The organism is Acidovorax sp. Root219 (genome assembly GCF_001428665.1).
GTDB lineage: Bacteria > Pseudomonadota > Gammaproteobacteria > Burkholderiales > Burkholderiaceae_C > Acidovorax.
In genome coordinates this window covers 90,593-145,151 of sequence record NZ_LMIJ01000004.1, presented here as the reverse complement: position 1 = coordinate 145,151, position 54,559 = coordinate 90,593, and the positions used below count along the sequence as shown (strand labels likewise).

The 54,559-nt window shown below is 65.9% G+C and carries 59 protein-coding genes and 2 tRNA genes (2 of these 61 cut by a window edge); 39 read left to right on the top strand and 22 right to left on the bottom strand.

The annotated features are described in order from the left end of the window. Nucleotides 1–1,289, top strand: the 3' portion of a protein-coding gene (gene hisD, locus ASE28_RS05160; RefSeq protein ID WP_057265174.1) for a histidinol dehydrogenase. 94 nt of this gene lie to the left of the window's left edge; the window shows 1,289 of its 1,383 coding nt (coding positions 95–1,383); its start codon lies beyond the left edge, outside the window; the stop codon is at nt 1,287–1,289. A 10-nt stretch (nt 1,290–1,299) separates the two neighbouring features. Here hisD and ASE28_RS05155 read toward each other — a convergent pair whose 3' ends face one another. Continuing rightward, a complete protein-coding gene (locus ASE28_RS05155; RefSeq protein WP_235516044.1) occupies nt 1,300–1,653 on the bottom strand; it encodes a DUF2917 domain-containing protein in 354 nt (117 codons plus the stop codon). A gap of 183 nt (nt 1,654–1,836) precedes the next feature. Here ASE28_RS05155 and ASE28_RS05150 point away from each other — a divergent pair, with 183 nt between their 5' ends. The 9 genes from ASE28_RS05150 to ASE28_RS05110 all read left to right on the top strand — a co-directional run bounded on the left by ASE28_RS05150 (nt 1,837) and on the right by ASE28_RS05110 (nt 8,700). Beyond that, on the top strand, nt 1,837–3,288 hold the full coding sequence (locus tag ASE28_RS05150; protein ID WP_057265170.1) for a PLP-dependent aminotransferase family protein: 1,452 nt from the start codon (nt 1,837–1,839) through the stop codon (nt 3,286–3,288). Between the two features lie 49 nt (nt 3,289–3,337). Continuing rightward, complete coding sequence (locus tag ASE28_RS05145; protein ID WP_057205247.1) at nt 3,338–3,562, top strand: hypothetical protein; 225 nt, start codon at nt 3,338–3,340, stop codon at nt 3,560–3,562. After that, nucleotides 3,559–4,014, top strand: a complete 456-nt coding sequence (locus ASE28_RS05140; RefSeq protein WP_057265168.1) for a PIN domain-containing protein — start codon at nt 3,559–3,561, stop codon at nt 4,012–4,014. The genes ASE28_RS05145 and ASE28_RS05140 overlap by 4 nt, the downstream gene beginning before the upstream one ends. Continuing rightward, nucleotides 4,011–5,123, top strand: coding sequence for a histidinol-phosphate transaminase (gene hisC / locus ASE28_RS05135; protein WP_057205057.1), 1,113 nt, complete (start codon nt 4,011–4,013; stop codon nt 5,121–5,123). The genes ASE28_RS05140 and hisC overlap by 4 nt, the downstream gene beginning before the upstream one ends. Beyond that, entirely contained in the window at nt 5,120–5,755 is a 636-nt protein-coding gene (hisB, locus tag ASE28_RS05130) for an imidazoleglycerol-phosphate dehydratase HisB (RefSeq protein WP_057205054.1), read from the top strand. The genes hisC and hisB overlap by 4 nt, the downstream gene beginning before the upstream one ends. A gap of 54 nt (nt 5,756–5,809) precedes the next feature. Continuing rightward, nucleotides 5,810–6,478 (top strand): imidazole glycerol phosphate synthase subunit HisH, encoded by a 669-nt coding sequence (gene hisH / locus ASE28_RS05125; protein ID WP_057265166.1) that lies wholly within the window; start codon nt 5,810–5,812, stop codon nt 6,476–6,478. Nucleotides 6,479–6,540: 62 nt separating this feature from the next. Beyond that, nucleotides 6,541–7,281 (top strand): 1-(5-phosphoribosyl)-5-[(5-phosphoribosylamino)methylideneamino]imidazole-4-carboxamide isomerase, encoded by a 741-nt coding sequence (hisA, locus tag ASE28_RS05120; RefSeq protein ID WP_057265164.1) that lies wholly within the window; start codon nt 6,541–6,543, stop codon nt 7,279–7,281. A 37-nt stretch (nt 7,282–7,318) separates the two neighbouring features. Further along, nucleotides 7,319–8,122 (top strand): imidazole glycerol phosphate synthase subunit HisF, encoded by an 804-nt coding sequence (hisF, locus tag ASE28_RS05115; RefSeq protein ID WP_057205046.1) that lies wholly within the window; start codon nt 7,319–7,321, stop codon nt 8,120–8,122. Then, nucleotides 8,119–8,700, top strand: a complete 582-nt coding sequence (locus ASE28_RS05110; RefSeq protein ID WP_235514767.1) for a hypothetical protein — start codon at nt 8,119–8,121, stop codon at nt 8,698–8,700. Before hisF ends, ASE28_RS05110 begins: the two co-directional genes overlap by 4 nt. Nucleotides 8,701–8,712: 12 nt before the next feature. On the opposite strand, the gene ASE28_RS05105 is transcribed toward ASE28_RS05110, so the two are convergent. Beyond that, a complete protein-coding gene (locus tag ASE28_RS05105) occupies nt 8,713–10,719 on the bottom strand; it encodes a sensor histidine kinase (RefSeq protein ID WP_157421875.1) in 2,007 nt (668 codons plus the stop codon). Between the two features lie 37 nt (nt 10,720–10,756). Then, the gene (locus tag ASE28_RS05100; protein WP_057205040.1) at nt 10,757–11,446 is read right to left on the bottom strand and encodes a response regulator transcription factor; all 690 of its coding nucleotides are present in this window, start codon (nt 11,444–11,446) and stop codon (nt 10,757–10,759) included. Between the two features lie 162 nt (nt 11,447–11,608). Here ASE28_RS05100 and ASE28_RS05095 point away from each other — a divergent pair, with 162 nt between their 5' ends. The 9 genes from ASE28_RS05095 to tatC all read left to right on the top strand — a co-directional run bounded on the left by ASE28_RS05095 (nt 11,609) and on the right by tatC (nt 17,714). Next, entirely contained in the window at nt 11,609–13,300 is a 1,692-nt protein-coding gene (locus ASE28_RS05095) for an RCC1 repeat-containing protein (protein WP_082607909.1), read from the top strand. A 120-nt stretch (nt 13,301–13,420) separates the two neighbouring features. Beyond that, nucleotides 13,421–13,819, top strand: a complete 399-nt coding sequence (gene hisI / locus ASE28_RS05090; RefSeq protein WP_186457775.1) for a phosphoribosyl-AMP cyclohydrolase — start codon at nt 13,421–13,423, stop codon at nt 13,817–13,819. Nucleotides 13,820–13,826: 7 nt separating this feature from the next. Then, nucleotides 13,827–14,204 carry a phosphoribosyl-ATP diphosphatase gene (locus ASE28_RS05085; protein WP_057265158.1) on the top strand — a complete coding sequence of 126 codons (378 nt, stop codon included), beginning with the start codon at nt 13,827–13,829 and terminating at the stop codon, nt 14,202–14,204. Then, nucleotides 14,201–14,587: a hypothetical protein gene (locus ASE28_RS05080; protein WP_057205033.1), complete on the top strand. Its 387-nt coding sequence runs from the start codon at nt 14,201–14,203 to the stop codon at nt 14,585–14,587. The genes ASE28_RS05085 and ASE28_RS05080 overlap by 4 nt, the downstream gene beginning before the upstream one ends. Next, complete coding sequence (locus ASE28_RS05075; RefSeq protein WP_057265153.1) at nt 14,580–15,620, top strand: patatin-like phospholipase family protein; 1,041 nt, start codon at nt 14,580–14,582, stop codon at nt 15,618–15,620. The genes ASE28_RS05080 and ASE28_RS05075 overlap by 8 nt, the downstream gene beginning before the upstream one ends. 41 nt (nt 15,621–15,661) lie before the next feature. Then, the gene (locus ASE28_RS05070) at nt 15,662–16,018 is read left to right on the top strand and encodes a histidine triad nucleotide-binding protein (RefSeq protein WP_057265297.1); all 357 of its coding nucleotides are present in this window, start codon (nt 15,662–15,664) and stop codon (nt 16,016–16,018) included. A 106-nt stretch (nt 16,019–16,124) separates the two neighbouring features. After that, nucleotides 16,125–16,367, top strand: coding sequence for a Sec-independent protein translocase subunit TatA (gene tatA / locus ASE28_RS05065; RefSeq protein WP_057205028.1), 243 nt, complete (start codon nt 16,125–16,127; stop codon nt 16,365–16,367). Nucleotides 16,368–16,389: 22 nt separating this feature from the next. Then, nucleotides 16,390–16,851 carry a Sec-independent protein translocase protein TatB gene (gene tatB, locus ASE28_RS05060; protein ID WP_057205025.1) on the top strand — a complete coding sequence of 154 codons (462 nt, stop codon included), beginning with the start codon at nt 16,390–16,392 and terminating at the stop codon, nt 16,849–16,851. Nucleotides 16,852–16,913: 62 nt separating this feature from the next. After that, nucleotides 16,914–17,714 carry a twin-arginine translocase subunit TatC gene (tatC, locus tag ASE28_RS05055; protein WP_057205022.1) on the top strand — a complete coding sequence of 267 codons (801 nt, stop codon included), beginning with the start codon at nt 16,914–16,916 and terminating at the stop codon, nt 17,712–17,714. A 132-nt stretch (nt 17,715–17,846) separates the two neighbouring features. Here the strand turns inward: tatC and ASE28_RS05050 are convergent, their stop codons facing one another. Further along, nucleotides 17,847–19,007, bottom strand: a complete 1,161-nt coding sequence (locus ASE28_RS05050; RefSeq protein WP_057265151.1) for a S1C family serine protease — start codon at nt 19,005–19,007, stop codon at nt 17,847–17,849. 139 nt (nt 19,008–19,146) lie between these two features. Between ASE28_RS05050 and ASE28_RS05045 the strand changes: the two genes are divergently transcribed. Together ASE28_RS05045 and pdxA are read left to right on the top strand one after the other, a co-directional pair. Next, a complete protein-coding gene (locus ASE28_RS05045; RefSeq protein WP_057265150.1) occupies nt 19,147–19,905 on the top strand; it encodes a Nif3-like dinuclear metal center hexameric protein in 759 nt (252 codons plus the stop codon). Continuing rightward, nucleotides 19,902–20,933: a 4-hydroxythreonine-4-phosphate dehydrogenase PdxA gene (pdxA, locus tag ASE28_RS05040; protein WP_057205015.1), complete on the top strand. Its 1,032-nt coding sequence runs from the start codon at nt 19,902–19,904 to the stop codon at nt 20,931–20,933. Before ASE28_RS05045 ends, pdxA begins: the two co-directional genes overlap by 4 nt. 12 nt (nt 20,934–20,945) lie before the next feature. On the opposite strand, the gene mscL is transcribed toward pdxA, so the two are convergent. Next, nucleotides 20,946–21,383, bottom strand: a complete 438-nt coding sequence (gene mscL, locus ASE28_RS05035; protein WP_057205012.1) for a large conductance mechanosensitive channel protein MscL — start codon at nt 21,381–21,383, stop codon at nt 20,946–20,948. A 145-nt stretch (nt 21,384–21,528) separates the two neighbouring features. Here mscL and petA point away from each other — a divergent pair, with 145 nt between their 5' ends. From petA to ASE28_RS05005, 6 genes are all read left to right on the top strand, one after another. Continuing rightward, nucleotides 21,529–22,125: a ubiquinol-cytochrome c reductase iron-sulfur subunit gene (petA, locus tag ASE28_RS05030; RefSeq protein ID WP_057205009.1), complete on the top strand. Its 597-nt coding sequence runs from the start codon at nt 21,529–21,531 to the stop codon at nt 22,123–22,125. 12 nt (nt 22,126–22,137) lie between these two features. Further along, nucleotides 22,138–23,553, top strand: coding sequence for a cytochrome bc complex cytochrome b subunit (locus tag ASE28_RS05025; protein ID WP_057265148.1), 1,416 nt, complete (start codon nt 22,138–22,140; stop codon nt 23,551–23,553). A 16-nt stretch (nt 23,554–23,569) separates the two neighbouring features. Further along, nucleotides 23,570–24,325, top strand: coding sequence for a cytochrome c1 (locus ASE28_RS05020; RefSeq protein ID WP_057205004.1), 756 nt, complete (start codon nt 23,570–23,572; stop codon nt 24,323–24,325). A gap of 104 nt (nt 24,326–24,429) precedes the next feature. Then, a complete protein-coding gene (locus ASE28_RS05015; protein WP_007854512.1) occupies nt 24,430–25,041 on the top strand; it encodes a glutathione S-transferase N-terminal domain-containing protein in 612 nt (203 codons plus the stop codon). A 41-nt stretch (nt 25,042–25,082) separates the two neighbouring features. Further along, nucleotides 25,083–25,622, top strand: coding sequence for a ClpXP protease specificity-enhancing factor (locus tag ASE28_RS05010; protein WP_057205238.1), 540 nt, complete (start codon nt 25,083–25,085; stop codon nt 25,620–25,622). A 61-nt stretch (nt 25,623–25,683) separates the two neighbouring features. Continuing rightward, nucleotides 25,684–25,759, top strand: a tRNA-Thr gene (locus ASE28_RS05005). A gap of 56 nt (nt 25,760–25,815) precedes the next feature. Here the strand turns inward: ASE28_RS05005 and ASE28_RS05000 are convergent. Continuing rightward, entirely contained in the window at nt 25,816–26,115 is a 300-nt protein-coding gene (locus ASE28_RS05000) for a hypothetical protein (RefSeq protein ID WP_057205002.1), read from the bottom strand. A gap of 32 nt (nt 26,116–26,147) precedes the next feature. Here ASE28_RS05000 and ASE28_RS04995 point away from each other — a divergent pair, with 32 nt between their 5' ends. The 5 genes from ASE28_RS04995 to ASE28_RS04975 all read left to right on the top strand — a co-directional run bounded on the left by ASE28_RS04995 (nt 26,148) and on the right by ASE28_RS04975 (nt 32,707). Next, on the top strand, nt 26,148–27,128 hold the full coding sequence (locus ASE28_RS04995) for a M23 family metallopeptidase (RefSeq protein ID WP_057205000.1): 981 nt from the start codon (nt 26,148–26,150) through the stop codon (nt 27,126–27,128). Between the two features lie 139 nt (nt 27,129–27,267). Then, complete coding sequence (secA, locus tag ASE28_RS04990; RefSeq protein WP_057265146.1) at nt 27,268–30,033, top strand: preprotein translocase subunit SecA; 2,766 nt, start codon at nt 27,268–27,270, stop codon at nt 30,031–30,033. Between the two features lie 101 nt (nt 30,034–30,134). Next, nucleotides 30,135–31,364, top strand: a complete 1,230-nt coding sequence (gene argJ / locus ASE28_RS04985) for a bifunctional glutamate N-acetyltransferase/amino-acid acetyltransferase ArgJ (RefSeq protein WP_057204996.1) — start codon at nt 30,135–30,137, stop codon at nt 31,362–31,364. A 19-nt stretch (nt 31,365–31,383) separates the two neighbouring features. Continuing rightward, nucleotides 31,384–32,256, top strand: a complete 873-nt coding sequence (locus tag ASE28_RS04980; protein WP_057204993.1) for an ATP-binding protein — start codon at nt 31,384–31,386, stop codon at nt 32,254–32,256. Beyond that, a complete protein-coding gene (locus tag ASE28_RS04975) occupies nt 32,234–32,707 on the top strand; it encodes an NUDIX domain-containing protein (protein ID WP_057204991.1) in 474 nt (157 codons plus the stop codon). The genes ASE28_RS04980 and ASE28_RS04975 overlap by 23 nt, the downstream gene beginning before the upstream one ends. Nucleotides 32,708–32,837: 130 nt before the next feature. Here the strand turns inward: ASE28_RS04975 and ASE28_RS04970 are convergent, their stop codons facing one another. The 8 genes from ASE28_RS04970 to ASE28_RS04935 all read right to left on the bottom strand — a co-directional run bounded on the left by ASE28_RS04970 (nt 32,838) and on the right by ASE28_RS04935 (nt 39,601). Continuing rightward, a complete protein-coding gene (locus ASE28_RS04970; protein WP_057265295.1) occupies nt 32,838–33,059 on the bottom strand; it encodes a DNA gyrase inhibitor YacG in 222 nt (73 codons plus the stop codon). Nucleotides 33,060–33,073: 14 nt separating this feature from the next. Continuing rightward, entirely contained in the window at nt 33,074–33,829 is a 756-nt protein-coding gene (zapD, locus tag ASE28_RS04965; protein WP_057204989.1) for a cell division protein ZapD, read from the bottom strand. Nucleotides 33,830–33,918: 89 nt separating this feature from the next. Continuing rightward, a complete protein-coding gene (gene coaE, locus ASE28_RS04960) occupies nt 33,919–34,518 on the bottom strand; it encodes a dephospho-CoA kinase (RefSeq protein WP_057265144.1) in 600 nt (199 codons plus the stop codon). 3 nt (nt 34,519–34,521) lie between these two features. Then, on the bottom strand, nt 34,522–35,430 hold the full coding sequence (locus ASE28_RS04955) for an A24 family peptidase (RefSeq protein ID WP_057265142.1): 909 nt from the start codon (nt 35,428–35,430) through the stop codon (nt 34,522–34,524). Further along, complete coding sequence (locus ASE28_RS04950; protein WP_057265140.1) at nt 35,430–36,650, bottom strand: type II secretion system F family protein; 1,221 nt, start codon at nt 36,648–36,650, stop codon at nt 35,430–35,432. The genes ASE28_RS04955 and ASE28_RS04950 overlap by 1 nt, the downstream gene beginning before the upstream one ends. A 28-nt stretch (nt 36,651–36,678) precedes the next feature. Then, nucleotides 36,679–38,415: a type IV-A pilus assembly ATPase PilB gene (gene pilB, locus ASE28_RS04945; RefSeq protein ID WP_057265138.1), complete on the bottom strand. Its 1,737-nt coding sequence runs from the start codon at nt 38,413–38,415 to the stop codon at nt 36,679–36,681. A gap of 129 nt (nt 38,416–38,544) precedes the next feature. Next, nucleotides 38,545–38,621 (bottom strand) — tRNA-Pro (locus ASE28_RS04940). Nucleotides 38,622–38,671: 50 nt separating this feature from the next. After that, entirely contained in the window at nt 38,672–39,601 is a 930-nt protein-coding gene (locus ASE28_RS04935; RefSeq protein ID WP_057265293.1) for a polyprenyl synthetase family protein, read from the bottom strand. Between the two features lie 226 nt (nt 39,602–39,827). On the opposite strand from ASE28_RS04935, the gene rplU reads away from it, so the two are divergent. The 4 genes from rplU to proB all read left to right on the top strand — a co-directional run bounded on the left by rplU (nt 39,828) and on the right by proB (nt 42,907). Next, nucleotides 39,828–40,139, top strand: coding sequence for a 50S ribosomal protein L21 (gene rplU / locus ASE28_RS31150; RefSeq protein ID WP_024814187.1), 312 nt, complete (start codon nt 39,828–39,830; stop codon nt 40,137–40,139). 15 nt (nt 40,140–40,154) lie between these two features. Beyond that, complete coding sequence (rpmA, locus tag ASE28_RS04925; RefSeq protein ID WP_007854552.1) at nt 40,155–40,412, top strand: 50S ribosomal protein L27; 258 nt, start codon at nt 40,155–40,157, stop codon at nt 40,410–40,412. 181 nt (nt 40,413–40,593) lie between these two features. Then, entirely contained in the window at nt 40,594–41,664 is a 1,071-nt protein-coding gene (gene cgtA, locus ASE28_RS04920) for an Obg family GTPase CgtA (RefSeq protein WP_057265133.1), read from the top strand. 100 nt (nt 41,665–41,764) lie between these two features. Further along, a complete protein-coding gene (gene proB, locus ASE28_RS04915) occupies nt 41,765–42,907 on the top strand; it encodes a glutamate 5-kinase (protein WP_057204970.1) in 1,143 nt (380 codons plus the stop codon). 175 nt (nt 42,908–43,082) lie between these two features. On the opposite strand, the gene ASE28_RS04910 is transcribed toward proB, so the two are convergent. Further along, nucleotides 43,083–43,784, bottom strand: coding sequence for an RNA pyrophosphohydrolase (locus ASE28_RS04910; protein ID WP_057204967.1), 702 nt, complete (start codon nt 43,782–43,784; stop codon nt 43,083–43,085). 92 nt (nt 43,785–43,876) lie between these two features. On the opposite strand from ASE28_RS04910, the gene ASE28_RS04905 reads away from it, so the two are divergent. Together ASE28_RS04905 and ASE28_RS04900 are read left to right on the top strand one after the other, a co-directional pair. After that, nucleotides 43,877–45,619: a proline--tRNA ligase gene (locus tag ASE28_RS04905; protein ID WP_057204964.1), complete on the top strand. Its 1,743-nt coding sequence runs from the start codon at nt 43,877–43,879 to the stop codon at nt 45,617–45,619. Then, nucleotides 45,616–46,287, top strand: coding sequence for a lytic transglycosylase domain-containing protein (locus tag ASE28_RS04900; RefSeq protein WP_057204960.1), 672 nt, complete (start codon nt 45,616–45,618; stop codon nt 46,285–46,287). Before ASE28_RS04905 ends, ASE28_RS04900 begins: the two co-directional genes overlap by 4 nt. 14 nt (nt 46,288–46,301) lie before the next feature. Here the strand turns inward: ASE28_RS04900 and ASE28_RS04895 are convergent, their stop codons facing one another. The 6 genes from ASE28_RS04895 to hemA all read right to left on the bottom strand — a co-directional run bounded on the left by ASE28_RS04895 (nt 46,302) and on the right by hemA (nt 52,670). Beyond that, nucleotides 46,302–47,633: a hemolysin family protein gene (locus ASE28_RS04895; protein ID WP_057205230.1), complete on the bottom strand. Its 1,332-nt coding sequence runs from the start codon at nt 47,631–47,633 to the stop codon at nt 46,302–46,304. 115 nt (nt 47,634–47,748) lie between these two features. After that, complete coding sequence (locus ASE28_RS04890; protein WP_057265132.1) at nt 47,749–48,756, bottom strand: AAA family ATPase; 1,008 nt, start codon at nt 48,754–48,756, stop codon at nt 47,749–47,751. Nucleotides 48,757–48,941: 185 nt separating this feature from the next. Beyond that, a complete protein-coding gene (grxD, locus tag ASE28_RS04885) occupies nt 48,942–49,265 on the bottom strand; it encodes a Grx4 family monothiol glutaredoxin (protein ID WP_057204954.1) in 324 nt (107 codons plus the stop codon). A 52-nt stretch (nt 49,266–49,317) separates the two neighbouring features. Then, nucleotides 49,318–50,169 carry a peptide chain release factor N(5)-glutamine methyltransferase gene (prmC, locus tag ASE28_RS04880; RefSeq protein WP_057265130.1) on the bottom strand — a complete coding sequence of 284 codons (852 nt, stop codon included), beginning with the start codon at nt 50,167–50,169 and terminating at the stop codon, nt 49,318–49,320. A 24-nt stretch (nt 50,170–50,193) separates the two neighbouring features. Further along, nucleotides 50,194–51,282, bottom strand: coding sequence for a peptide chain release factor 1 (gene prfA / locus ASE28_RS04875; protein WP_057265128.1), 1,089 nt, complete (start codon nt 51,280–51,282; stop codon nt 50,194–50,196). Between the two features lie 86 nt (nt 51,283–51,368). Further along, a complete protein-coding gene (gene hemA, locus ASE28_RS04870; protein ID WP_057265126.1) occupies nt 51,369–52,670 on the bottom strand; it encodes a glutamyl-tRNA reductase in 1,302 nt (433 codons plus the stop codon). A gap of 73 nt (nt 52,671–52,743) precedes the next feature. Here hemA and ASE28_RS04865 point away from each other — a divergent pair, with 73 nt between their 5' ends. Beyond that, nucleotides 52,744–53,022 (top strand): hypothetical protein, encoded by a 279-nt coding sequence (locus ASE28_RS04865; RefSeq protein ID WP_057265124.1) that lies wholly within the window; start codon nt 52,744–52,746, stop codon nt 53,020–53,022. 21 nt (nt 53,023–53,043) lie between these two features. Here the strand turns inward: ASE28_RS04865 and ASE28_RS04860 are convergent, their stop codons facing one another. Next, nucleotides 53,044–54,559, bottom strand: partial view of a DUF3772 domain-containing protein gene (locus tag ASE28_RS04860; RefSeq protein ID WP_057265291.1) — the 3' portion only. It continues 1,019 nt past the right edge of the window; the window shows 1,516 of its 2,535 coding nt (coding positions 1,020–2,535); the start codon falls outside the window, past its right edge; the stop codon is at nt 53,044–53,046.

The window sequence follows — 54,559 nt, the reverse complement described above, 5'->3', positions numbered from 1 at the left end:
CCATTGAGCAGCGCGTGGCCGACATCCTGGCCGATGTGCAGGCGCGTGGCGATGCCGCCGTGCTCGATTACACGGCGCGCTTCGACGGCCTGGCGGCCGATTCCATGGCCGGGCTTGAACTCACGCAGGCCGATTTCAAGGCCGCGTTCGACGCCATTCCCGCGGCCCAGCGCGATGCCTTGCAGGCCGCTGCCCGGCGCGTGCGCAGCTACCACGAGGCGCAGAAGAAGGCCTCGGGCGAGAGCTGGAGCTACCGCGACGAGGACGGCACCCTGCTGGGCCAGAAGGTCACCCCGCTCGATCGCGTGGGCATCTACGTGCCCGGCGGCAAGGCGGCCTACCCGTCGAGCCTGCTCATGAACGCCATCCCCGCCCACGTGGCCGGCGTGCAGGAGATCATCATGGTGGTGCCCACGCCCGTTCGCGGCAGCGTGGCCACCGGCGGCTCGGGCGCGCAGCTGGCATCCACCAAGGGCGAACGCAACGAGCTGGTGCTGGCGGCGGCCTACGTGGCTGGCGTCACGCGCGCCTTCACCATCGGCGGGGCGCAGGCCGTGGCCGCGCTGGCCTATGGCACCGACACCGTGCCCAAGGTCGACAAGATCACCGGCCCGGGCAACGCCTACGTGGCCAGCGCCAAGAAGCGCGTGTTTGGTACCGTGGGCATCGACATGATCGCCGGCCCCAGCGAAATCCTGGTGCTGGCCGACGGCAGCACCCCGGCCGACTGGGTGGCGATGGATCTGTTCTCCCAGGCCGAGCACGACGAGCTGGCGCAGAGCATTCTGCTGTGCCCCGACGCGGCCTACATCGACGCCGTGCAGGAGGCCATCGACCGCCTGCTGCCCACCGTGCCCCGCGCCGAGATCATCGCCAAGAGCCTGAACGGCCGGGGCGCCCTGATCCACACGCGCAGCATGGAAGAGGCCTGCGCCATCAGCAACCGCATCGCCCCCGAGCACCTGGAGGTGAGCAGCATCGAACCGCACCGCTGGGAGCCCCTGCTGCGCCACGCGGGCGCCATCTTCCTCGGGGCCTATACCAGCGAAAGCCTGGGCGACTACTGCGCAGGCCCCAACCATGTGCTGCCCACCAGCGGCACGGCACGCTTCAGTTCGCCACTGGGCGTCTACGACTTCCAGAAGCGCAGCAGCCTCATCGAGGTGAGCGAGGCCGGTGCCCAGGCCCTGGGCACCATCGCGGCCGAACTCGCCTATGGCGAAGGCCTGCAGGCCCACGCGCGCGCTGCCGAGCTGCGGCTCAAGCCCGTGCCGCCAGCCCGGGGCTGATAGCCTTTTTTCAGGCCGCCTGCAGGCGGATGGACGCGCCCGGCGCGGGCACATCGGCCGCCGCTGAACGGTCCGATGCATCCGAATTCCGGTGCCGCGCCCAGCTCAGGCGCGCCGGCCGGCCGCCCTCGGCGCTCACGCGCAGCCGCACCGGCCCGGCGAACGACAGGCGCTGGCCTGCATCAAGGAAATAGTCTTCGAGCAGGCCATCGCAGGTGACCCAGACGCGGCCCTGCTCGACTTCGAGCAGGCCGGTTTCGCCCGTGCGGAATTCGAGCGCCTGCACGGCCTGCAGAGGCGGCAAGGGTTGGCGGTTCCACTGCAGCGCCAGGGCCTGTGGCCGCAGCGGTGGGACAGTGGTCAAAGCGGGGGAGGGGGTGTGCAGTGAGTTCATGCCTTGCACTGTGCGCGCCCGCGCCCTGGGCCACCAGCCACAGCACGGCGCGAGCTGGTGCAGTACAGATCCCCCGCTGCGGGGCTCTGTGTCGTATTGACTGGGGTCAATCTGTACTGGCCATCGCTGGCCCTGCCAGTACAGAATGAAGCCATGGACGCCGTGGAAACCACCCCCCTCTACCTGCAGATCGCGGCCCAACTGGCCGAACTGGTGCGCAACGGCACCCTGGCGCGCGGCGAGAAGATGCCTTCGGTGCGCGAACTGGCGCGCCAGCGCGGCGTGGCCCAGAGCACCGTGGTGCAGGCCTACCACTGGCTCGAGGACGCGCGGCTGATCACGGCGCGCCCGCGCTCGGGCTTCTTCGTGGCGGCGCGCCCTGTCAACCTGCCCGAGCCCACCACCCCACGCCCGCTGCGCCGCCCGCGCGAGGTGTCGGTGGACTGGCTGGGCCAGCGCATCATGGGCCGTGCCCAGCCGGCGGACATGCTCTCCTTCAGCAGCGGCACCCCGGGGCCCGACATGCTCAACCCCGACCGCGTGCGCCGCGCGGTGGTGCGCTCCGTGCAGCGCAACCGTCAGCTGCTGTGCACCTATCCCTCGTCGGCCGGGCAGGAGGAGGCGCGGCGCGCCCTGGCGCGCTATGCCGTGGGCCTGGGCTGCAGCCTGGACCCCGAGAACATCGTGATCACCGGAGGCTGCATGGACAGCATCGCCCTGTGCCTGCGCGCCGTCACCCAGCCGGGCGACGTGGTGGCGCTGGAGTCGCCCACGCACTTTTCCTTCCTCGAAGTGCTGCAAGGCCTGCACCTCAAGGCGCTGGAGATCCCCACGCACCCGCGCCACGGCATCTCGCTCGATGCGCTGCAGCTTGCGCTCGATACGCAGCCCGTGAAGGCCCTGATGGTGGTGCCCACGCTGAGCAACCCGCTGGGCAGCTGCATGCCCCAGCCCGAGCGTCGCCGGCTGGCGCAGATGGCCTCGCGCCACGGCATGGCGGTGATCGAGGACGCGATCTACGCCGACCTGGCCGAGTCCGACGAGATGCGCCGCACCGTCAAGTCCTACGACACCACGGGCCACGTGATGCTCTGCGACTCGTTCTCCAAGACCCTGGCCCCGGGCCTGCGCCTGGGCTGGGTCGAGGCCGGGCGCTGGACCGAGCAACTGCGCAGCATCAAGGACATGCAGGCCGGCGGCCAGTCGGCCGTGCTGGAGCTGGCGCTGGCCGACCTCATCAACCAGAGCGGGCATGCGGCCGCCATGCGCCAGCTGCGCGCGGCGGCTGCGGCCCGGCTCGACGAGGTGCGCCACACCATCGGCGCGCACTTTCCGCCGGGCACGCGGGTCAGCGACCCGCCCGGCGGCATGCTGCTGTGGGTGGAGCTGCCGCGCGCGCTCGACTCGGTGCAACTGCATGAAGCCTGCCTGGCCGAACACATCCTGATCGCCCCCGGCACCGTGTTCAGCGCCAGCGGGCGCTTTCGCAACTGCCTGCGCATCGGCGTGGGGGGCGACTGGACCCCGGAACACCTGGTGGCCCTGCGCACCGTGGGCGAGATGGCCTGCCGCGTGCTCCAGGCCACCGATCGCAAGGTCGCCTGAATTTCTACACGAACTTCGTGGAGCACGAACTTCGTGTAATATGGATCCCATGAAAAACGTCACCATCACCATGGACGACGCCGCCGCCGAATGGGTGCGCATCGAAGCCGCCAAGCGCGGCAGCAGCGTGTCGCGCCTGGTGGGCGAGTGGCTGGCCGAAAAGATGCGCCAGGAAGACGCCTACGCCCAGGCCATGCGCGAGGCGCTGGGCTTCGAGAGCTGGGGCGCTTCCAGCGGCCCCTATGTGCCGCGCGAAATCCTGTTCCAGCGATGAGCAGCACCGTGCCCTTGTTCGTCGACACCGAGCTGCTGCTGGCCAGCGTGGACGACCGCGACCCAGTGCGCCAGGCGCGGGCCCGCGAGTGGCTGGGCTTTTGCTGGCAGACGCGCAGCGGGCGCATCAGCTCCCAGGTGCTCAACGAGCTGTACAACCAGGCCATCCAGCGCTTCGAGGGCCCGCGCACCGTGCCCCTGGTGCGCGCCCAGGTGCGGCGCCTGCGCGTGTGGCTGCCGCCGCACCTCGACGCCTACACCGTGGACGGCGCCTGGGACCTGCAGGACCGCTATGGTCTGGGCTACTGGGACGCGCTCATCGTCTCCTCGGCCCACCAGCAGGGCTGCCGCTACCTGCTCACCGAGGCGCTGCCGCACGATCAGGTGCTGGACGCCGTGCGCTGCATCAACCCCTTTCTTGTCGCCCCCAACGAACTGGACACCGCCGAATGACCACCACTGCCCCGCCTCTGGCCGCCCTGAACCGCATCCGTGCCGACGTGCGCGCCATGCATGCCTATGCCGTGCAGCCGTCCACCGGCATGCTCAAGATGGACGCGATGGAAAACCCGTTTCGCCTGCCCGCCCACCTGCAGGCCGCGCTGGGCCAGCGCCTGGGCGCGCTGGCGCTCAACCGCTACCCGGGCGAGCGCCTGAACGACCTGAAGGCCGCGTTGGCGAAGTACGCCGGCATGCCCGAGGGTCACGGCATCGTGCTGGGCAATGGGTCCGACGAACTCATCACCCTGCTGGCCCTGGCCTGCGCCCAGCCCGGCGAGCGTGCCACCATGCTGGCGCCCATGCCCGGCTTCGTGATGTACCCGCTGAGCGCGCAACTGCAGGGCCTGGATTTCGTGGGCGTGCCGCTCACTGCCGATTTCGAGCTCGACGAGCCGGCCATGCTGGCCGCCATCGCCCAGCACCGCCCGGCCATCACCTACATCGCCTACCCCAACAACCCCACGGCCACGCTGTGGGATGAGGGCGCGGTGCAGCGCATCATCGACGCGGTGGGCGCACAGGGCGGCTTCGTGGTGATGGACGAGGCCTACCAGCCCTTCGCCAGCCGCACCTGGATCGACCGCATGCGCGCCGAACCGGCGCGCAACGGCCATGTGCTGCTCATGCGCACGCTCAGCAAGTTCGGCCTGGCCGGGGTGCGCCTGGGCTACCTCATCGCGCCAGCGGCCGTGACCACCGAGATCGACAAGGTGCGCCCGCCCTACAACGTGAGCGTGCTCAACTGCGAGGCAGCGCTGTTCGCGCTGGAGCATGCCGACGTATTCGCCGACCAGGCGGCCGAGCTGCGCGCCCAGCGCACACTGCTGGTGCAGGCCCTCAGGGCCCTGCCGGGCATCGAAAAGTGCTGGGACAGCGAGGCCAACATGGTGCTGGTGCGTGTGGCCGATTCCGCCACAACCTGCGAGGGCATGAAAAAGCGCAAGGTCCTCGTCAAGAACGTTTCTACAATGCACCCCATGCTGGTGAACTGCCTGCGCCTCACGGTGGGCAACGCCGACGACAACGCGCAGATGCTTGCTGCGCTCCAAGCCTCCCTATGACTTCTTCTGCACTCGTTCCCTCCGCCTCGACCGACCCACAGGCCGACCGCACCGCCGAGGTCAGCCGCAACACCGCCGAGACGCACATCACCGTGCGCATCAACCTCGACGGCACCGGCCAGGCCAAGCTGCACACCGGCATCGGCTTTTTCGACCACATGCTCGAACAGATCGCCCGCCACGGCCTGATCGACCTGGAGGTCGACTGCGACGGCGACCTGCACATCGACGGCCACCACACGGTGGAAGACGTGGGCATCACCCTGGGCCAGGCCTTCGCGCGCGCCGTGGGCGACAAGAAGGGCATCACCCGCTACGGCCATGCCTATGTGCCGCTGGACGAGGCGCTGAGCCGCGTGGTGGTCGATTTCTCGGGCCGCCCCGGGCTGCACCTGCACATCCCGTTCACGGCGGGCAGCATCGGCGGCTTCGACACGCAGCTCACCTACGAATTCTTCCAGGGCTTCGTGAACCACGCGGGCGTGACGCTGCACATCGACAACCTCAAGGGCATCAACGCGCACCACCAGTGCGAAACAGTGTTCAAGGCCTTTGCCCGCGCGCTGCGCTCGGCCCTCACGCGCGACCCGCGCGCCGCCGGCACCATTCCGTCCACCAAGGGCAGTCTCTGATTCCCACACGCTGAAAAAAGGCCGCTACCGATTTTTCGCCAAGCGCCGATAGCTATGAATATGGAAGCAAAAACCGTCGCCGTGGTTGATTACGGCATGGGCAACCTGCGCTCGGTGTCGCAGGCCGTGCAGGCTGCGGCCGAAGGCTCGGGCTGGACCGTGGTCGTCACCTCGCGCCCCGAAGACGTGCGCGCCGCCCAGCGCATCGTGCTGCCGGGGCAGGGCGCCATGCCCGACTGCATGCGCGAGCTGCGCGACTCGGGCCTCTCGGAGTCCGTGCTCGAAGCGGCGGCCAGCAAACCGATGTTCGGAGTGTGCGTGGGCATGCAGATGCTGCTGGACCACAGCGCCGAGGGCGACACGCCCGGCCTGTCGCTGATCCCTGGCGAGGTGCGCAAGTTCGACCTCGCCGGCCGCAACCAGCCCGATGGCAGCCGTTTCAAGGTGCCGCAGATGGGCTGGAACCAGGTGCGCCAGGTGGCGCACGGCGGTGCGGTACATCCGGTATGGTCCGGCGTGCCTGACGGCAGCTACTTCTATTTCGTGCACAGTTTCTATGCCCGGCCGCAGAATGCAGCGCACTGCGCGGGCGAGGCCGACTACGGCGGTGTGTTCGCCGCAGCAATTGCACGCGATAATATTTTTGCCACGCAGTTCCACCCCGAGAAAAGTGCGGAGCACGGCCTGGCGCTGTACCGCAATTTCCTGCACTGGAACCCCTGAGTTTTCATTTCCAACCCTGTTCGGGCCGAGCCCGGCCTCGCCCTTTTTCACCCGAACCCACCATGCTGCTCATTCCCGCCATCGACCTCAAGGACGGCCACTGCGTACGCCTCAAGCAAGGCGACATGGACCAATCCACCACCTTCGGTGAAGACCCTGCCGCCATGGCGCGCAAGTGGCTGGAGGCCGGCGCACGCCGCCTGCACCTGGTGGACCTGAACGGCGCCTTTGCCGGCGTGCCCAAGAACTTCACCGCGATCAAGTCCATCCTCCAGGAAGTGGGCGAGGACATCCCGGTGCAGCTCGGTGGCGGTATCCGCGACCTGGACACCATCGAAAAATACATCGATGGCGGCCTGCGCTACGTGATCATCGGCACGGCGGCGGTGAAGAACCCCGGCTTCCTCAAGGACGCCTGCAGTGCCTTCGGCGGCCACATCATCGTCGGCCTCGATGCCAAGGACGGCAAGGTTGCCACCGATGGCTGGAGCAAACTCACCGGCCACGAGGTCGTGGATTTGGCCAAGAAGTTCGAGGACTGGGGCGTCGAGTCCATCATCTACACCGACATCGGCCGTGACGGCATGCTCTCGGGCATTAACATCGAAGCCACCGTCAAGCTCGCGCAGTCGCTGAGCATCCCCGTGATCGCCTCGGGCGGCCTGTCGAACATGGCCGACATAGAGAAGCTCTGTGCGGTCGAGGGTGAGGGCGTCGAAGGCGTGATCTGCGGGCGCGCCATCTACAGTGGGGACCTCGATTTCGCGGCAGCGCAGGCGCGTGCCGATGAACTCAATGGCTGACGCGTAAAGCGCGCCCCAACGACTACCTTTGACTGACATGCTTGCCAAACGCATCATCCCCTGCCTGGACGTGACCGGAGGCCGCGTGGTCAAGGGCGTCAACTTCGTCGAGTTGCGCGATGCGGGCGACCCCGTCGAGATCGCCGCGCGCTACAACGCGCAGGGCGCCGACGAGCTGACCTTTCTCGACATCACCGCCACCAGCGATGGGCGCGACCTGATCCTGCCCATCATCGAAGCCGTGGCCAGCCAGGTGTTCATTCCGCTCACCGTCGGCGGAGGCGTGCGCACGGTGGCCGATGTGCGCCGCCTGCTCAATGCGGGCGCGGACAAGACCAGCTTCAACTCGGCCGCGATTGCCGACCCCGGCGTGATCAATGCGGCATCGGACAGGTACGGTGCGCAGTGCATCGTGGTGGCCATTGATGCCAAGCGCCGCTCTGAAGAGGATGCGCAGCGCACCGGGGCCGACGGCAAGGCCGTGGGCCCGGGTTGGGATGTGTACAGCCATGGTGGGCGCAAGAACACCGGCCTGGACGCCGTGGCCTGGGCCACCGAGATGGCGCGCCGCGGCGCGGGCGAGATCCTGCTCACCAGCATGGACCGCGACGGCACCAAGGCCGGCTTCGACCTGGCGCTGACGCGTGCGGTGAGTGATGCGGTGAGCGTGCCCGTGATCGCCTCGGGCGGCGTGGGCAACCTCGACCACCTGGCCGACGGCATCCAGATCGGCGGCGCCGACGCGGTGCTGGCCGCCAGCATCTTCCACTATGGTGAGTACACCGTGGGCCAGTCCAAGCAGCACATGGCGGGGCGGGGCATCCCGGTGCGGCTGTTATGAGGGGCTCCTTGCGGGCCCTGGCCGCTGCCATGGCCCTGTGCGCCGGTTTTGCCGCCATGCCAGCCGCAGCACAGCAGGTGCCGGCGCCGTCCTATGCGCGCGGCTATTTCGACCGCATTCCCTGCGTGGACCGCATCGGTCGTTGCTTTGACGCGACCATCGGCGGCAAGGCGGTGCAGGTGATTGCCGACAAGGCCGAGTACGAAAAGCTCAAGGCCCTCCTGGCCGAGCTCAACGACAACGTGCGCGAGGTCTACTGGATCGTGCGCGAACCGGTGGACGGCAAGGTGGCGCTCGACGTGCTCACACGCCCCAACGCCATGGGCCTGGCCCATGTGGGCGAAGAAAAGGAAGAGCCCGACGTCACGGTCTACGGGCTCGATGGCCAGGATCTGGAGAGCGAGACTGAAATGGTGGCGCAACAGAGCGTGCGCGTGAACGGCCAGCCGGTCGTCACGCAGCAAGAGACGCTGACGCAGGACTTTCTGCCTCCCGGCCGCTACGTGATCGCCATCAAGTACCTGGGCCGCAAGAACTGGGACCGCAAGCGGGTCTTCCTCACGGTGGCAAAGCCCTGAGGGGCTGAGTGGCTAGGGTGCAGGCCAGCGTGAGTGCCTGAATCCATCGGTGGCAGGGGGCGGCGGGCCTTCTAGCGGCAGCCACAGCTGCACCACCGTGCCGCCCAGGTGACCCGGAAGTATCCGCGCATGGCCACCCAACTGGCGCGCACGTTCGTCAATGTGGTTCAGCCCCCGCCCCGGGGTGTTGCCTGCCAGGGAGGGCAGCCCGCGGCCATCGTCCTCGATCTGAACGCAGACCCCCGGCCCCGTGTCCACAGTGGCCGATAGCGTGACATTGGCCGCCCCGGAGTGCTTGACCACGTTGGCCAGCGCCTCCTGCACGATGCGCAGCACGTGCAGCGCCGCAGGCGCATCCAGCCAGGGCAGCGGCGGAAGGTCGTCCATGTGCCAGTGCAGGGTGATGCCGCCCTGTGCCAGCCGGTGGCCTACGCGCTGGCGCAGGGTTGCCAGCAGGGTGGTCAGGTCCTGGTCGATGGGCTCCATCGAATCGATGGTCAGGCGCAAGTCTTCCAGGCAGTCGCGCAGCACCTGGGCCACATCGCCCTGCGACAGGCGTCCTTGTTCCATCTGTCCCAGCGACGACACCAGCATGGCACCCAGGCCATCGTGCATGTCGCGCGTGAGCCGCTGGCGCTCCGTCAGCCGCACGCGCTCGTTTTCCACCTCGGCCAGCAGGGCGAAATTGCCCTGCAGCGCGCGCTGCTGTTCCGAGAGCTTGTCCTGCAGCACCTGGGCCGCGCCTTCCGCGTGCTCCAGCGCGCTGATGTAGCGGCGGTTCACGGCGTACAGGAAAGCGCCCAGCACCAGCACCATGGCGTAAGGCATGAGGTACAGGCTCTCGGGCGATATGCGCAGCTGCAGCAGCGCCAGGTCGTGCACGCCCAGGCCCAGGCAGATGCACAGCGCCAGCGCCAGCACCCGCAACTCGCGGCTGCCCCGCCAGGCCGACCCGGCGATGAGCAGGGTCACGCCCATGGCGACCAGCGTATTGGCGGCATGCAGCAGCAGCGGCGTATCCAGAGCCCAGGGCAGGAACGGCATGGACATGGCCGATACCAGGACCGCAAAGCCCAGCAGCAGGCGCTCTACCCACGGAAAGCGACGCGTGGCAAAACGCAGCGAAAACAGGTAGACCAGCAGCATGACCCAGGTCATCGAGGCATCGGTGGCCCACCAGAACCAGCGCAGGGCGTCGAGGTTCTGTGGCAGCTCGATGCCGTAGTGCAGGTTGCGCAGCCACCAGGCCAGCGATGCCAGGCCGAAGTACAGGTAGGCCGTGTCCTTGCGGCGGCGCCACCAGAACGCCAGCGAGAACAGCCCGAGCATGACGAGCGTGGTGCTGGCCGCCAGGGGCACGGTGACGACCCAGCGCTGGCGTGCCGACCACAGGCTCTGCAGTTCAGTCTCCGCTCCCAGCCACAGACGGCTCAGTGCATAGCTGCCGTCGGCGCGCGGTGGCAGCGCGAGGAACAGCAGGCAACTGCCGTGGGGCTGGGCGGCGGCGCTGGGCAGCCGCAGCAGGATGGGCTGGTTCCACTGCGAGGGCCAGGCCGGGCTGTTGTCCAGCAACTGGCGCGTGGCCTGTGCATTGCGCAGCCATACCTGCAGGGGGCCGCCGTTCACGCGGGGCAGGTACAGGGCCAGCGTCTCCTGGGCTGCCGGCACAGGGCATGCCGTGCGGTACCAGACCGTGGGCAGGGGCAGATTGACGGCTGCCCGTGTGGTGGCCTTGCGCTGTATGGCCTGGGGCAGCTCGACAGGGTGCCACTGCCCCTGCGCTCCCTCCCCCGGCGGGCCGATGGAGGGCTCGGACCCCGGCACGGGCTCCCAGCGCTCCACGCGCGAAACCATGGCATTGGTGATGTCGGTGGCCGGTTCCAGCAGGCTTGCATGCGCCAGCGATGGGGCCCAATCCAGCAAGTGCGCCAGGGCCAGGCAGGCAGATGCCATCCAGCGCCAACCCTGTCGGCCTGGGGCTGGCGTGCCGGGCTGCAGGGTGCGGGAGGGGCGGGCCACGGAAATGCCGGTGCAGTGCTGGGCTGGGCTGGGGCCGTCAGTCGCCCATCAGCCCGCGCTTGCGGGCTTCGTAGACCGCCTCGGAGCGGGAGTGCACCTGCAGCTTGCGGTAGCTGCGCTTGACGTAGGTGAGCACGGTCTGCTGGGTCACGCCCATCATCTGTGCGATCTCGCGGTAGCTGTAGCCCTTGGCGGCCAGGCCAAGCATCTCGCATTCGCGGTCGCTGAGTAGGCCCGCGTCGGCCTCGCTGGCGACGGTATCCGGCGGGCTGGCCTGCGGGCGCTGGCGCGAGCTGCCCGCAGGGGCCAGCCGGGTCAGCAGGCGCCGGGCGATCACGGGGCTGATGGGGCTGCCGCCTGCGTGCACGGCGCGCACCATCTCGGCCAGGTCCAGGGCCGGTGTGTCCTTGAGCACGTAGCCCGTGGCGCCGGCTGCCAGTGCCTGCATGACATGGGCCTCGTCGCCGAACACGGTGACCACCACCACCTCGCAATGGGGCGCAATGCCCGCGCTGCGCGCGATCACCTCGATGCCGTTGAGGTCGGGCAGGCCCAGGTCCAGCAGCAGCACCTGGGGCTGGTGCCGGGCCAGCAGGGCCAGGCCCGAGGCCGCGTCACCGGCGGCACCCACCAGGCGCAGGTCGGGCGCGGCGGCAATGCTGTCGCACAGGCGCTGCCTGAACGGGGGGTCGTCCTCGATCACGAGCACGGAGAGCAAAGCGGACATGGGGGGCGGGCCTTGGAAGCTCGGCGGTGGATTTCATGATACGCGCGGCCTGCTGTCACAGCTGCTTGCATATGAACCGTTTTGTCCCGTGTTCGAGGGACAGACGGGCGCGGCGCGTGGCGGAAGAATCCATGCACCTTCACTGCTCGCAGGAGTTGCTCCATGTCTGATTCCTTGAACAGGTTCTTGCGCCGGGCCCTCGTGCTGGCCGGCTCCCTGGCCGGGCTGGCCTGTCCGGCGCTGGCCGCCATTCCGCATGTCGTCATCGGCGACTACCACATGCTTCTGCTCAACGCCGACGGCAGCGTCACCTCCTGGGGGCGCGGGGACTCGGGGCAATTGGGCCGTGGCCAGGCCGACCGCAACAACCCCGCGCCCGCGAAGATCGCATCGCTGGGCACGGAGGTGGTGGCCCTGACCGCCGGGGGACAACTGTCCGCAGCCGTGAAGCGCGACGGCAGCGTCTGGGTCTGGGGCAATGTCTCCGACGGGCTGATCGGCTCCAACACCTCGGGCGGGCAGTTCCGCTACGAGCCCGTCCAGGTGCCTGGCCTGTCGGGCATCGTCTCGGTGCTCGCCGCCACCAACGGCTATTCGCTCTATGCCACGGACAGCAATGGCCAGATCTGGGCCTGGGGTTACGACAATGGCTACGGCAACCTGGGCCTGGGCCCCGGTGGGCCGCAGCAGCGGGGCCAGCCGCAGCCCGTTGCCGGCGCCACCGGCATCGTGCAGCTGGCGGTGACAGGCACGCAAATGATCGGCCGCCGCCAGGACGGCAGCCTGATCGGCTGGGGCAGCAACGCCGTGCGCGACAACCCCATCCAGGCGGTGGCGGCCGCCACGGATCCCCTGGGCGTGACGGCGCTCAAGCCCACGGGTCTGGCCTTCATTGACGCGACGGCCACGGGCAACGCGGCCGGTCTGTACTACGGCATCAAGAACGGCCAGGCGCTGGCCTGGGGCGACACCAACAGCGGCATGCTGACCTGCGGCCAGGAGAACGCGCAGACGGCGGCCCAGCCCTACACCATCAAGAACCTGGCCAACCTGCGCCAGATCGCTGCAGGCGGGGGCTCCGCGCTGTTCGTCGACGGGGCCGGCAGCGTGTTTGCCTGCGGCCAGGGCAGCAATGGCCTGCTGGGCGACGGCACGACGGCCTCCACCAAGTGGGATTCGGTGCCGGCCAACGCCAAGGCGGGCCCGGTGCGGGTGCAGGGCCTGCCCGGCCCGGTGTCGTACGTCTTCACGGGCGCCTTCGCTGCGGCGGCGCTCATGCCCGATGGCGCGGTCTACACCTGGGGCCGCACCGACGGAGGTGTGCTGGGCAACGGGGTCACCACCTCCAACGGCGTCGTGAGCACGCCCACGCGCATCGCGCTCAACGCCGGGGTGGACAACAGCAGCAACCCTGGCAACACCGGCAATCCAGGGACTCCGGGAACCGGTGGCCCTGGCACCGGCACGCCCGCGCCGGGCACCGAGCCCGCCTTCAGCACCGCCCAGAGCGGCCCGCTGAACAACCTGACGGCCCGGGCCGGCGTGACCCTGCCTGCGGCGCACGCGGGCCAGCCGGGCGCGATCTTCGTGGTTCTGGCGCTGGCGGATGGCCGCGTGCTCATGCTGGACGGGGCGCAGTCGACCTTCGTGCCCTACAACCCCTTCGCGACCGCTGCGCTGTACGTGGGGGCGCTGCCGGTGTCGGCGCCCATCCTCAACATCAACGGCATGGACCTGAGTGCGCTGGTCGGCAGCAGCATCTTCCTGGGCTATGGCCTCGGGGTGAATTCCCAGGCCGCCGTGAACGAGATGCTGCGCGCGGGGCGCTTCTCCAACGTGCTGACACTGCGCTGAGCGGTCCTGCCTCCACGCGGTCCACGCCTTCGCCCGCATCCGTGCGGGCGGGCGTGGACCGCTTGCGTCGGGAGGCCCGTGCAATGCCCTGCCTGGGGTCGGTCATTCAAATCGCCGACAATCCGGGCCATGAACTGGCTCAACGAAGTGAAATGGGATGCGCAGGGCCTGGTGCCCGTGATCGCGCAGGAGCAGGGCACGGGCGACGTGCTGATGTTTGCGTGGATGAACCGCGAGGCGCTGGAAAAGACCGCAGAACTCGGCCGCGCCGTGTATTTCAGCCGCTCGCGCGGCAAGCTGTGGTTCAAGGGCGAGGAGTCGGGCCACGTGCAGACGGTGCACGAGATCCGCCTGGACTGCGACAACGACGTGGTGCTGCTCAAGGTGACCCAGTTGGGCCACGAGCCCGGCATCGCCTGCCACACGGGCCGACACAGCTGTTTCTTCAGCGTGCTCAGGGACGGTGCATGGAAAGCCGTCGATCCGGTCTTGAAAGACCCCGAATCCATCTACAAGTAACAAGACCATGAGTTCCAATGACTCCCTGGCGCGCCTGGCGGCCGTCATCGAAAGCCGCAAACCCGCCAACGGGGGCGACCCCGAGAAGAGCTACGTCTCGCGCCTGCTGCACAAGGGGCCTGATGCCTTTCTCAAGAAGATCGGCGAAGAGGCCACCGAGGTGGTCATGGCCGCCAAGGACGTGGACCATGGGGCCCATGCCAGCAAGCTGGTCTACGAGGTGGCCGACCTGTGGTTCCACTCCATGATCGCGCTGGCCCACTATGGCCTGACGCCCGCCGACGTGATCGCCGAGCTGGAGCGCCGCGAGGGTACCAGCGGCATCGAGGAGAAAGCCCTGCGCAAGGCCGTTGCGCGTGCAGCCCACGAAGAAGGATCCCCATGAGCGACATCATCGACGTGCGAACCAATGACCAGAAGGCCGAAAGCCTCAAGAACATCGGCTGGATCAGCTATGCGCTGCACCTGATCGTGGCCCTGGGCGCCGTGTTGCCGGGCACGCAGGCCAGCGCGTTGCTGCTGGTGATCGCCCTGGTGCTCGACCTGGTCAAGCGCGGCGATGCCCAGGGCACCTGGCAGGAGAACCATTTTTCCTGGCGCATCCGCTCCGTCCTCTGGGCCGGCGCGCTGTACGCGGTGACTGCGCCGCTGTGGCTGCTGTTCCTGCTGCCCGGCTGGATCGCCTGGGGCATCATCTCGCTGTGGTTCCTGTACCGCATCGTGCGCGGCATGCTGGCCATGAGCAAGAACCAGGCGGTGGATGGCTGAACCGCCTGCGCTGCGGCGCCTGAACCTGGCGTTGCAGGGCGGGGGCTCGCACGGCGCGCTGACCTGGGGCGTGCTCGATGCCTTGCTGGAAGACGGGCGCTGGCAGATCGACGGCATCAGCGGCACCAGCGCCGGCGCGATGAACGCCGTGGCCCTGGCCCATGGCTTTGCCCAGGCGGCGCAGGCCCACAAGGACCCCGAAGAGGCGCGCCAGGCCGGCTGCGCCCTGGCACGCGCGTCGCTCACCCGGCTGTGGGAGGGCGTGGGGTCTCTGGGCAGCCTGACCTGGGGCACGCCGCTGTCGGCAGCCAACCCGCTGGTGGGCATGATGGCCCAGTGGCTATCGCCCTACCAGACCAACCCGCTCGGGTTCAATCCCTTGCGCCAATTACTGGAGCGCGAGGTGGATTTTGGCCTGCTGTGCTCGGCCCGTTCCAGCATCGAGAGCGTGGTGCCGCAGGTGTTCGTGTGCGCGACCAACGTGCGCACGGGGCGCGGTGAGATCTTCTCGGGCCCGCGGCTGAGTGCCGACGCCGTGATGGCCTCGGCCTGCCTGCCCATGGTGTTCAAGGCGGTGGAGATCGATGGCGAGCACTACTGGGACGGTGGATATTCGGGCAACCCGGCGCTGCACCCGCTGATCTACCAGACCCAAACCTCGGACATCCTGCTGGTGCAGATCAACCCGATCGAGCACCTCTCCGTACCCGACAGCGCGCATGAAATCGTGGAGCGTATGAACGAGGTCACCTTCAACGCCAGCCTGCTGGCCGAGCTGCGCGCCATCGAGTTCGTGCGCCGGCTGCTGGCCGAGGGCAAGCTCGACGCGCGCCGCTACAAGAACGTGCTGATGCACCGCATCGACGGGGGCGCGGTGCTCGCACCCTTGGGTGCGGACAGCAAGGCACGTGCCGACACCGCCTTCGTGCGCCAGCTGTTCGAGCTGGGGCGCCAGGCGGGTAAAAGCTGGATGAAGGCCCACCGCAAGGACGTGGGCGTGCGCCCGAGCATCAAGATCGCAGACAATGCGTGAATGTGCCGCCTGGCAACGACAACACCGCCTTTTTTCTCACCATGTACGATCCGAACTGCCTTTTCTGCAAAATCATCGCGGGCCAGATTCCATCGAAGAAGGTCCATGAGGACGATGACATGTTCGTCTTCCATGACATCCATCCGTGGGCCCCAGTGCACTTCCTGATGGTGCCCAAGGTGCATATCCCTTCCATGGCCCAGGTCACCGAGGCGGATGCCGGGGTGCTGGGGCGCATGATGGCGCTGGCGCCGAAGCTGGCCCAGGAGCAGGGCTGCAACCCCTACCCGGAAGGCGGCTTTCGCATCGTGGTAAACACGGGGCTTGAAGGCGGCCAGGAAATCCACCACCTGCACATCCACGTGATGGGCGGTCCCCGCCCTTGGCTCAAAGGCTGACCCTGGCTGACGTCCGGGGCCGATAGACCCCTGGTTCGCGACAGGGGGTGTGAACTTCGGTCACGGCCGGGGTCTAAAATGATTGCAATTCGTTAGGAGATATTCCATGGGCTCTTTTTCCATCTGGCACTGGCTGATCGTGCTGCTGATCGTCGTCATGGTGTTCGGCACCAAGAAGCTCAAGAACATGGGCTCCGACCTCGGAGGCGCCGTCAAGGGCTTCAAGGACGGCATGAAGGACGGTTCCACGGCCGACAGCGGTGCTGTCAATCCCCCCGCTGGCCAGGTGACCAGCAGCCAGGCGGCCGACAAGACCACCATCGATGTCGAAGCCAAGCAAAAGAGCTGACCGCTGAGCGGACACCTGCTTCATGATTGATATTGGCCTGTCCAAGATGGCGCTGATCGGCGCCGTGGCGCTGATCGTCATCGGCCCCGAAAAGCTGCCGCGCGTGGCCCGCACGGTGGGCACCTTGCTGGGCAAGGCACAGCGCTACGTGGCCGACGTCAAGTCCGAGGTCAACCGGTCCATGGAGCTCGACGAGCTGCGCAAGATGAAGGACACGGTGGAAGGCGCCGCACGCGACGTGCAGCAGTCCATCCAGACCGGTGCCAGCGAGTTCGAAAAGGACTGGGCTGCAGCGACGGACATGAGCACCCCCGAGCCCTTCGAGACTTCGGTGGTGGTGCCCGCCTACAAGAATCCCGGCAAGAACTGGCGCCTCAAGCGTGGCGCCACGCCCCAGTGGTACAAGTCGCGCAGCGGGGTGCGCACCAAGGCGCAGTCCGGCGCGGCGCGCGTCGCCCGGTACCGGCCCCAGAAATTCCATTGACGATGCCGCGCAGCCTTTGGTGCGCGCTGCATGGGCGGCCCCCACGCCCCTGAAAATCCAACATGTCCGAAACTCCCCCCAAAGAAGACGAGCTGGCCGGTACCGAGCAGCCGTTTGTGCAGCACCTGATGGAGCTGCGCGACCGGCTGGTCAAGGCCATCATTGCCATCGCTATCGCGGCGGCAATCCTGTTCTTCTTTCCCGGCCCTGGCGCGCTCTATGACTTCCTGGCGGCGCCCCTGGTGGCCCACCTGCCCAAGGGCGCCACGCTGATCGCCACCTCGGTGATCTCGCCCTTCATGGTGCCGCTCAAGATATTGTTGATGTCGGCCTTCCTGCTGGCGCTGCCCGTCGTGCTGTGGCAGGTCTGGGCCTTCGTGGCGCCGGGCCTGTACTCGCACGAGAAGAAGCTGGTGCTGCCGCTGGTGGTGTCCAGCACGCTGCTGTTCTTCATCGGCGTGGCGTTCTGCTACTACTTCGTGTTCGGGCAGGTGTTTGCCTTCATCCAGAGCTTTGCGCCCAAGAGCATCACGGCCGCGCCTGACATCGAGGCCTACCTGAGCTTCGTGCTCTCGATGTTCCTGGCCTTCGGCATGGCATTCGAGGTGCCTATCGCGGTGGTGGTGCTGGCCCGCATGAACATCGTCAGCGTGGAAAAGCTCAAAAGCTTTCGCGGCTACTTCGTAGTGGGGGCCTTTGTCGTGGCGGCCATCGTGACGCCACCGGACGTGGTCTCGCAGCTCGCGCTGGCCGTGCCCATGTGCATCCTGTACGAGGTGGGCATCTGGGCCGCGCAGATCTTCATCAAGCACACCAAGGCCCCGGAAGATGCCGACGAAGCTGCATCCTCGTCGTCTTCCTGACCAGAAACCCAACTGCAGCCCCTGAGGGCAAAAAAAAGCAACTGCCGCTCGAAGCGCCTGTTGCTTTTTTCATGGGGCTGCCAGCGAAAGGCGCTTCCAGAAACGGCATTCAGGATTTGCCAGGCCAGGGGCTTATCTCTTCACGTTGCGCTGCGGCCGGGGGCGCAGGCCCGGGGTGATGTTCAGTTCCACCAGGGCATCGGCGCGCTTCACGTTGAAGGGGGCGGCCACTCCGGGCTTGAGGGCCGCCACGGCGGTGAGCAGTTCGGAGACATTGCCCACGTTCTTGCCATCCACCTTCACGATCACGTCGCCAGGACGCATGCCGGCCTGGGCGGCGGGGCCGTCCTGCAGCACGCCGGTGATGATGACGCCCTCGGAGGCCTTCACGCCAAAGGTCTCGGCCAGCTCGGGCGAGAGCTCGTTGGGCTCCACGCCGATCCAGCCGCGCGTGACCTGGCCGTCCTTGACGATGCCGTCCAGCACCAGGCGCGCGGTGGAGACCGGGATGGCAAAGCCGATGCCCATGCTGCCGCCCGAGCGGGAGTAGATGGCAGTGTTGATGCCCATGAGGTTGCCATTGACGTCCACCAGGGCCCCACCGGAGTTGCCGGGGTTGATGGCCGCGTCGGTCTGGATGAAGTTCTCGAAGGTGTTGATCCCGAGCTGGGAGCGGCCCAAGGCGCTGACGATGCCGCTGGTCACCGTCTGGCCCACGCCGAAGGGGTTGCCGATGGCCAGCACCTGGTCGCCCACGTCCAGGGCGTCCGAGTTGCCCAGCACGATCACGGGCAGCTTGTCGAGCTCGATCCTGAGGATGGCCAGATCGGTGTCGGGGTCGGTGCCGATCACGCGTGCGCGGGCGCGTCGGCTGTCGGTGAGGGTGACCTCGATTTCGTCGGCGCCTTCCACCACATGGTTGTTGGTGAGGATGTAGCCATCGGGGCTGATGATTACCCCGCTGCCCAGGCCGGCCTGCTGCTGCTGGCTGTTGTTGCCTTGGTCGCCAAAGAAGAACTGGAACCAGGGGTCATTGCTGCGCGGGTGGCGCACGGCCTTGCTGGTGTTGATGCTCACCACGGCTGGCGCCGCCTTGCGCGCCGCAGCACTGAAGCTGCCGGCGGCTGGCTGGCCGGCGGCGGCGGTGTTGGCGGGTGCTTCGATGAGGGCGATGCCTGCCCCGGATCGGGTGGTACCACGCCGCAGCCAGTCGGGCTGCAGGGTGGCCACTACAAAATACGCCGCGACAAGCACTGTCACGGTCTGGGAAAACAGCAGCCAGAGTCGCTTCATGGGGTTCGGAGAGGGAGGGCCTGGAAAATGATCGGGGGCGTTCGCGGTACGGGCGTGCAGCCTGTGCCGGGCTGACATTGTCCTCCATGCGTGCCGTCCGTGACGATCTGGGGCGGCGCACCCGCGCGACAATAGGCGCATGAGCATTTCCCGGCCCCAACTTCTGCAGGCGTTCGATGCGCTGCTGCAGCCCGCGCGTTTCAAGGACTACGGCCCCAATGGCCTGCAGGTGGAGGGCAAGGCAGACATCGCCCGCATCGTGAGCGGCGTCACGGCCAGCCGCGCGCTGATCGAAGCCGCCATCGATGCGCGTGCGGACGCGATCTTCGTGCACCACGGCCTGTTCTGGCGTGGGCAGGACGGCCGTGTGGTGGGCTGGATGAAGCAGCGCCTGCAACTGCTGCTGGCGCACGATATCAACCTCTTTGCCTACCACCTGCCGCTCGATGCCCACCCTGAACTGGGCAACAACGCGCAGCTGGGCCGCGTGCTGGGCCTGGCGGCCGATGCGCGCTTTGGCGAGCAGGAACTGGGCTGTGTGGCCAGCGCGCAGTTTGCCGATGGCCAGGCCCTGGCCGACCATGTGGCCAGCGCTCTGGGCCGTGCCGTGACCCTGGTGCAGCCTGAAGGAACCCTACAGCGGCCCATCCGCCGCGTGGCCTGGTGCACGGGCGGGGCGCAGGGCTATTTCGAGCCGGCCATTGCCGCCGGGGCCGATGCCTTCATCACGGGCGAGATCTCCGAACCCCAGGCCCATCTGGCGCGTGAGACGGGTGTCTGTTTCATTGCGGCGGGGCACCATGCGACGGAGCGCTACGGCGCCCCGGCGGTGGCCGCGCATGTGGCGCAGCAGGCGGGTGTGGAGCATGTCTTCATCGAGGTGGACAACCCCGCATGAGCACCGCCATCGCCATTACCCAGGGCGATCCCTCCGGAATCGGCCCCGAAATCATTGCCAAGGCTTTTCGCGATGCGCCGCACGACCTGTGCGGCTGCTTCGTAGTGGGTGACGTGGCCACGCTGCGCCGTGCTGCGCAATGCATCGAGCGCCCTGGCATGCCGTCCCTGCCGGTGGCGGTAATCGATACACCGGCGCAGGCCCTGCAGGCGCTGGCGCGTTGTGTGCCGGTGTTGCCGTTGCCAGGCCTGCCGGGGCCGCAGCCCTGGGGGCAGATAGGCGCCGAGGCCGGTCGCGCCGCGGCGGACTGCGTGGTGTGGGCGGCGCGTGCTGCGCTGCGCGGCGAAGTGGCGGCGCTGGTGACGGCCCCCCTGCACAAGGAGGCGATGTCGGCCGCCGGTGTGGACTACCCCGGCCATACCGAGCTGTTGCAGGCCGAGTCCGCCCGGCACCAGGGCGTGCCTTTGGCTGCCATGCCGGTGCGCATGATGCTGGCCAGCGACGAACTGCGTACGGTGCTGGTCAGCATCCACGTTTCGCTGCGCGATGCGATCGAGGCCGTGACACCTGCCAACGTGGCGCAGACGCTGCAGATCACCCATGCGGCCCTGCGGCGCACCCTGGGCCGTGCGCCGCGCATCGGCGTGGCGGGGCTCAACCCGCACGCGGGGGAGGGTGGCCTGTTCGGCCGCGAGGAGATGGACACCATCGCCCCGGCGATTGCCGCAGCCAGGGCGCAGGGCATGGATGTGCATGGCCCCTTCGCGCCCGATACGGTGTTCATGCGCGCGCGCCACGCCCCTGGCCACCCGGGCGAATTCGATGTGGTGGTGGCCATGTACCACGACCAGGGCCTGATCCCGGTGAAGTACCTGGGCGTGGACAAGGGCGTGAACGTGACCCTGGGCCTGCCGCTGGTGCGCACCAGCCCGGACCACGGCACGGCCTTCGACATCGCCGGCCAGGGCATCGCGGATGCCTCCAGTCTGGTGGAGGCCGTGCGCATGGCGCGGCAGCTGGCGCGGTAGCGCCAGGGCCGGTCAGGGCTGCCGGTTTTTCAGGCTGTCGCGGATTTCGCGCAGCAGTGCGATGTCTTCGGGCGGTGCGGCGGGCGCAGCGGGTGCGGCCGGGGTTTCGCGCTTCAAGCGGTTGATCTGCTTGATCATCATGAAGATGATGAACGCGAGGATGATGAAGTTCACCGCCACGGTGATGAAGTTGCCGTAGGCGAACACCGGCACCCCGGCCTTTTTCAGGGCGTCGAGCGTCATGGCCGTGCCGGCTGGCACGTTGCCCAGCACGATGAACAGGTTGGAGAAATCGAGCTTGCCAAACACCAGCCCCACCACGGGCAGGATCAGGTCGGACACGACTGAATCCACGATCTTGCCGAAGGCGCCGCCGATGATGACCCCCACGGCAAGGTCGATCACGTTGCCCTTGACCGCAAATTCCCGGAACTCTTGTGCAATGCCCATGGATAACCCCTCTTGATAATAGACAAGAAGCCGAGTATTGCCCAGGTCTGTGCCCTGTCAAGGCGGACTGTCCGCCTGCAATGACCCTTTTCACTCCGCTACAATTCGCGGTTGACCCCAATAGCGATGTACATCGAGGATCCCCATGAGTGACACCCCAATCGACTCCAGCAAGCGGACGTGGCTGATTGCGTCCGGCTGTGCTGGTGCGGTGGGCGGCGTGGCAACCGCCGTTCCTTTCGTGAGTACCTTCCAGCCTTCCGAGCGGGCCAAGGCTGCAGGTGCGGCCGTCGAGGTGGACATCTCCGCGCTCAAGCCCGGAGAAAAAGTCACCGTGGAGTGGCGTGGCAAGCCTGTCTGGATCGTCAAGCGCACGCCGGAGCAGCTCGCCGAACTGCCCAAGCTCGATGGTCAACTGGCGGATCCCAAGTCCGAGCGCAAGCCCTCAGAGCTGACGCCCGAATATGCCCGCAACGAAGGCCGTTCCATCAAGCCCGAAATCCTGGTGGCTGTGGGCATCTGCTCGCACCTGGGGTGCTCGCCGTCGGACAAGTTCCAGACCGGTGCACAGGCCTCGCTGCCCGACGACTGGAAGGGCGGTTTCCTGTGCCCCTGCCACGGCTCCACGTTCGACATGGCGGGCCGTGTCTTCAAGAACAAGCCGGCTCCCGATAACCTGGAAGTGCCTCCCCACATGTACCTGTCGGAGACCCGCCTCCTGATCGGTGAAGACAAGGCTTGAGGGAAATAAAAAATGGCCCACGAATTCAAGGAACTCTCCCCCAACGCCTCGGCAGGCGCGAAGGTCACCAACTGGTTCGAGAACCGGTTTCCGACCGCGTTTGATGCCTACCGCGTGCACATGTCGGAGTACTACGCTCCGAAGAACTTCAACTTCTGGTACATCTTCGGCTCGCTGTCGCTCTTGGTGCTGGTGATCCAGATCGTCACCGGGATCTTCCTGGTGATGCATTACAAGCCCGATGCGGCAAAGGCCTTCGAGTCGGTCGAGTACATCATGCGCGATGTGCCCTGGGGCTGGCTGATCCGCTACATGCACTCCACAGGGGCCTCGGCCTTCTTCGTGGTGGTCTATCTCCACATGTTCCGCGGGCTCATCTACGGCAGCTACCGCAAGCCGCGTGAGCTGGTGTGGGTGTTCGGCTGTGCGATCTTCCTGTGCCTGATGGCCGAGGCCTTCATGGGATACCTGCTGCCATGGGGCCAGATGTCGTACTGGGGCGCCCAGGTGATCGTGAACCTGTTCGCCGCGATTCCTTTTGTCGGCCCCGACCTGGCGCTGCTGATCCGTGGCGACTACGTGGTGGGCGATGCCACGCTGAACCGCTTCTTCAGCTTCCACGTGATCGCGGTGCCGCTGGTGCTGCTGGGCCTGGTGGTCGCCCACTTGCTGGCGCTGCACGATGTGGGCTCGAACAACCCCGACGGCGTGGAGATCAAGGGCCCCAAGGCGCCCAAGGATGCCAATGGCAAGCCCCTGGATGGCGTGCCCTTCCACCCTTACTACACGGTGCATGACATCTTCGGTGTCGGCGTGTTCCTGATGGCCTTCACGGCGGTGATCTTTTTCGCCCCCGAGTTCGGCGGCTACTTCCTCGAATACAACAACTTCATCCCGGCAGATCCGCTGAAGACGCCTGCGCATATTGCGCCGGTCTGGTACTTCACGCCGTTCTACTCGATGCTGCGTGCCATCACCAGCGAGATGATGTATGCGCTGATCCTGTGCGTGGTGGGCGGTGCCGTGCTGGCTTCGGTCAAGCTCAAGCTGCCAAGCTTCATCAAGGCCGGTGCCGTGGTGGCCTCCCTGGTGGTCGCCGCGCTGATGCTGGCCATCGACGCCAAGTTCTGGGGTGTGGTGGTGATGGGCGGTGCCGTGATCATCCTGTTCTTTCTGCCATGGCTGGACTACAGCCCGGTCAAGTCGATCCGCTACCGTCCCGACTGGCACAAGTACCTGTACGGCATCTTCGTGATCAACTTCCTGATCCTGGGTTACCTGGGCGTGCAGCCGCCATCGGCCATCGGTGAGCGCGTGTCGCAGGTGGGTACCTTGTTCTACTTCGGCTTCTTCATCCTGATGCCCTGGTGGAGCCGCCTGGGCACGTCCAAGCCGGTGCCTGACCGTGTGACCTTTGCCGCGCACTGAGCGGGAGACAAGAACAATGAAGAAACTCATCCTCACGCTGATCGCAGCCCTGGGCATTGTTTCGGGTGCGCAGGCCGCCGAAGGCGGCATTGCATGGGACAAGGCGCCCAACAAGACCAATGACCTCGCATCGCTGCAGAACGGTGCCAAGATCTTCGTCAACTACTGCCTGAGCTGCCATTCGGCGGCGTTCATGCGCTACAACCGCCTGCGCGACATCGGCCTGACCGAGCAGGAGATCAAGGACAACCTGTTGTTCGCGACCGACAAGGTCGGCGAGACCATGAAGGCGTCCATCGATCCCAAGCAGGCCAAGGAGTGGTTCGGCGCCAATCCGCCCGACCTGACCGTGATCGCGCGTTCGCGTGCCGGCCATGGCGGCACCGGTGCCGATTACCTGTACACCTTCCTGCGCACTTTCTACCGCGACGAGACCAAGGCCACGGGTTGGAACAACCTGGCTTTCCCGAGCGTCGGCATGCCCCACGTGCTGTGGGAAATGCAGGGCGACCGCCGCCCGGTCTTCGAGGAGCACGAAAGCCATGGCCACAAGACCCAGGTCTTCAAGGGCTGGCAGCAGGTGACCCCTGGAACGGTGACGCCTTTGCAGTTCGAACAGAATATCGGCGATCTCGTGAACTACCTGCAATGGATGGGTGAGCCCGCGCAGAACACCCGCATCCGTGTCGGTGTCTGGGTGCTGCTCTTCCTGGGTGTGTTCACAGTCATTGCCTGGAGACTGAACGCGTCGTTCTGGAAAGACGTCAAATAACACGCCAGATCCATATGCCCCACCCCTTTGCCGGGATGGGGCGGGGTCTTTACAGAGTGGGTGCTTTTAGCCCCCACTCTTTTGATTTTTAGGAGCCTCCCACCATGATGGTGCTTTACTCGGGAACGACCTGTCCCTTCTCCCACCGCTGCCGCTTTGTCCTGTTCGAAAAGGGCATGGACTTCGAAATCCGCGATGTGGACCTGTACAACAAGCCCGAAGACATCAGCGTGATGAACCCCTACGGCCAGGTGCCCATCCTGGTCGAGCGCGACCTGATCCTGTACGAGTCGAACATCATCAACGAGTACATCGACGAGCGCTTCCCGCACCCGCAGCTGATGCCCGGCGACCCGGTGGACCGTGCCCGCGTGCGCCTGTTCCTGCTCAACTTCGAGAAGGAACTGTTCGTGCACGTGAACATCCTGGAGTCGCGTGCGACCAAGGGCAACGAGAAGGCGCTGGAAAAGGCGCGGGCCCACATCCGCGACCGCCTGACGCAGCTGGCCCCCGTGTTCCTCAAGAACAAGTACATGCTGGGCGACAACTTCTCCATGCTGGACGTGGCCATTGCCCCGCTGCTGTGGCGCCTGGACTACTATGGCATCGACCTGAGCAAGAATGCCGCCCCGCTGCTCAAGTACGCCGAGCGCATCTTCTCGCGCCCCGCCTACATCGAAGCGCTGACGCCCTCCGAAAAGGTCATGCGCAAGTAATGCGCGTGCGTCCCTAGCCTGTCCTTGATCGCCATTTGCCCATGAATGCCACGGAATCCACGTCCACACGCCCCTACCTGATCCGCGCCCTCTATGAGTGGTGCACGGACAACGGGCTCACGCCCTACGTAGCGGTGCGCGTGGACGATTCCGTGCAGGTGCCGCGCGAGTATGTGAACGATGGCGAGATCGTGCTGAACATCAGTTACGACGCCACCAGTTCGCTGCAGCTGGGCAATGACTTCATCGAGTTCAAGGCCCGTTTTGGCGGCAAGCCGCGCGAGATCCTGGTGCCTGTGGGTCGGGTGATCGCGATCTACGCTCGCGAGAACGGGCAGGGCATGGCGTTTCCCCCGCCGGTGGACAACCTGGCGGGCGGTGCCCAGCCACAGATCCTGCCGTCCTCGGCTCCCGCCGAGTTGTCCCAGGTGCCGATGGCCGTGCCGTCGGCGTCGCCTGCGGACGACCGGGTGGTGCATCTGGTGCCAGGGGAGTCCCCAGCCGCCGATGGTGGAGACGGCAACCCGCCGCGTCCTTCGCCCGCTGGCGGTGGCCGCCCCGCGCTCAAGCGGGTGAAATAAGCCAGCGCACACCTTCCCGGTTCATTTTCGGGTTGTTTTTGCAGGATAAAATCCAGCCTTCGCCGGTTTAGCTCAGTTGGTAGAGCACCCGCCTTGTAAGCGGTAGGTCATCAGTTCGATTCCGATAACCGGCACCATCTTTCGCCTCTTTTTTCGTCCATTCGCTGCACCTGTCAGGCCTATCGCCTGTTTTTCAGGTTTGAACTTTCAGCCGAATGGAGTTAACCTCCCACCCCCGGCTGCGCAAGTGCGCCTGCAATGCAGGCAGCAGTTGCCGGATCTTGGCCGCGGCGGCATTGCTCTTGACCAGCAGGCACCAGGTGGACCCATCGATGGGCCCGGCCTGGACGGACTGGCGCAGGCCGGCAGGTATCAACAATTCAATGGCCTTGAGCCGTTCGCTGGAGTCGCGTGTCAATGCGGTGAGCATGTGCAGCGTGGGAGATTCCGCGCTGGCTTGCTGCAGGGTGACGGCGTGGTGGCGGCGGGTCATGGGGATGCGCCGGTGGGCGTGGAGATGTCGTAGTGCACCTGATTATCACGGACGCCCGTTTGGCGCGCAGCCGCGCCATTCACCTTTCCGGGGTTCGCCTTCTGCTGGCGGGCCTGGTTCTTTCCCTCGGACTCATGGTCACGGCCGCCAGCCTGTACCACTGGGTCTTCCTCAAGGGCGCGCGCGAGGGCTGGCCGGTGTTCGGCGCCCTGGTGCGCCTGGTGGTGAAGGATGAATTCGCCGAGCGCGACCGCTTCATGCGCGCCAACCTGGATGCCATGGCGCGGCGGGTCGGCGAAATGCAGGCGCGCATGGTGCAACTGGAGTCCCTGGGTGAGCGCGTGCTGGGCCTGGCAGGCATGCCGGCCACCGAGTTGCGCAGCGACGGGCGTGGCGGTGCGCTGGTGAGCGCCCACAACCTGAGCATGGAAGAGCTGCAGGCCACGCTCGATGACCTAGAGCGCCTGACCAACCAGCGCGTGGACCTGATGACGGTGATGGAGTCGCGCCTGTTCGACCAGCACATCCGCAAGAAGATGGTTCCCACGCATGCGCCTGTGGCCGGCAAAGCGCCGGGGTCGTCCTTTGGCTGGCGCATCGACCCCATTACCGGGCAGTCGGCACTGCACACGGGGCTGGACTTCCAGGCCGATACGGGGACGGCCATCCTGGCCGCTGCCGGGGGTGTGGTCGTGACGCAGGAATACCATCCGGCCTACGGCAACATGATCGAGGTGGACCATGGCAACCAGTTGGTGACGCGCTATGCCCACGCCTCGCGTACCTTGGTGAAACAAGGGGACATCGTGCGGCGTGGCCAGAAGATTGCCGAGGTGGGCACCACCGGGCGTTCCACGGGCCCGCACCTGCACTTTGAAGTGCTGGTGCAAGGGGTTTTCCAGGACCCGCAGAAGTTTCTCAGTGCCGGCAGCGCAGTCGCGGGAGGCCAGGTTGCCACGGCGCAAAGGCCGGGCCTGGTGGCTGCTTCCGGCAGCCCTGCGGCAGGCAGGTAAAATCGCGGGTCCGGCGTTCGCAGCCCACGGTAGTGCAGTCCTTGCAATACCCGGCGGCGGACCCACCTGATCACAATTCATCTTAGGGGTTTCGGTCGCTTTGCGCGCTGATTGCAGCGGGTGAGGCGGTCCTGTTCGCATGGCCACCAACTTCCTTACCAAAATATTCGGCAGCCGCAATGACCGGCTTCTCAAGCAATACCGCAAGACGGTGACTCACATCAATGCGATGGAGCCCGACTACGAGAAGCTGACGGACGAGCAGCTCCGCGCCAAGACGCAGGAGTTCAAGGACCGGGTGGCCAAGGGCGAGTCGCTGGACGATATCCTGCCCGAGGCGTTTGCGGTGGTGCGCGAAGGCTCCAAGCGCATCATGAAGATGCGCCACTTCGACGTGCAGTTGCTGGGCGGCATGGCGCTGCACTTCGGCAAGATCGCCGAAATGCGCACCGGTGAAGGCAAGACCCTGACCGCCACGCTGCCGGTGTACCTGAACGCGCTGTCCGACAAGGGCGTGCACGTGGTGACCGTGAACGATTACCTGGCCAACCGCGATGCGCAGTGGATGGGCCGTCTGTACAACTTCCTGGGCCTGTCGGTGGGTATCAACCTGCCCAACATGCCCCGTGAGGAAAAGCAGGCCGCCTACCGCTCGGACATCACCTACGGCACGAACAACGAATACGGCTTCGACTACCTGCGCGACAACATGGTCTACGAGGCCGCAGACCGCGTGCAGCAGGGCCTGAACTTCGCCATCGTCGACGAGGTGGACTCGATCCTGATCGACGAGGCGCGCACGCCCCTGATCATCAGCGGCCAGGCCGAGGACCACACGGCCATGTACATCGCCATGAACAAGGTGGTGCCGCTGTTGATCCGCCAGGAAGGCGAAGCCGATGCCCGCACCGGCGAGGGCGTGACCAAGCCGGGCGACTTCACGCTCGACGAGAAGACCCACCAGGTGTTCCTGACCGAGCAGGGCCACGAGAGCGCCGAGCGCATCCTGGCCAGTCACGGCCTGATTGCCGAAGGCGCCTCGGTCTACGACCCGGCCAACATCACGTTGATGCACCACCTGTACGCAGCGCTGCGTGCCAACCACCTGTACCACCGCGACCAGCACTATGTGGTGCAAAACGGTGAGATCGTGATCGTGGACGAGTTCACCGGCCGCCTGATGTCGGGCCGCCGCTGGAGCGAAGGCCTGCACCAGGCCGTGGAAGCCAAGGAAGGCGTGAACATCCAGGCCGAGAACCAGACGCTGGCCTCGATCACCTTCCAGAACTACTTCCGCCTGTACAACAAGCTCGCGGGCATGACCGGTACGGCCGACACCGAAGCCTACGAGTTCCAGGAAATCTACGGCCTGGAGACCACGGTGATCCCGCCGAACCGCCCGAGCCGCCGCGACGATCAGCTCGACCGTGTGTACAAGACCACGCGCGAAAAGTACGAAGCCGCCATCAAGGACATCCGCGAATGCCACGAGCGTGGCCAGCCGGTGCTGGTGGGCACGACGTCGATCGAGAACTCCGAAATCATCGACCAGTTGCTCAACAAGGAAGGTCTGCCGCACCAGGTGCTCAATGCCAAGCAACATGCCCGTGAGGCCGACATCGTGGCCCAGGCCGGGCGTGCCGGCATGATCACCATCGCCACCAACATGGCAGGGCGCGGTACCGATATCGTGCTGGGCGGCAACATCGAAAAACTGATCGCCGAGGTCGAAGCCGACGAATCGCTGGACGCAGCCGGGCGCGAAGCCCGGATCGCCCAGGTGCGCGCCGACTGGTCCGCGGACCACGAGAAGATCAAGGCCCTGGGCGGCCTGCGCATCATCGCCACCGAGCGCCACGAGTCTCGCCGCATCGACAACCAGCTGCGTGGCCGTTCGGGCCGCCAGGGCGACCCAGGTTCCTCGCGCTTTTACCTGAGCCTGGACGATTCGCTGATGCGCATCTTCGCAGGCGACCGGGTCAAGGCCATCATGGACCGACTGAAGATGCCCGATGGCGAGGCCATCGAGGCGGGCATCGTGACCCGCAGCATCGAGTCGGCCCAGCGCAAGGTGGAGGCCCGCAACTTCGACATCCGCAAGCAATTGCTGGAATACGACGATGTGGCCAACGACCAGCGCAAGGTGATCTACCAGCAGCGCAACGACATCCTCGATGCTTCGGAGCTGTCGGACGTGATTGCCGCCATGCGCGACGATTGCATGACCGACCTGGTGCGCCAGTACGTGCCGGCCGAATCCGTGGAAGAGCAGTGGGACCTCCCCACGCTGCAGAAGGTGCTGGCCGACGAGTGGCAGGTCGATATCGACCTCAAGGCACTGGTGGAAGGCTCGAGCGCGATCACCGACGACGAGATCCTGGAAAAGGTCGTGCAGGCTGCCCAGGCCGCGTTCGACGCCAAGGTGGAGCAGGTCGGCCGCGAGAACTTCACGCAGTTCGAACGCGTGGTGCTGCTGCAGAACTTCGACTCCAACTGGCGCGACCACCTGAGCTCGCTCGATTACCTGCGCCAGGGCATCCACCTGCGCGGCTACGCGCAAAAGCAGCCCAAGCAGGAATACAAGCGCGAAGCTTTCGAGCTGTTCCGCCAGTTGATCGATCAGGTCAAGAACGAAGTCACCAAGGTGCTGATGACCGTGCAGGTGCAGTCGCAAGCCCAGCTGGACCAGGCCGCCCAGGACATGGAAAGCCGTGCTGAAAGCATTGCCAACGTGACCTACACGGCGCCCACCGAAACCGGCGATGTGGAAACCACGTTGGAGCAGCGCCAGGCCGCAGGTGCCCAGGAGTTGCCTTTGCCCGAAGGCATGCGCGTGTCGCGCAACGACCCCTGCCCTTGCGGCAGCGGCAAAAAATACAAGGCATGCCACGGCAAGCTGGCTTGATCTTCTGACGATTGCAACACGGGCTTCGGCCCGTGTTTTCATTGGCGCGCCACGGTTTTCCGCATAATCGGACGCAGTTTTTCACGAAAGAGCCTCCCCCCATGCCTGTCCATCTTCTTGCCCCCGTTGCCGCCGATCTGCATGCGATTGCCGGTGTCCGCATTGGTGTCGCCGAAGCCGGTGTCCGCAAGGCCCACCGCAAGGACCTCACCGTGTTCCTGCTCGACGAGGGCGCCAGCGTGGCGGGCGTGTTCACGCAGAACCGCTTTTGCGCGGCGCCGGTGCAGGTCGGGCGCGAGCACCTGGCCGGCGGGCAGGGCATCCGCGCGATGGTGATCAACACCGGCAATGCCAACGCCGGCACCGGTGCCGACGGTCTTGCGCGTGCGCGTGCCACCTGCGTGGCCATGGCGCGCCAGCTGGACGTGGCGCCCGAACAGGTGCTGCCGTTCTCCACCGGCGTGATCATGGAGTCCTTGCCCGTTGACCGCATCGAGGCCGGCCTGCCCGCTGCCATTGCCGATGCGCAGCCCGACCACTGGGCGCGCGCCGCTGAAGGCATCATGACCACCGACACGCTGCCCAAGGCTTTTTCGGCCCAGGTGCAGATTGCGGGCACGACGGTGTCCATCACCGGCATCAGCAAGGGCGCCGGCATGATCCGCCCGAACATGGCGACCATGCTGGGTTTCATGGCCACGGATGCCTGCGTGCACCCCTCGGTGATGCAGCAACTGGCGCGCGAGCTGGCCGATGGGTCGTTCAACCGCGTGACCATCGACGGCGATACCTCGACCAACGATTCCTTTGTGGTCGTGGCCACGAACAAGGCGGCGCACGCTCCGATCACCGATCTGGCCAGTGCCGAAGGCAAGTCCCTGCAGGCAGCCATGCTGCAGGTGGCGCAGAAGCTGGCCCAGGCCATCGTGCGCGATGGCGAAGGCGCCACCAAGTTCATCACCGTGCGCGTCGAAGGCGGCAAGACCGGCGACGAGTGCCGCAAGGTGGCCTACGCCATCGCCCATTCGCCCCTGGTCAAGACGGCTTTCTTCGCCAGCGACCCGAACCTGGGCCGCATCCTGGCGGCCGTGGGCTACGCCGGCATTGACGACCTGGACCAGACCGGGATCGATTTGTACCTGGACGACGTGCACGTGGCCGTGAAGGGCGGGCGCAACCCGGCCTACCGCGAGGAAGATGGCCAGCGCGTGATGAAGCAAAGCGAGATCACCGTGCGCGTGGTGCTGGGCCGGGGTGATGCGGCCGACACCGTGTGGACCTGCGATTTCAGCCACGAGTACGTGACCATCAACGCGGATTACCGCTCCTGAACACGCGAGCCTCTGGCACATGAACCAAGCACTGGAACACCTGATCGCGCGCGCGGAGCAACTGATCACCCGCATCGAGGCGGCCTTGCCGCAGCCGCTGTCCGCGCCCGACTGGACGGCCTCGATCGCCTGGCGCTACCGCAAGCGCAGCAGCGGCCATGGCACGCTGGAGCCCGTGCGCCATGTGGCGGCCATGGCCCTCAGCGAGCTCAAGGAGATCGATGGTCAAAAGGACAAGATCGAGCGCAACACGCGCCAGTTCGTGCAGGGCAAGCCGGCCAACAACGTGCTGCTCACGGGCGCGCGTGGCACGGGCAAGTCCTCGCTGATCAAGGCCTGCTTGAATGCCTACGCGCCGCAGGGCCTGCGCCTGATCGAGGTGGACAAGGCCGACCTGACAGACCTGCCCGACATCGTGGACGTGGTCTCGGCACGGCCGGAGAAGTTCATCGTCTTCTGCGATGACCTGAGCTTTGAAGAGGGCGAACCGGGCTACAAGGCGCTCAAGTCCATCCTCGATGGATCGGTGGCCGCAGCCACGCCGAACGTGCTGATCTATGCCACCAGCAACCGCCGCCACCTGCTGCCTGAGTACATGACCGAGAACCTGACCTATACGCACAGTGAGGACGGCGAGGTACACCCCGGCGAGGTGGTCGAGGAAAAGATCTCGCTGTCGGAACGCTTTGGCCTGTGGGTGAGCTTCTACCCGTTCAGCCAGGACGAGTACCTGGCCATCGTGGCACAGTGGCTCTCGTCGCTGGGCGTGGATGCCCCGGAGATTGCAGCGGCACGCCCCCAGGCCCTGGTGTGGGCGCTGGAGCGGGGCTCGCGCAGCGGCCGCGTGGCCTACCAGTTCGCACGCGATTATGCGGGGCGCCAGGGTGGCTGAGTTCGTGGTTGGCGAGGCGGCGGTGCGCAAGCACACCGAGGTGGCGGTGGGCATCCTGGTGCGCCCGGACGGCGCGCTGCTGTTGTCCACCCGCCCACCAGGCAAGCCCTATGCGGGCTACTGGGAGTTTCCAGGCGGCAAGCTGGAAGCCGGCGAGACGGTGGAGCAGGCACTGCGGCGCGAGCTGGTCGAGGAGCTGGGCGTGAGCATCGGGCCCGCTGAGGTCTGGAAGGTCACCGAGCACGACTACCCGCACGCGCTGGTGCGGCTGCACTGGTGCAAGGTGCACGCATGGACCGGGGAATTCGAGATGCGCGAAGGCCAGGAGATGGCCTGGCAGCAGTTGCCCCTGGAGGTCAGCCCCGTGTTGCCAGGGGCCTACCCGGTGCTGCAATGGCTGTCCGAGGAGCGCGGCCTGGCGTTCGCGGCGCCGGAGCTTCCGAAAGCCTGAAGCCGAGGGCCCCTACCTGCTGCCCATACGGATTTGCCTTCAGCCGTATAACGAGGCGGGAAGCCGCAGACAGTGCTGTAGCACGGCAAGGCGGACCAACGAAGTTAGACGGCTGAAGGCAAATCCGTATTCAGTGCTGTAGCTTGGGGTCGCCGTACTGCGCGTCTGCTGGCGGCGCTTCGGCGGGCATGCGGAAGTCTTCGCTGGCCCAGGCGCCCAGGTCCACCTGCTTGCAGCGTTCGCTGCAGAACGGCCGGTAGGCGTTGGCGGGGCTGTAGATGCTGTCGCCCCCGCAGGTGGGGCAGACAACGATGCGGGCAGCGGTGCTGCCAGGGGGTGTTTTGGGGGCCATGGTGGGCGTCTCCTTCACGCGCACAGGGTCAGTTCAAACGCGGCATCCTCCGCGCAGGAATGCAGGCGGCCATCGGCCTCCTGGCGCATGAGCCGCACCGACACGATCAGGCGGTTGCCACTGATTTCGGGGATGAGCCCCAGCGATGGGTCCATGCGCAGGCGCAGCAACTGGAAGGTGCGACCCTGGGGCAGGTTCTGCTGGAACTGGCCGCGCTCGGCGGCCACCTTCTGCGGCACTCCCGAGTCGCGCAGCAGCTTGAGCAGCACATAGATGGACTCGGCCATGGGCGCGAGGGTGGAGGCCCATTCCTGCAGTGCGTTCTGGCGGTAGGCCACGTCCCGGTGCTGCCAGGCGTAGTAGGCGGGCAGGTCGAAGCCGCAGGTTCCGCCCGGAATGCCGACACGGCTGCGGATACTCATCAGCCAGTCGTTCTCCGTGAGGGCATGGCCCGACTTGCCGTTCTGGGTGTTCAGGGCCGTGAAGCAGTGATCGAGCTGTGCGATGACCGCATCCAGTGCCGCCTCGGAGATGGATGGGTTGCCGCGGTAGCTGTCGAGCTGGTGCTTGTGCTTTTCGATGTCCTTGAGCACGTCCGATTTCAGATCGGCGCGGGCAGCCACATCCATGATCTCGAAGATCGTGACCAGCGCAAAATGGTGGTCCAGGGCGTGGGAGCGCGGAATCAGTTCGCCGAGCCGGCGAAACAGCTGCTCCAGACGCAGGTACGTTCTGAGGCGCTCGTTGAAAGGGTATTCGTAAAGGATCACGCTGGCGGGTTCCCGGGGCTCTCAGGGGTATTCTGTGGCACCGTTGGCGTGCACTCTGCAGAAACAGGGCGCAACAGGCTGCGCGTGCATCATAGCCCGAACAGCTGCCCCAGCTGCGCTGCCTGGGCCTGCAATTGCGTCAATGTGCAGTGCAGGCCGTTGAACACCACGATATCCGCCGCCGCGCGGCGCACCGGGCGGCTCGCCTGGTGAGAAAGGATGGCCTGCACGGCCTCCCCGGTGAGCCCGCTGCGCTGCACCACGCGCTCGATCTGGGTTTCGGGAGGGCAGTCGATCACGACCACGGCGTCGAGCTGCCGGGCCCAGCGCCCCGACTCCACCAGCAAGGGAATGTCGTGCACGATCAGCCGCCTGCCGTCCTGCAGGGCCTGCCGGGCTTCTTCAGCGCTGCGCTGTGTCACCAGGGGGTGCACGATGGATTCCAGCCGCAACCGCGCATCGCCATCCGAGAAGGCCAGGGCGCGCATGCGGGCCCTGTCGAGCGCTCCGGCCGCATCGACATAGTCGGGGCCAAACGTCTGCCGGATCGCTTCGATGGCCGCACCGCCGGGACCTGTGACGCTGCGCGCTATCTGGTCGGCATCGATCAGTGCGGCGCCCAGAGAGGCCAGCAACTGGCCAAAGGTGCTCTTGCCGCTGCCGATGCCCCCGGTCAGGCCGATGCGCATGGGTTACAGGCCCATCAGGCCCAGCACCGCCTGGAAGATGGCCTCGGGTGTGAACACCATGGACACCAGGCCCGCGCCGACCAGGAAGGGGCCGAAAGGAATGTAGCCACCTTCGCGCAAGCGGTTCCTGAATTTCATGACCAGGCCCACGATGGCGCCGATCACCGAGGCCATGAGGATGATGGGAACCAGGGCCTGCCATCCAAACCAGGCGCCGAGCGCGGCGAACAGCTTGAAGTCGCCATAGCCCATGCCTTCCTTGCCGGTGACCAGCTTGAAGCCCCAGTACACGAGCCACAGGGACAGATAGCCGGCAGCGGCACCTGCCACCGAGGCAGCAGGCGGTATGCCTGTCCACCCCACAGTGGAGGCAATCAGTCCAGCCCAGAGCAAGGGCAGGGTGATGTCATCGGGCAACAGGGTCGTATCCCAGTCGATCAGGGCAAGCGCCACCATGGCAGCGGCAAAGACACACCAGACCAGGGTCGGAGCCGACAACCCTCCCCAGTGGCCCAGGAAGGCAAACAGGGCCGCGGTGCCCAGTTCCACCAACGGGTAGCGCACACTGATGTGAACCCCGCAGGAAGAGCATTTGCCGCGCAGGAACAGATAGCTCAGGACGGGAATGTTTTCGTACCACCGGACCATGTGCCCACAGGCCTGGCAGCGTGACCGGGGAACCATAAGATTGAATGGCTCTGCTGTGGGTGGCTGTTGTCTTTCGACGGCTCTTTCCGCCTCGCTGCCAGGTGCCTGCCGCGCCGTCTGCTCTGCGGCGTATGCGGTGACTTCAGCATCCCACTGCCGTTCCATCATCTTGGGCAACCGGTAAATTACGACGTTCAGGAAACTGCCGATCAACAAGCCCAGGACGCCGACCAACGCGGCGCTCCACCACGGATCCAGAAGCATTAAACGACCTGGCCGAGCTTGAAGATGGGCAGGTACATCGACACCACGATACCGCCAATCAGCGTGCCCAGGAACACGATGATGATGGGTTCCATCAGGCTGGAAAGGCCTGCGACCATGTCATCCACCTCGGCTTCGTAGAAATCGGCAGCCTTGCCCAGCATGTGGTCGATAGAGCCCGATTCTTCACCGATGGCACACATCTGGATGACCATCGATGGGAAGATATTCGCATTGCCCATGGCCGCCGTGAGGCTGGTGCCGGTGGAAACTTCCTGCTGGATCTTTTCGGTGGCTACAGCGTAGACCGAGTTGCCCGAGGCGCCGCCGACGGAATCGAGGGCTTCCACCAGCGGAACGCCGGCGGCGAACATGGTGGCCAAGGTTCGGGTCCAGCGAGCCACGCAGGATTTGTCGATCAACGCGCCGAAAATGGGCATCTTCAAGAGGGCGCGGTCCATGAAGCGCTGCATCTTCTCGTTGCGGCGCCACGCTTCCATGAAGAAATAAAACCCGCCGCCAATGACCCCGAAGATCAGCCACCACCATTTGACGAAAACATCACTGATGCCCATAACGATCAGTGTGGGCGCGGGCAGATCCGCGCCAAAGGATGAGAATACCTCCTTGAAGGCCGGAATCACAAAAATCATGATCACTGTGACCACCACAAAGGCCACAATCAACACAGAAATAGGGTACATCAATGCCGATTTGATCTTGGACTTGATGGCTTCCGTCTTTTCCATGTAGGTCGCCAACCGGTCCAGCAGGGCTTCCAGAATACCGGCCGCTTCACCGGCCTCCACCAGGTTGCAGTAGAGGGTGTCGAAGTACAGGGGATGCTTGCGGAACGCGCCATTCAGCGAAGTGCCTGTTTCCACATCGGTGCGGATGTCGTTGAGCAGCTTGGTCACGCTGGCATTGGTATTGCCGCGGCCGACAATGTCGAACGATTGCAGCAGGGGCACACCGGCCTTCATCATGGTGGCCAACTGGCGCGTGAACAGGGCGATGTCTTTGGGCTTGATTTTCTTGCCCGATTTCATCCGCCGCTTTTTGATCTTGGTTGGGAACACGCCCTGGCGGCGCAGCGTGGCCTGGACCTGGTTTTCGCCGCCCGCACGGATTTCGCCGCGCACGATCTTGCCGGCGCGGTCCTTGCCTTCCCATTCGAAGACGAAATCCTTGATGTCCTTCGCTGCTGCTGCTGTCGCCATGGTATTCCCCGTCGCTATTCTGTAATGTTTATTCGTTGGTCACGGCCAACACCTCTTCAAGGGAGGTTTGCCCCAGCTTGGCCTTGTAAAGGGCTGCATCGCGCAGGGATCGCACCCCCTCCGACCGGGCCTGTTCGGCGATTTCCAGCGCACTGCCGTCGCGCAGAATGATGCGCTGGATTTCCTCGGAGATAGGCATCACCTGGTAGACCCCGACGCGGCCTTTGTATCCGTTGTTGCAGGCAGAGCAACCCACCGGACGGTAGGGGACCCAGGATCCATCCAGCTCTTCCTCGGAGTAGCCCGCATCCACAAGCGCCTCATGAGGAATGTCTGCAGGCACCTTGCACACGGGGCACAGTCGCCGTGCCAGTCGCTGCGCAGTAATCAGGATCACGCTGGACGCGATGTTGAACGGCGCGATGCCCATGTTGCGCATGCGCGTGAGCGTCGTGGGGGCATCGTTGGTGTGCAGCGTAGACAGCACCAAGTGGCCCGTTTGGGCGGCCTTGATCGATATGTCGGCGGTTTCCAGATCGCGGATTTCCCCCACCATGATGATGTCGGGGTCCTGGCGCAGAAATGACTTGAGCGCCACGGCAAAGGTCAGGCCGGCCTTGTCGTTGACGTTGACCTGGTTCACGCCGGGCAGGTTGATTTCCGAGGGGTCTTCTGCCGTGGCGATGTTCACCCCCGGCTTGTTCAGCAGGTTCAGGCAGGTGTAGAGTGATACCGTCTTGCCGGAGCCGGTAGGGCCAGTCACCAGAATCATGCCGTAAGGGCGACTGATGGCGTCCATCAGCCGCGCTTTTTCTTCGGGTTCGTAGCCCAATGCATCGATGCCCAGCTTGGCACTGGAAGGATCCAGAATACGGATCACGATCTTTTCGCCAAACAGCGTGGGCAGGGTACTCACCCGAAAATCGATCACCCGGTCGGGGCCGATTTTCAGTTTCATCTTTCCGTCCTGCGGCACGCGCTTTTCGGAAATATCCATCCGCGAGATCACCTTGATGCGCGAGGCCAGCTTGTCCTTGATGGCAATGGGAGGCGATGTGATTTCGCGCAATTCACCGTCAATGCGAAATCGCACGCGGTACTGGTGCTCATAGGGTTCGAAATGCAGATCGGATGCCCGCATATTGAAGGCATCGAGCAACATCTTGTGCAGGAATTTGACAACCGGGGCATCCTCGACATCGGAGGCGCCTGCATCGGCTGGATCTGCCGCTTCTTCGATGGGGACATCGTCGAATTCAAAATCGCCCCCGCTGGTCATGCTCTCCATCGACTCACTGGTCGATTTGGTGCTGCTTTCTACCAGTCGATTCAGTTTGTCATATTCGGCAATAATCCAGTCCACCCCCATCTGGGTCGTGAACTTGATTTTCTCGGCGGCTTCCTGGTCCGTGGGGTCGGCCGTTGCAACGATCAGGCGGTTGTTGCGCTTGCTCAGCACCACCACCCGGTAGGACTGGCAGATTTTGGCGTCCAGCAGGTCCTTGGGCAGCCGCAGAGGGTCGATGGCTTCCAGGTCCAGCAGCGGGGCGCCGAATACGGCCGATACCGTGTGGGCCAGGTCCGTCGCGGACACCACCCCCGAACCTGTCAATTCCGCAATAAAACTGGTGCGGCTAACTTGTGACTTTTTGTAAATATCTTCGGCTGCCTTCTGGGTCAGCTTTCCCGCAGACATCAACGCCCGCCCCAAGCCCGGAAGGGCTATTGCAGGTGTTTCTTTCTGAGCAGTATCTACAGCAGCCATGTAACCGGTAATGTGTTAAGGGTGGATAACGAGCCATCCTATCATCGCCTATTGGCATTGACCTGTACAGCGCTGCATATTGGCGCTGGCACCACACCTTGAGCGTGATTTTGTGCAGGCGGGAAGAGGTGGTCGGGGTGAGAGGATTCGAACCTCCGGCCTCTACGTCCCGAACGTAGCGCTCTACCAGGCTAAGCTACACCCCGAGTGGCGCCGGCAAGGGGCGCCGGGACCGCACGCTGCATGGGGGTGTGGCCTATGCGCGACGGTCCAGCAATTGCGATGCCAAGTGTAGCAAGCCGGCGGTGAAACCGTTGTCGGGCAAGGTCTTCAGGGCGGCGATGGCCCGGTGGGCTTCCGAGACCGCTGCGGCACGGGTAATTTCCAGTGCGCCGGTTTCCCGGACGATGGCGACGATGGCTGGCAACTGCTCGGTGGACCCTTGCTCGATGGCTTCGCGGATGATGGTGGCCTGGGCGCTGGTGCCGCGCTGCATGGCCGCGATCAGGGGCAGGGTGGATTTGCCCTCGCGCAGGTCGTCACCGAGGTTTTTCCCCATCTCGCTGGCATCGCCATCGTAGTCGAGCACGTCGTCGATGATCTGGAACGCCGTGCCCAGCGCCTGGCCGTACATGGCGCAGGCTTCTTCGAGTTCGGGTGGGCTGCCCGCCAGGATGGCGCCCAGCCGGGCGCTGGCCTCGAAGAGCTTGGCGGTCTTGGAGCGGATCACGCGCAGGTAGCCCTCTTCATCCAGCGAGGCGTCGTGCATGTTCATCAGCTGCTGCACTTCGCCCTCGGCGATCACGTTGGTGGCCTCCGACAGGATCTCCATGACACGCATGCTGCCGGTTTCCACCATCATCTGGAAGGAGCGCGTGTGCAGGAAGTCGCCCACGAGCACGCTGGCCGGGTTGCCGAAGGCCTCGTTGGCCGTCGCGCGGCCGCGCCGCAGGGTCGATGCGTCCACTACGTCGTCATGCAGCAGCGTGGCGGTGTGGATCAGTTCCACCACCGCGGCCAGGCCAAAGCGATGCGCGCCGCGGTAGCCGAGGGCGCCACAGACCAGCAGCAGCAGCGCAGGGCGCAGACGCTTGCCGCCCGCCGCGATGATGTACTGCGAGATCTGCGCGACCAGGGGGACGGAGGAAGTGAGGCGTGCTGCAATCACCCGGTCCACCTCGTGCATGTCGGCGGCGATGAGCGTGAGTGCGGGCGTGGCGGCTGTTTGGGAGTGGTCAGTCAAGATAGGAGCGCTCAGAGTGCAGCGGATTATAGGAACGGCCATGGCCTTCCCGTCCTGGCGATGTGCTGCGTACGGTGCAGATGTCGCTGGCTTGCTACGATCCATGGGCTATGCTAAACTAGCCGGCTCTGCAGAAATTCGTCTGCGGAACTCATATCAAGAGGTCAACATGTACGCGGTCATAAAAACCGGCGGCAAGCAGTATCGCGTTGCTTCCGGCGAAAAAATTAAAGTAGAACAGATTGCTGCGGACGTAGGCCAGGAAATTGTGATCGACCAGGTTCTGGCTGTCGGCAACGGCGCTGAACTGAAGGTGGGTACGCCCCTGGTGTCCGGTGCAACGGTCAAAGCCACTGTCGTGGCGCACGGCAAGCACGACAAAGTGCACATCTTCAAGATGCGCCGTCGCAAGCACTATCAGAAACGTCAAGGTCACCGTCAGCAGTTCACCGAACTGCAAATCGGCGTGATCGCTGCTTAACAGGGAGCTGATGTCATGGCACAGAAAAAAGGCGGCGGCTCTACGCGAAACGGACGTGACTCCAAGCCAAAGATGCTGGGTGTCAAGGCGTTCGGTGGTGAACTGATCAGTGCTGGCTCCATCATCGTGCGCCAGCGCGGTACCCGTTTCCACCCCGGTACCAACGTGGGCGTTGGCAAGGACCACACCCTGTTTGCATTGGTGGACGGCCACGTGTCGTTCGGCACCAAGGGTGCACTGTCCAAGTCGACGGTCAATGTGACGGCCGCCTGAGGGTTTTCACCCCGGCAGCAAACGAAGCCCCGCCTGGTCGGGGCTTTGTTGTTTGGACAGCCTGGTACTTCCTGCCGGCGCGTCCTGTCGGCGTCTTGCACGCCCCTCGAAAAGAGCAAAGCCCTGCTGCTCCTTCACCGGTGATTTTCTTGCGCAGCGCTCTTTTGTAAACTGGATACCCATGAAGTTCGTCGATGAAGCCTATATTGACATTGCCGCCGGTGATGGTGGCAATGGCTGCGTGTCGTTCCGGCACGAAAAATACAAGGAGTTCGGCGGTCCCAATGGTGGCGATGGCGGCCGGGGCGGGCATGTGTTTGCCGTCGCCGACCCGAACCTGAACACCCTGGTCGATTTCCGCTACTCGCGCCGGCACGAGGCCAAGCGCGGCGAGCATGGCATGGGCTCGGACATGTTCGGTGCCGCTGGCTCGGACATCACGCTCAAGGTGCCTGTGGGCACCATCTTCACTGACGCCGAAACCGGCGAGGTGCTGTACGAATTGCTCAATCCGGGCGAGGTGGTCACCATTGCCAAGGGCGGCGACGGCGGCTTCGGCAACATGCGCTTCAAGAGCGCCATCAACCGTGCGCCGCGCCAGAAGACGCCGGGCTGGCCCGGTGAGAAGAAGAACCTCAAGCTCGAGCTCAAGGTGCTGGCTGATGTGGGCCTGCTGGGCATGCCCAATGCCGGCAAGTCCACCTTCATCGCCGCCGTGTCCAATGCGCGGCCGAAGATCGCGGACTACCCCTTCACCACCCTGCACCCCAACCTGGGCGTGGTGCGCGTGGCTCCCGAGCAGAGCTTCGTGATCGCCGACATCCCTGGCCTGATCGAGGGTGCCTCCGAAGGCGCGGGCCTGGGCCACCAGTTCCTGCGCCACCTGCAGCGCACCCGCCTGCTGCTGCACATCGTGGACCTGGCGCCGTTCGACGACGCGGTCGACCCGGTGGCGCAGGCCAAGGCCATCGTGGGCGAACTCAAGAAGTACGACCAGCAACTGCACGACAAACCGCGCTGGCTGGTGCTCAACAAGCTGGACATGGTGCCCGCCGAAGAGCGCGAGGAGCGCGTAAAGGATTTCGTCAAGCGCTTCAAGTGGAAGGGCCCGGTGTTCCAGATCTCCGCGCTCACCCGCGAAGGCTGCGAGCCGCTGATCCATGCCATCTACCGGCATGTGCAGACGCAACAGCGCGTGGAGAACACGCCCGAGGAAATCGATCCGCGCTTTGCGGGCGATGCGCCCGACTGAAAAACCGGGCAGCACAGGACCATGACCATGGGCCTGTACAGAACAATGCAGTGATGGCAGCCATCCTGGCCGCCCAGCGACAGAGGCAAAAGAAGCAAAAATGGTTTCCAGTGTGCTGCGGGATGCCCGCCGAATCGTCGTCAAGGTAGGCTCCAGCCTGGTCACCAACGAAGGCCGGGGCCTGGATGAGGCGGCCATCGGCGAGTGGAGCCGGCAACTCGCTGCGCTGGTGCGCGGCGAAGGCGGTGGGGTGCCGCGCGAGGTGATCATGGTCTCCAGCGGCGCGATTGCCGAGGGCATGAAGCGCCTGGGCTGGACCACCCGCCCGCATGAAGTGCACGAGTTGCAGGCCGCCGCCGCCGTCGGCCAGATGGGCCTGGCCCAGATGTACGAGACCAAGCTGCGCGAGCAGGGCATGGGCAGTGCCCAGGTGCTGCTCACCCATGCCGACCTGGCCGACCGTGAGCGCTACCTGAACGCGCGTTCCACCCTGCTCACCCTGCTGCGCCTGGGCGTGGTGCCGGTGATCAACGAGAACGATACAGTCGTCAACGACGAAATCAAGTTCGGCGACAACGACACCCTGGGGGCTCTGGTGGCCAACCTGGTGGAGGCCGACGCGCTCGTTATCCTCACCGACCAGAAGGGCCTGTACACGGCCGACCCGCGCCGTGACCCCGCCGCACAATTCGTGCACGAGGCCAAGGCCGGAGACCCCGCGCTTGAAGCCATGGCCGGCGGCGCCGGCTCCAGCATCGGCAAGGGCGGCATGATCACCAAGATCCTGGCGGCCAAGCGCGCGGCCGGCTCGGGCGCCTCCACCGTCATCGCCTGGGGGCGCGAGCAGGACGTGCTCGTGCGCCTGGTCAAGGGCGAGGCCCTGGGCACCCTGCTGGTGGCGCAGACGCAGAAAAAGCAGGCCCGCAAGCAGTGGATGGCCGACCACCTGCAACTGCGCGGTGCCGTGCTGGTCGATGCCGGCGCCGCTGCCAAGGTGCGCGACGAAGGCAAGAGCCTGCTGCCCATCGGCATGACGGCCGTCGAGGGAGATTTCTCGCGCGGCGACGTGATCGCCGTGCGCGACCTGGCTGGCGTGGAGATCGCCCGGGGCCTGGCCAACTATGCCAGCGCCGAGGCCCGCCTGCTGTGCCGCAAGTCTTCCTCAGAGTTCGAACGCCTGCTCGGCTACGTGGCCGAGGCCGAGATGGTGCACCGCGACAACATGGTGCTGACAATCAAGTAGGCGGTCAGTAGGCGATCCACAGCCTGCCAGGGCAATTCTGGTCAGAAAAATGTCCCGGTCGGGGCGTATCTCCCGCCAGTACGCTCGGCTGCATGGGGCAGACACCCGGTATGGCTGCCTCGGGCGCGGAGCATGGCAAGCCGCCAAGGCCTGCCTGCACACGCATCGGTGCTTGTTATTTGGGCGTGGGAGGGAAGCTGCTGCTGCTCCCCGTGTCTGAAGAAATGGCAGGCAACTCTTCCAGCGCCATGGGCCGGCTGTTTTGTGGATCGGGGTCGAAACTCGCACCCGGCGGAAGCTCCATGCCCGGGTTCACCAGCAGTGAACCGGTGCGGAACATGGCACTGCCCGCGTGTTCATCGCGCGCACGCATGCCGCTGCGCAGGTAGCGGTTGCGCTGCTCGTTGCGGGGCAGGAAACGCGCCAGCTCCGTCAGCGCCATTTCGTAGACGCCGCGCTTGAACTCCACCACCACGTCCAGCGGCACCCAGTAGTCGTTCCAACGCCAGGCGTCGAACTCCGGGTGGTTGGTGGCACGCAGGTTCAGATCCCAGTCGTGTCCGACCAGTTGCAGCAGATACCATATCTGCTTCTGGCCCTTGTAGTGTCCGCGCGCATCGCGGCGGATGTACCGGTCAGGCACCTCATAGCGCAACCAGTCCCGTGTACGGGCCACCAAGCGCACGTGGTTGGGGTGCAGGCCCACTTCTTCGTGCAGCTCCCTGAACATGGCCTGTTCCGGGGTTTCCCCCCGGTCAATGCCACCCTGTGGAAACTGCCAGCTGTGGGTGCGGATGCGTTTGCCCCAGAACACCTGGTTCTTCTGGTTGAGCAGGATGATGCCGACGTTCGGCCGAAAGCCGTCCCGGTCAAGCATAATCAAACCCCAAATTTTTAAACTGTGTCCATTATGCACGGCGCTTTGAGCGCAGCAAGTGGGCTGCACCCAGACGCCCTCTGCCGAAGCCGATGAAAGCCTCCCAATTCTTTATTTCCACCCTCAAGGAAGCGCCTGCGGACGCCGAGGTGGTCAGCCACCAACTCATGACGCGGGCCGGCCTGATCAAGAAGCTGGGCGCCGGCATCTACAACTACATGCCCATGGGCCTGCGCGTGGTGCGCAAGGTCGAGGCCATCGTGCGCGAGGAAATGAACCGTGCCGGCGCCGTGGAGCTCGCCATGCCCGTGGTGCAGCCCGCCGAGCTCTGGCAGGAGACAGGGCGCTTCGAGAAAATGGGCCCTGAACTCCTGCGCATCCAGGACCGCCATGGCCGCGACTTCGTCATCCAGCCTACCAGCGAAGAAGTGATCACTGACATCGCTCGCCAGGAGCTGCGCAGCTACAAACAGTTGCCAAAGAATTTCTACCAGATCCAGACGAAGTTCCGTGACGAGCGCCGTCCCCGCTTCGGCTTGATGCGGGGGCGCGAGTTCACCATGAAGGACGCCTACAGCTTCGACCGCGACCAGACTGCTGCCAAGGCGAGCTACCAGGTCATGGCCCAGGCCTACCGCCGCATCTTCGACCGCTTCGGCCTGACCTACCGTGCCGTGGCCGCCGACAGCGGCGCCATCGGCGGCGACCTGAGCGAGGAGTTCCAGGTCATCGCCGCCACCGGCGAAGACGCCATCGTCTACTGCCCCGGCAGCGACTACGCCGCCAACATGGAAAAGGCCGAGGCCCTGGCGCCCGCGGGCCCACGCGGCGCCGCCACCCAGGCCCTCGCCAAGACCCCTACGCCCGGCAAAAGCACCTGCGCCGACGTGGCCCAACTGCTGAACGTTCCGCTGAACACCACCGTCAAGTCGCTGGTGCTGGCCACCGACGAGACCAACGATGCGGGCGAAATCGTCAAGACGCAGGTCTGGCTGCTGCTGCTGCGCGGCGACCATGACATGAACGAGATCAAGGCCGGCAAGGTGCCAGGCCTGGCGGGCTTCCGCTTCGCCACCCTCGGCGAAATCGAGGAGCACTTCGGCTGCAAGCCCGGCTACCTGGGCCCCCTGGGCCTGAAAAAGCCCGTGAAGACCGTTGTGGACCGCGACGTGGCCCTCATGGCCGACTGGATCTGCGGCGCCAACGAGGCCGATTTCCACATGACCGGCGTGAACTGGGGCCGCGACCTGCCCGAGCCCGACGCCGTGGCCGACCTGCGCAACGTCGTGGCCGGCGATGCCTCGCCCGACGGCAAGGGGGAACTGGCGATCGAGCGCGGTATCGAAGTGGGCCATGTGTTCTACCTCGGTACCAAGTACAGCCGCGCCATGAACGCCACCTTCCTTGACGAGAACGGCAAGCCCCAGCCGCTGGAGATGGGTTGCTACGGCATCGGCATCACCCGCCTGCCGGCCGCAGCCATCGAGCAGAACCACGACGAGCGCGGCATCATCTGGCCCGACGCCATCGCCCCCTTCACCGTGGTCATCTGCCCCATTGGCATGGACCGCAGCGAAGAGGTCAAGGTCGCGGCGGACAAGCTGTACGCCGAGTTCCTCGCGGCCGGCGTCGATGTGCTGCTGGATGATCGGGGCGAACGCCCAGGCGCCATGTTCGCCGATTGGGAACTGATCGGCGTGCCCCACCGCGTGGTGATTGGTGACCGGGGCCTCAAGGAAGGCCAGGTCGAGTACCAGCACCGCCGCGACAGCGCTGCCACCAAGGTGGCCATCACCGACATCTGGGCCCATGTGAAGGGCCGCATGGCGGTATGAGTGGGGTGCACGGCTTCGGTGGCGGGGGCCCTGGCCTGTCCCGTCGCACCTGCCTTGCCGCGTCGCTCCTGGGGCCGTCGGCGTGGCTGGCTGCGCCCACGCTGGCGCAAGCTGGGGGCCAGCTCGAAGAGCCGTTGATGGACTCGGTGCGCACCGCGCTGAGCTCGGCCATCGCCAACCAGGCCCCACCCGAGCCCGAGTTCTTCACCACCGACACCCGCCTGCACTACACCCGCTGGCTGGCCGCGATGAGCGACCGCCTGCGCCGGCGCAAGCCCGAGTGGGAGGTGCGCCGTGACTTTCTGCAGACCGTCTGGTACGAGTCCAAGCGCGCAGGGCTCGATGTGTCCCTGGTGCTGGGCCTGATCCAGGTAGAAAGCGGGTTCCGCAAGTTCGCCGTCTCCAGCGTGGGCGCGCGCGGCTACATGCAGGTCATGCCGTTCTGGACGCGCGTGATCGGCGACGGCGACGCCGGCAAGCTGTTCCACATGCAGACCAACCTGCGCTTTGGCTGCGTGATCCTGCGCCACTACATCGACCGCGAGCGCGGTGACCTGTTCATGGCGCTGGGGCGCTACAACGGCAGCCGGGGGCGCCCGCCTTATCCGAACGCCGTCTTCGGTGCCCAGCGCAGCTGGGAGTACGTCGACCGGCCCGCAGCCGGCTGAGTCTCTCGCGGGAGCTAGACGATGGTTCCTGGCGTGTTCGCGTTGTCCTGGCTGCCCGCCTGCGACAGTCGCGAAACCATCACCTGGTCGATGCGGTAGCTGTCCACGTCCAGCACCTCGAACTTGTAGCCACCCCAGCTCACACTGTCCGTTCTGCGCGGTACGCGGCGCAGCATCACCATCAAAAAGCCGGCCAGGGTCTCGTACTCCTCGGCATGCGGCAGTTCGTCGAGCGACAGTGCGCGCAGCACATCGCCGATGGGTGTCACCCCGTCGATCAGCCAGGAGTTCTCGTCGCGCCGCACGATCTGCTCCTCGTCCAGTGGGGATACGAGATCGCCCATCACCGTGCTCATCACGTCGTTGAGGGTCACCACGCCCACCACCAGGCTGTACTCGTTGACGATGACTGCGAAATCCTCGTGCACCTGGCGGAACTGCTCGAGCACCTCGGAGAGGGTCAGCCGGTCCGGCACGATCAGCACCTTGCGCACCAGGCTGTCGTCGGCCAGCGAGATGGGCTGGTTGTTGAGCACGCGCTGGAACAGGTCCTTGGCGTCCACATAGCCCACCACATGGTCGATGTCGCCCTCGCACACCGGGTAGGTCGAGAACGGCTCTGCCGCGATGCGCAGGCGTATCACCGCGTCTGACTCGTCGCGCAGGAAAAAGGAGACCCGGTCGCGCTGCGACATGGCGCTCGACACCATGCGTGTGTCCAGCTCGAACACGTTGGTGATCACCTGCTGCTCACGCGCTGCCAGCACGCCGGCCCGGGTGCCGGCTTCCATCATGGCCAGGATGTCATCCGAGGTGATGCGGTCATCGCGCAGCGAAGACAGCCCCAGCACGCGGAACAGCGCATCTGCCAGCCGGCTGTAGAACCACACCACCGGGCGCAAAATCGTCATGCACCAGGCCATGGGCTTGGCCAGGCGCACCACCAGCCGCTCGGGCTCGGCCATGCCCAGGCGCTTGGGGAACAGGTCGGCAAACAGGATGAACAGCGAGGTGATGACCAGGAACGAGGCCAGAAAGCCCGTCGTCTGCGCATTGCCCTCGCTGAGCCACCAGCCGAACAGCGTGCTGAAATGCGGGCTCAGCGCCCCCTCGCCGACGATACCGCCGAGGATGGCCACTGCGTTCTGCCCGACCTGCACCACCGTGAAATAGTCGCCCGGCTGCTCCTGCATGCGCAGCACGCGATCGGCGCGCGCGTCGCCTTCGTCCGCCATCTGGCGCAGGCGCAGGCGGCGCGCGGCCGCGAGCGAAATTTCGGCCATGGAAAAGAAGGCGCTGGCTGCAATCAGCAGCCCGATCACGAAAAAGCTTTGGGTCAGGGACATGAAGAGCGACAGAACGTGGCGCTGCGGCACACCGGGCTACAGAGTGTATCTGCCTGCCCGATGCACCACGGCGCCCTTTGGCGCGCTACCGCTGCGGGACTGCGGCCTGGCCCGCCTACTGCACGAAGCCGATGCGCCCACGCCCGGCGGCGGCTCGCGGCAGATCGGCCACCTCCACCGTGGAGCGCCGTTCCAGCCGCGCATTGCCGAAACCGGTCATCAGCGCCCGGCGCATCTCGCGCGGTGGCATCGTGGCCAGCAGGTCCAGCACATCGCCCTGCGGCTCGGGGTCGATCAGGCGGCCCCAGTCGTGCCCGGCGCGTATGCCCTGGTAGAGGTTGCGCGCGATGGTGCGCGCCTGCGCCAGCGTGGGCGCTTCTACCTCGAACACATTCATGCGGTTGAGGATCGGGTCGGGAATGCCGCGCGTGTCGTTGGCCGTGGTGATCCAGATGACCTGGCTCGCGTCGATGGCCACCTCGGCGAACTCGTCGGTGAAGCTCTGCGCCGTGTCGTGCTCGAGCAGGCTGTACAGAGCGCCCAGCGGGTCGTACTGCGCGTCCGACGCGGCCTTGTCAATCTCGTCGACCACGATCACCGGGTTCGCGTACTCGCCCTCCACCAGGGCCTCGAAGACCTTGCCGGGGCGTGCCCCTTTCCATTGGGCCGACGAGCCCGACAGCAGCCAGCCTGCGGTCATGGAGCTCATGGGCAAGAGGTTCATGCCCGTGCCCAGCAACTCGGCCAGATGGCGCGCGAAATGGGTCTTGCCGATGCCCGGCGGGCCCAGCAGCAGCATGGGCGTGACCTCCAGGCCGTCGCTGCTGTCCTGGGCCAGGGCCACATGGCGCTTCACGTCGTCCAGCACGTCCGTGAAATTGGGCAATTGATCGTAGAGGCTGGCCATGTCGGGCACGCCCGAAGGCTTGACCTGAAAGCGCTCCGGCCCGCGCTCCAGCATGCGTTCGTAGACGGTGCGCAGGGTTTCGTACTCGCGCTGGTTACCCGACTCCTGCAGCCGCGAGAGCTTGCGCTCCACATCTCCGGGGTGGAACACATTGCGCATCTGGGCCACCGGCAGGCGCAGGGCGGGTGCTTGGGGAACAAGGCTATGGCTGGTCATCGCATGCTCTCCTTGTGAGTTGCAAAAGCGTCACGTCACACAAGCATTCAAGCACACAACATGCCCGGTCAAGCGCAGGAAAAGCCCTGGCAACCGGTTTTGCGCAGCTGTTACCTTCGTTTGTTGCCGCCATGCAAAAGGCCGCCCGAAGGCGGCCTCACCGAAGGTGCCGGGACAGGGCGCAATTACTCGCCGGTGCCCAGCACCTGCTTGAGCTCGCCCGACTCGTACATCTCCATCATGATGTCCGAGCCGCCGATGAACTCGCCCTTGACGTACAGCTGCGGGATGGTGGGCCACTGGCTGTATTCCTTGATGCCCTGGCGGATCTCGTCGTCTTCGAGCACGTTCACCGTGACCACGGACTTGGGGTCCACGCCGCTGGCCTTGAGGATCTGGATCGCGCGGCCCGAAAAACCGCACATGGGGAAGCTGGCGTTGCCCTTCATGAACAGCAGGATGTCGCTGGATTTCACGAGGGCGTCGATGCGTTGCTGGGGGTCGCTCATGGGAATACTCCTTGAAAGGGCTGGCGGGCCTCGGAGACCCGCAATAACCAGATTATTTCACTGTCGGCCATTGTCCGCCGGAGCAGCGTGCTATGCCGGCCAGATCCATGCGGCTTTGCACCTCGCCGAACCCCTCGGCGCGCAGCAGTTCGCACACGGCATGCGCCTGGTCGTGGCCATGCTCCAGCAGCAGCCAACCCCCCGGTGCAAGGTGATTGGGGGATTGCACCACAATGGTGCGTATGTCGTCCAGCCCATCGACGCCGCTGGCCAGGGCCTGCAGCGGCTCGTGGGTCAAGGCGGCCAGGTGTGGGTCGGCGGCAGCAATGTAGGGCGGGTTGGAGACGATGGCATCGAAGCGGCCTTCCACGCCCTGCAGCCAGTTGGCCTGTGCAAACTGCACGGGCAGTGCCAGGCGGTGCGCATTGGCCTGCGCCACGGCCAGTGCGTCGGCGCTGGCGTCCACGGCCAGCACGCGCGCGGCCGGGCACTGGTGCTGCAGTGCCAGGGCGATGGCGCCGCTGCCTGTGCCCAGGTCCAGCACGCGGGGGGCGGGCATGGGGGAGATGATCTCCAGGGCCCAGTCCACCAGTGTTTCGGTGTCGGGGCGCGGGTCCAGCACGCGGGCGTCCACTTGCAACGCCAGGCCGTAGAACTCCTTGTGTCCCGTGAGGTAGGCCACCGGCTCGCCCGCCGCGCGGCGCAGGCACAGGGTCTGGTAGCGATCCGAGGCATCCGGTGCGAGCACATCGGTGTCGTGCGCCAACAGCCAGGCGCGGTCGGTGGTGGCGCGGCCCAGCACGTGCAGCAGCAGCAGTTGTGCGTCGATGCGCGCCAAGCCCAGGGTGCGGGCCTGGCCCAGGGCGTCAACCACGGTGGCGGGTGGATTAGCGGTGGTATCCATGGCGGCGAGGGCGGGTGCCGGCCGTCAGGCGGCAGCTCCCATCTCCAGCTCTTCGAGCTGCTCGGCCTCGCGCGCATGCGCCATGGCCTGCAGCACGTCGGCCAGGTCGCCTTCCATCACCAAGAGCAGCTTGTACAGCGTGAGGTTGATGCGATGGTCCGTGAGCCGGCCCTGCGGGAAGTTGTAGGTGCGGATGCGGTCGCTGCGGTCGCCGCTGCCGATCAGGCCCTTGCGCAGCGCGGCCTCCTTGGCGGCGCGCTCGCTGCGCTCCTTTTCCTGGATGCGCGCCTGCAGCACCTGCAGCGCCTTGGCCTTGTTGCTGTGCTGGCTGCGGCCGTCCTGGCACTCGGCCACGATGCCGGTGGGCAAGTGCACCACGCGCACGGCCGAGTCGGTCTTGTTGATGTGCTGGCCCCCGGCGCCGCTGGCGCGGAAGGTGTCGATGCGCAGGTCCGCCGGGTTGAGCTTGATGGCCTCGGTCTCGTCGGGCTCGGGCATCACGGCCACCGTGCAGGCGCTGGTGTGGATGCGGCCCTGTGTCTCGGTGGCCGGCACGCGCTGCACGCGATGCCCGCCGGATTCGAACTTGAGGGTGCCGTAGACGTTGTCGCCTTCGATGCGCAGCACGATTTCCTTGTAGCCACCGAGCTCGGCCGCGTTTTCGCTCACCACCTCGACCTTCCAGCCCACATTGGCCGCGTAGCGCGAGTACATGCGCGTGAGGTCGCCCGCGAACAGGGCCGACTCGTCGCCGCCCGTGCCCGCGCGAATTTCCATGAAGGCATTGCGCGTGTCGTCGGGGTCCCTGGGCAGCAGCAGGCGCTGCAGCTCGTCCTCCAGCTGCAGCAGCTCGGCCTCGGCGCCGGTGACCTCCTCCTGCGCCATCTCGGCCATGTCGGGGTCGGCCAGCATCTCGCGCGCGCCGGCCAGGTCGGCCTCGCGCTGCACGTAGCGCGCATAGCGGCCCGCCACCTGTGTCACCTCGGCGTGCTCGCGCGACAGCAGGCGGTACTGGGCCATATCGCCCATGATGTCCTCGCGCGAGAGCAGGAAATCGAGCTCGCCCAGGCGCTGCGCATAGCGCTCCAGCTGGTTTCTGAGAAAAGTCTTCATGCGGTGAAAAAAGGGGAGGGGCTACGTGTTCGTAGCGGGCGCTGCCCTTGCGGCGGGCAACGTGCCTGGTGGAGCGGCGGGCGCCGCTACAGGCCGCTGTTCTTGCTTTGCGAGCGCAGGAACAGGCGCGAGACGGTCTGCGCCGTCTGGGCGCGCATCTCGGCATCGCCCGCATGCAGCTCGGCCATGGTGCCGTGCAGCATCTTCTGCGTGATGCCGCGCGACAGGGCTTCCAGCACCGCGTCCACGTCCTCGCCACGGGCCAGCAGCTTCTTGGCGCGCGCGATCTCGGCCGCGCGCCAGCTGTCGGTCTGGGCGTTGAGCTGCCGGATCAGGGGCACCACGCCGCCTTCCGGGTGGCGCTGGTCCATCCAGTGCATGAAGCTCTGCACACCGGCATCGATGATGGCCTCGGCCTGCTCCACGGCCGCCTGGCGGTTGGCCTGGGCCGTCTGCACCACGCTGGCCAGGTCGTCCACGGTGTACAGGTAGACGTCGCCCAGGGCCTTGACCTCGGGCTCGATGTCGCGCGGCACCGCCAGGTCGACCATGAACATGGGGCGGTGGCGGCGCTTCTTGAGCGCGCGCTCCACGGCTCCGAGGCCGATGATGGGCAGGCTGCTGGCCGTGCAGCTGATCACCGCGTCGAACTCGTGCAGCCGCTCGGGCAGGTCGGCCAGGCGCATGACCTCGCCGCCAAAGCGCGTGGCGAGCTTTTCGCCGCGCTCCAGCGTGCGGTTGGCAATCGCGATCTGCTTGGGGTTCTTGGCCGCGAAGTGGGTGGCGCACAGTTCGATCATTTCGCCCGCGCCCACGAAGAGCACGCGGATCTTGCCCAGGTCTTCGAACAGCTGGCCCGCCAGGCGCACAGCGGCAGCCGCCATGCTGATGCTGTGCGCGCCGATCTCGGTGGAGGTGCGCACCTCCTTGGCCACGGCAAAGCTGCGCTGGAACAGCTGGTTCAGCGTGGTGCCCAGGGCGCCAGCGGTTTCGGCGGCGCGCACGGCGTCTTTCATCTGGCCCAGGATCTGGGCTTCGCCCAGTACCATCGAGTCGAGCCCGCTGGCCACGCGAAAGGCATGGCGCGCCACCAGGCTGTCTTCGAGCGAATAGGAGTGCGAGCGCAGCAACGCCGGGCTCACGCCGCCGCTTTGCGCCAGCCAGCCCAGGGTGTGGTCGATGGCCGCCTGCTCGCCCGCACAATAGATTTCGGTGCGGTTGCAGGTGGAAATGATCGCGGTTTCCACACCGGGGTGGCGGCTTTCCTGGCCCAGCGACTGGCGCAGGCCGTGCAGCGTGGGGGCGATCTGGTCGAGCGCGAACGCGAACCTGCCGCGCAAATCGAGGGGCGCGGTGGTGTGGTTGATGCCGAGGGCCCAGACTGCCATAGACGCTGATTATAAAATTGTTGGCACATCCCGGTACAACTGCCTGGGAAAGCCTTGATCTGGGTCAATTGCCATGGGTCCTCTGGACACGCTGAACCACCTGCTGAATTTCCTCGCGCCCGCCGCCGCCATGGCCGTGCTGATGGTGCTGGGCGCCCGCCTGCTGGGCTGGAAATCCAACGCATACCGCGCCACATGGGCCCAGGCTGCTATCCAATTCGCAGTGGGCAGCGCCGTGCTGCTGGCCGGCCTGGTGCTGCTGGGCCGCGACGGCAAGATGGCGACCTATGCCGCGCTGGTGCTTGCCTGCGCCACCTGCCAGTGGGCCATGTGCAAGAGCTGGAGGGGCTGAACGCCCTGTCGCGCAGGCCGGTCAGGCCTGTGCGACCGGTGCCAGCGGCGTATCTCCCCCTTGGGCACGGGTTCCATGCGTGATGGCCGTCGTGGCGGGTGGTGACAGGGCCAGGCCCGCATCGCGCAGGCTGTCCAGGATGGAGAACAGCAGGTCGCTGCGCACCCCGCCCGCATTGCGCGGGTTGCTCACATAGCCGATGGCCAGAAAGGTCAGCGTGCCGTTCAAAATGCCTTCGAGCTGCACGATGGGCTCGGGGTCGGCCATGATCCCTTCGTGGGCCGTAAAGGCTGCCAGGATAACCTCGCGCATGCGCTGGGCATTGGTATCCAGCGGCGCCGGCAGGCGCAGCAGCACGCGCCCGGGGGCGCCGGTGAGCGTCATGTTGCGCACGGTCTTGGTGATGAACTCCGAGTTGGGCACGATCACGGTGGAGCGGTCGCCGAGCTGGATCTCGGTGGCGCGCACGTTCACCCGGCGCACGTCGCCCTCGGTCTCGCCCAGCACCACCCAGTCGCCCACGCGCACCGGCCGTTCGGCCAGCAGGATCAGGCCCGAGATGAAGTTCTGCACGATGGCCTGCAGCCCAAAGCCAATGCCCACCGAGAGCGCGCTGGCCACCCAGGCGATGCGCTCCACGCTGATCCCCAGGCCCGCGAGGGCCACCGCGACCACTGCCACTCCGCCCACGTAGCCCAGCAGGGTGACGATGGAGCTGCGCATGCCCGGCTCCAGCGAGGTGTTCGGAAAGAACTGGTCGCTGAGCCAGCGCTTGAGGATGCGGATCATCACAAAGCCGGCGCAGGCGATGGCCAGCGCCGTCAGCAGCGCCTGCGGCGCCAGCGTGACGCTGCCCACCTGCAGGGTCTGGTTCACGCTGCCACCGCGGCGGAACACTTCGTCGGGCGCCGTGCCCAGCGGGGCCAGCAGGGCAATCACCATGTAGAACAGCAGCACCACACGCAGCGCACCCGATGCGACCACTGCGCTCTGGTCCAGCAGCTTGCCGTCGATGCCCAGGCCCTTGTGCAGGCGCTGGCCGAAGCCTCCGCGCGAGGACAGCACGGCCTGCGCCAGGTCTTCCACCAGCTCGAACAGGAGGTAGGTGGTGGCGAACACCACCCCGGTCCAGACCATCTGGCCGGCCAGCATGTGGGCCAGGGCCACAAAGCCCAGCACCAGCAGCAGCAAGATGGCGCAGGCCGTGGCGGCTGCCGCTGCCACCAGCAGGCCTACCCAGATGGGCCGGGGCGCTGGCGGCGGCTCCTGCGCTGGGGTTTCGGTGGCCGGAGTGTCCCCCGCAGGCGCTGCGGGCGCGCGCAGGTGGCGCAGGGCGCACAGGATGACCAGCGCCATCAGCAGTGCCGACAGGGTGTGTGCCGAGACCTCGGCCGACAGGCTGGCGCCCACCACGCGGTTGACCTCGATGATGAGCCCGCCCAGCAGGGCCGTGAACGCCATCCACCAGGGGTAAGGGGCCAGGCGCGTGGCCAGTTCGTCCGACAGGGCCGTGAGTCGCCAGGAGCTGCGCTTGCGC

Excerpts from the sequence above, each read along its gene's own strand:
- ASE28_RS05150 (WP_057265170.1), top strand. The coding sequence starts at position 1,837 with ATGGACGCCGTGGAAACCACCCCCCTCTACCTGCAGATCGCGGCCCAA.
- ASE28_RS05145 (WP_057205247.1), top strand. The coding sequence starts at position 3,338 with ATGAAAAACGTCACCATCACCATGGACGACGCCGCCGCCGAATGGGTG.
- ASE28_RS05140 (WP_057265168.1), top strand. The coding sequence starts at position 3,559 with ATGAGCAGCACCGTGCCCTTGTTCGTCGACACCGAGCTGCTGCTGGCC.
- hisC (WP_057205057.1), top strand. The coding sequence starts at position 4,011 with ATGACCACCACTGCCCCGCCTCTGGCCGCCCTGAACCGCATCCGTGCC.
- hisB (WP_057205054.1), top strand. The coding sequence starts at position 5,120 with ATGACTTCTTCTGCACTCGTTCCCTCCGCCTCGACCGACCCACAGGCC.
- hisH (WP_057265166.1), top strand. The coding sequence starts at position 5,810 with ATGAATATGGAAGCAAAAACCGTCGCCGTGGTTGATTACGGCATGGGC.
- hisA (WP_057265164.1), top strand. The coding sequence starts at position 6,541 with ATGCTGCTCATTCCCGCCATCGACCTCAAGGACGGCCACTGCGTACGC.
- hisF (WP_057205046.1), top strand. The coding sequence starts at position 7,319 with ATGCTTGCCAAACGCATCATCCCCTGCCTGGACGTGACCGGAGGCCGC.
- ASE28_RS05110 (WP_235514767.1), top strand. The coding sequence starts at position 8,119 with ATGAGGGGCTCCTTGCGGGCCCTGGCCGCTGCCATGGCCCTGTGCGCC.
- ASE28_RS05100 (WP_057205040.1), bottom strand. The coding sequence starts at position 11,446 with ATGTCCGCTTTGCTCTCCGTGCTCGTGATCGAGGACGACCCCCCGTTC.
- ASE28_RS05095 (WP_082607909.1), top strand. The coding sequence starts at position 11,609 with ATGTCTGATTCCTTGAACAGGTTCTTGCGCCGGGCCCTCGTGCTGGCC.
- ASE28_RS05085 (WP_057265158.1), top strand. The coding sequence starts at position 13,827 with ATGAGTTCCAATGACTCCCTGGCGCGCCTGGCGGCCGTCATCGAAAGC.
- ASE28_RS05080 (WP_057205033.1), top strand. The coding sequence starts at position 14,201 with ATGAGCGACATCATCGACGTGCGAACCAATGACCAGAAGGCCGAAAGC.
- ASE28_RS05075 (WP_057265153.1), top strand. The coding sequence starts at position 14,580 with ATGGCTGAACCGCCTGCGCTGCGGCGCCTGAACCTGGCGTTGCAGGGC.
- ASE28_RS05070 (WP_057265297.1), top strand. The coding sequence starts at position 15,662 with ATGTACGATCCGAACTGCCTTTTCTGCAAAATCATCGCGGGCCAGATT.
- tatA (WP_057205028.1), top strand. The coding sequence starts at position 16,125 with ATGGGCTCTTTTTCCATCTGGCACTGGCTGATCGTGCTGCTGATCGTC.
- tatB (WP_057205025.1), top strand. The coding sequence starts at position 16,390 with ATGATTGATATTGGCCTGTCCAAGATGGCGCTGATCGGCGCCGTGGCG.
- tatC (WP_057205022.1), top strand. The coding sequence starts at position 16,914 with ATGTCCGAAACTCCCCCCAAAGAAGACGAGCTGGCCGGTACCGAGCAG.
- ASE28_RS05050 (WP_057265151.1), bottom strand. The coding sequence starts at position 19,007 with ATGAAGCGACTCTGGCTGCTGTTTTCCCAGACCGTGACAGTGCTTGTC.
- ASE28_RS05045 (WP_057265150.1), top strand. The coding sequence starts at position 19,147 with ATGAGCATTTCCCGGCCCCAACTTCTGCAGGCGTTCGATGCGCTGCTG.
- pdxA (WP_057205015.1), top strand. The coding sequence starts at position 19,902 with ATGAGCACCGCCATCGCCATTACCCAGGGCGATCCCTCCGGAATCGGC.
- mscL (WP_057205012.1), bottom strand. The coding sequence starts at position 21,383 with ATGGGCATTGCACAAGAGTTCCGGGAATTTGCGGTCAAGGGCAACGTG.
- petA (WP_057205009.1), top strand. The coding sequence starts at position 21,529 with ATGAGTGACACCCCAATCGACTCCAGCAAGCGGACGTGGCTGATTGCG.
- ASE28_RS05025 (WP_057265148.1), top strand. The coding sequence starts at position 22,138 with ATGGCCCACGAATTCAAGGAACTCTCCCCCAACGCCTCGGCAGGCGCG.
- ASE28_RS05020 (WP_057205004.1), top strand. The coding sequence starts at position 23,570 with ATGAAGAAACTCATCCTCACGCTGATCGCAGCCCTGGGCATTGTTTCG.
- ASE28_RS05015 (WP_007854512.1), top strand. The coding sequence starts at position 24,430 with ATGATGGTGCTTTACTCGGGAACGACCTGTCCCTTCTCCCACCGCTGC.
- ASE28_RS05010 (WP_057205238.1), top strand. The coding sequence starts at position 25,083 with ATGAATGCCACGGAATCCACGTCCACACGCCCCTACCTGATCCGCGCC.
- ASE28_RS05000 (WP_057205002.1), bottom strand. The coding sequence starts at position 26,115 with ATGACCCGCCGCCACCACGCCGTCACCCTGCAGCAAGCCAGCGCGGAA.
- secA (WP_057265146.1), top strand. The coding sequence starts at position 27,268 with ATGGCCACCAACTTCCTTACCAAAATATTCGGCAGCCGCAATGACCGG.
- argJ (WP_057204996.1), top strand. The coding sequence starts at position 30,135 with ATGCCTGTCCATCTTCTTGCCCCCGTTGCCGCCGATCTGCATGCGATT.
- ASE28_RS04980 (WP_057204993.1), top strand. The coding sequence starts at position 31,384 with ATGAACCAAGCACTGGAACACCTGATCGCGCGCGCGGAGCAACTGATC.
- ASE28_RS04975 (WP_057204991.1), top strand. The coding sequence starts at position 32,234 with ATGCGGGGCGCCAGGGTGGCTGAGTTCGTGGTTGGCGAGGCGGCGGTG.
- ASE28_RS04970 (WP_057265295.1), bottom strand. The coding sequence starts at position 33,059 with ATGGCCCCCAAAACACCCCCTGGCAGCACCGCTGCCCGCATCGTTGTC.
- coaE (WP_057265144.1), bottom strand. The coding sequence starts at position 34,518 with ATGCGCATCGGCCTGACCGGGGGCATCGGCAGCGGCAAGAGCACCTTT.
- ASE28_RS04955 (WP_057265142.1), bottom strand. The coding sequence starts at position 35,430 with ATGCTTCTGGATCCGTGGTGGAGCGCCGCGTTGGTCGGCGTCCTGGGC.
- ASE28_RS04950 (WP_057265140.1), bottom strand. The coding sequence starts at position 36,650 with ATGGCGACAGCAGCAGCAGCGAAGGACATCAAGGATTTCGTCTTCGAA.
- pilB (WP_057265138.1), bottom strand. The coding sequence starts at position 38,415 with ATGGCTGCTGTAGATACTGCTCAGAAAGAAACACCTGCAATAGCCCTT.
- ASE28_RS04935 (WP_057265293.1), bottom strand. The coding sequence starts at position 39,601 with ATGCACGAGGTGGACCGGGTGATTGCAGCACGCCTCACTTCCTCCGTC.
- rplU (WP_024814187.1), top strand. The coding sequence starts at position 39,828 with ATGTACGCGGTCATAAAAACCGGCGGCAAGCAGTATCGCGTTGCTTCC.
- rpmA (WP_007854552.1), top strand. The coding sequence starts at position 40,155 with ATGGCACAGAAAAAAGGCGGCGGCTCTACGCGAAACGGACGTGACTCC.
- cgtA (WP_057265133.1), top strand. The coding sequence starts at position 40,594 with ATGAAGTTCGTCGATGAAGCCTATATTGACATTGCCGCCGGTGATGGT.
- proB (WP_057204970.1), top strand. The coding sequence starts at position 41,765 with ATGGTTTCCAGTGTGCTGCGGGATGCCCGCCGAATCGTCGTCAAGGTA.
- ASE28_RS04910 (WP_057204967.1), bottom strand. The coding sequence starts at position 43,784 with ATGCTTGACCGGGACGGCTTTCGGCCGAACGTCGGCATCATCCTGCTC.
- ASE28_RS04905 (WP_057204964.1), top strand. The coding sequence starts at position 43,877 with ATGAAAGCCTCCCAATTCTTTATTTCCACCCTCAAGGAAGCGCCTGCG.
- ASE28_RS04900 (WP_057204960.1), top strand. The coding sequence starts at position 45,616 with ATGAGTGGGGTGCACGGCTTCGGTGGCGGGGGCCCTGGCCTGTCCCGT.
- ASE28_RS04895 (WP_057205230.1), bottom strand. The coding sequence starts at position 47,633 with ATGTCCCTGACCCAAAGCTTTTTCGTGATCGGGCTGCTGATTGCAGCC.
- ASE28_RS04890 (WP_057265132.1), bottom strand. The coding sequence starts at position 48,756 with ATGACCAGCCATAGCCTTGTTCCCCAAGCACCCGCCCTGCGCCTGCCG.
- grxD (WP_057204954.1), bottom strand. The coding sequence starts at position 49,265 with ATGAGCGACCCCCAGCAACGCATCGACGCCCTCGTGAAATCCAGCGAC.
- prmC (WP_057265130.1), bottom strand. The coding sequence starts at position 50,169 with ATGGATACCACCGCTAATCCACCCGCCACCGTGGTTGACGCCCTGGGC.
- prfA (WP_057265128.1), bottom strand. The coding sequence starts at position 51,282 with ATGAAGACTTTTCTCAGAAACCAGCTGGAGCGCTATGCGCAGCGCCTG.
- hemA (WP_057265126.1), bottom strand. The coding sequence starts at position 52,670 with ATGGCAGTCTGGGCCCTCGGCATCAACCACACCACCGCGCCCCTCGAT.
- ASE28_RS04865 (WP_057265124.1), top strand. The coding sequence starts at position 52,744 with ATGGGTCCTCTGGACACGCTGAACCACCTGCTGAATTTCCTCGCGCCC.